This window comes from Streptomyces sp. NPDC046977, assembly GCF_040644455.1.
Lineage (GTDB): Bacteria > Actinomycetota > Actinomycetes > Streptomycetales > Streptomycetaceae > Actinacidiphila.
Map to the genome: position 1 here is coordinate 1 of NZ_JBEYWO010000002.1, position 56,037 is coordinate 56,037.

52 protein-coding genes, 1 tRNA gene and 3 pseudogenes (1 of these 56 only partly in view) are annotated in these 56,037 nt (G+C 71.3%); 34 read left to right on the plus strand and 22 right to left on the minus strand.

What is annotated here, in order from left to right:
• Nucleotides 1–116 precede the first annotated feature (116 nt).
• The 4 genes from ABZ883_RS02460 to ABZ883_RS02475 all read right to left on the minus strand — a co-directional run bounded on the left by ABZ883_RS02460 (nt 117) and on the right by ABZ883_RS02475 (nt 4,120).
• Nucleotides 117–1,790, minus strand: coding sequence for an esterase-like activity of phytase family protein (locus ABZ883_RS02460; protein ID WP_360900238.1), 1,674 nt, complete (start codon nt 1,788–1,790; stop codon nt 117–119).
• 256 nt (nt 1,791–2,046) lie between these two features.
• Nucleotides 2,047–2,181, minus strand: a complete 135-nt coding sequence (locus ABZ883_RS02465) for a hypothetical protein (RefSeq protein WP_360900241.1) — start codon at nt 2,179–2,181, stop codon at nt 2,047–2,049.
• Entirely contained in the window at nt 2,178–3,485 is a 1,308-nt protein-coding gene (locus ABZ883_RS02470; RefSeq protein ID WP_360900244.1) for a hypothetical protein, read from the minus strand. Before ABZ883_RS02470 ends, ABZ883_RS02465 begins: the two co-directional genes overlap by 4 nt.
• A 200-nt stretch (nt 3,486–3,685) precedes the next feature.
• Entirely contained in the window at nt 3,686–4,120 is a 435-nt protein-coding gene (locus tag ABZ883_RS02475; RefSeq protein WP_360900247.1) for a hypothetical protein, read from the minus strand.
• Nucleotides 4,121–4,335: 215 nt separating this feature from the next.
• On the opposite strand from ABZ883_RS02475, the gene ABZ883_RS02480 reads away from it, so the two are divergent.
• Nucleotides 4,336–5,043: a tetratricopeptide repeat protein gene (locus tag ABZ883_RS02480; RefSeq protein ID WP_360900250.1), complete on the plus strand. Its 708-nt coding sequence runs from the start codon at nt 4,336–4,338 to the stop codon at nt 5,041–5,043.
• 53 nt (nt 5,044–5,096) lie between these two features.
• Complete coding sequence (locus tag ABZ883_RS02485; RefSeq protein WP_360900253.1) at nt 5,097–5,846, plus strand: hypothetical protein; 750 nt, start codon at nt 5,097–5,099, stop codon at nt 5,844–5,846.
• 166 nt (nt 5,847–6,012) lie between these two features.
• Here the strand turns inward: ABZ883_RS02485 and ABZ883_RS02490 are convergent, their stop codons facing one another.
• Both ABZ883_RS02490 and ABZ883_RS02495 read right to left on the minus strand, forming a co-directional pair.
• Nucleotides 6,013–6,564 (minus strand): ImmA/IrrE family metallo-endopeptidase, encoded by a 552-nt coding sequence (locus ABZ883_RS02490; RefSeq protein WP_360900256.1) that lies wholly within the window; start codon nt 6,562–6,564, stop codon nt 6,013–6,015.
• Nucleotides 6,565–6,573: 9 nt separating this feature from the next.
• Nucleotides 6,574–6,945 carry a helix-turn-helix domain-containing protein gene (locus tag ABZ883_RS02495; RefSeq protein ID WP_360900258.1) on the minus strand — a complete coding sequence of 124 codons (372 nt, stop codon included), beginning with the start codon at nt 6,943–6,945 and terminating at the stop codon, nt 6,574–6,576.
• Nucleotides 6,946–7,088: 143 nt separating this feature from the next.
• Between ABZ883_RS02495 and ABZ883_RS02500 the strand changes: the two genes are divergently transcribed.
• From ABZ883_RS02500 to ABZ883_RS02520, 5 genes and pseudogenes are all read left to right on the plus strand, one after another.
• Entirely contained in the window at nt 7,089–7,253 is a 165-nt protein-coding gene (locus tag ABZ883_RS02500) for a hypothetical protein (protein WP_360900261.1), read from the plus strand.
• A gap of 47 nt (nt 7,254–7,300) precedes the next feature.
• On the plus strand, nt 7,301–7,573 hold the full coding sequence (locus tag ABZ883_RS02505; protein WP_360900264.1) for a DUF3892 domain-containing protein: 273 nt from the start codon (nt 7,301–7,303) through the stop codon (nt 7,571–7,573).
• Between the two features lie 236 nt (nt 7,574–7,809).
• Nucleotides 7,810–8,184, plus strand: a complete 375-nt coding sequence (locus ABZ883_RS02510) for an MFS transporter (RefSeq protein ID WP_360901596.1) — start codon at nt 7,810–7,812, stop codon at nt 8,182–8,184.
• A 479-nt stretch (nt 8,185–8,663) separates the two neighbouring features.
• A pseudogene (locus ABZ883_RS02515) lies at nt 8,664–10,440 on the plus strand (IS481 family transposase).
• Nucleotides 10,441–10,647: 207 nt separating this feature from the next.
• Nucleotides 10,648–11,406: a hypothetical protein gene (locus tag ABZ883_RS02520; RefSeq protein ID WP_360900267.1), complete on the plus strand. Its 759-nt coding sequence runs from the start codon at nt 10,648–10,650 to the stop codon at nt 11,404–11,406.
• Nucleotides 11,407–11,497: 91 nt separating this feature from the next.
• Here ABZ883_RS02520 and ABZ883_RS02525 read toward each other — a convergent pair.
• Nucleotides 11,498–11,716 (minus strand): annotated as a pseudogene (locus ABZ883_RS02525) (YdcF family protein); the annotation flags it as partial.
• Here ABZ883_RS02525 and ABZ883_RS02530 point away from each other — a divergent pair.
• Nucleotides 11,707–12,807, plus strand: a pseudogene (locus ABZ883_RS02530) (tyrosine-type recombinase/integrase); the annotation flags it as partial. The pseudogenes ABZ883_RS02525 and ABZ883_RS02530 sit on opposite strands and share 10 nt — an antisense overlap.
• 51 nt (nt 12,808–12,858) lie before the next feature.
• Here ABZ883_RS02530 and ABZ883_RS02535 read toward each other — a convergent pair.
• A tRNA-Gly gene (locus ABZ883_RS02535) sits at nt 12,859–12,932 on the minus strand.
• A 575-nt stretch (nt 12,933–13,507) separates the two neighbouring features.
• Between ABZ883_RS02535 and dcd the strand changes: the two genes are divergently transcribed.
• Nucleotides 13,508–14,083 carry a dCTP deaminase gene (dcd, locus tag ABZ883_RS02540; RefSeq protein WP_319660220.1) on the plus strand — a complete coding sequence of 192 codons (576 nt, stop codon included), beginning with the start codon at nt 13,508–13,510 and terminating at the stop codon, nt 14,081–14,083.
• Nucleotides 14,084–14,087: 4 nt separating this feature from the next.
• Nucleotides 14,088–14,588: a phosphoribosyltransferase gene (locus ABZ883_RS02545; RefSeq protein WP_360900270.1), complete on the plus strand. Its 501-nt coding sequence runs from the start codon at nt 14,088–14,090 to the stop codon at nt 14,586–14,588.
• 52 nt (nt 14,589–14,640) lie between these two features.
• On the opposite strand, the gene ABZ883_RS02550 is transcribed toward ABZ883_RS02545, so the two are convergent.
• Nucleotides 14,641–15,249, minus strand: coding sequence for an SMI1/KNR4 family protein (locus ABZ883_RS02550; RefSeq protein ID WP_360900273.1), 609 nt, complete (start codon nt 15,247–15,249; stop codon nt 14,641–14,643).
• Between the two features lie 287 nt (nt 15,250–15,536).
• Here ABZ883_RS02550 and ABZ883_RS02555 point away from each other — a divergent pair, with 287 nt between their 5' ends.
• Entirely contained in the window at nt 15,537–16,403 is an 867-nt protein-coding gene (locus ABZ883_RS02555) for a GNAT family N-acetyltransferase (RefSeq protein ID WP_360900276.1), read from the plus strand.
• Nucleotides 16,404–16,474: 71 nt separating this feature from the next.
• On the opposite strand, the gene ABZ883_RS02560 is transcribed toward ABZ883_RS02555, so the two are convergent.
• Nucleotides 16,475–17,329, minus strand: a complete 855-nt coding sequence (locus tag ABZ883_RS02560) for a Yip1 family protein (protein WP_360900279.1) — start codon at nt 17,327–17,329, stop codon at nt 16,475–16,477.
• A 186-nt stretch (nt 17,330–17,515) separates the two neighbouring features.
• Between ABZ883_RS02560 and ABZ883_RS02565 the strand changes: the two genes are divergently transcribed.
• On the plus strand, nt 17,516–18,340 hold the full coding sequence (locus ABZ883_RS02565) for a thioredoxin domain-containing protein (protein ID WP_360900282.1): 825 nt from the start codon (nt 17,516–17,518) through the stop codon (nt 18,338–18,340).
• A gap of 78 nt (nt 18,341–18,418) precedes the next feature.
• Here ABZ883_RS02565 and ABZ883_RS02570 read toward each other — a convergent pair whose 3' ends face one another.
• Entirely contained in the window at nt 18,419–20,686 is a 2,268-nt protein-coding gene (locus ABZ883_RS02570) for a (Fe-S)-binding protein (RefSeq protein ID WP_360900285.1), read from the minus strand.
• Between the two features lie 334 nt (nt 20,687–21,020).
• Between ABZ883_RS02570 and dnaK the strand changes: the two genes are divergently transcribed.
• From dnaK to ABZ883_RS02590, 4 genes are read left to right on the plus strand one after another with little or no spacing between them, the layout of a single operon-like run.
• The gene (dnaK, locus tag ABZ883_RS02575) at nt 21,021–22,865 is read left to right on the plus strand and encodes a molecular chaperone DnaK (RefSeq protein WP_360900289.1); all 1,845 of its coding nucleotides are present in this window, start codon (nt 21,021–21,023) and stop codon (nt 22,863–22,865) included.
• A complete protein-coding gene (gene grpE / locus ABZ883_RS02580; protein ID WP_360900292.1) occupies nt 22,862–23,533 on the plus strand; it encodes a nucleotide exchange factor GrpE in 672 nt (223 codons plus the stop codon). Before dnaK ends, grpE (ABZ883_RS02580) begins: the two co-directional genes overlap by 4 nt.
• Before the next feature lie 42 nt (nt 23,534–23,575).
• A complete protein-coding gene (gene dnaJ / locus ABZ883_RS02585; protein WP_360900295.1) occupies nt 23,576–24,760 on the plus strand; it encodes a molecular chaperone DnaJ in 1,185 nt (394 codons plus the stop codon).
• A gap of 4 nt (nt 24,761–24,764) precedes the next feature.
• Nucleotides 24,765–25,232: a helix-turn-helix domain-containing protein gene (locus tag ABZ883_RS02590; RefSeq protein ID WP_360900298.1), complete on the plus strand. Its 468-nt coding sequence runs from the start codon at nt 24,765–24,767 to the stop codon at nt 25,230–25,232.
• 15 nt (nt 25,233–25,247) lie between these two features.
• Here the strand turns inward: ABZ883_RS02590 and ABZ883_RS02595 are convergent, their stop codons facing one another.
• The 3 genes from ABZ883_RS02595 to ABZ883_RS02605 all read right to left on the minus strand — a co-directional run bounded on the left by ABZ883_RS02595 (nt 25,248) and on the right by ABZ883_RS02605 (nt 29,190).
• Nucleotides 25,248–25,790: a hypothetical protein gene (locus ABZ883_RS02595; protein WP_360900301.1), complete on the minus strand. Its 543-nt coding sequence runs from the start codon at nt 25,788–25,790 to the stop codon at nt 25,248–25,250.
• Nucleotides 25,787–26,935, minus strand: coding sequence for an ImmA/IrrE family metallo-endopeptidase (locus ABZ883_RS02600; RefSeq protein WP_360900304.1), 1,149 nt, complete (start codon nt 26,933–26,935; stop codon nt 25,787–25,789). The genes ABZ883_RS02595 and ABZ883_RS02600 overlap by 4 nt, the downstream gene beginning before the upstream one ends.
• Nucleotides 26,936–27,168: 233 nt before the next feature.
• The gene (locus ABZ883_RS02605) at nt 27,169–29,190 is read right to left on the minus strand and encodes a PA14 domain-containing protein (protein WP_360900307.1); all 2,022 of its coding nucleotides are present in this window, start codon (nt 29,188–29,190) and stop codon (nt 27,169–27,171) included.
• Between the two features lie 238 nt (nt 29,191–29,428).
• On the opposite strand from ABZ883_RS02605, the gene ABZ883_RS02610 reads away from it, so the two are divergent.
• A complete protein-coding gene (locus tag ABZ883_RS02610) occupies nt 29,429–29,893 on the plus strand; it encodes a hypothetical protein (RefSeq protein WP_360900310.1) in 465 nt (154 codons plus the stop codon).
• On the opposite strand, the gene ABZ883_RS02615 is transcribed toward ABZ883_RS02610, so the two are convergent.
• The 5 genes from ABZ883_RS02615 to ABZ883_RS02635 all read right to left on the minus strand — a co-directional run bounded on the left by ABZ883_RS02615 (nt 29,851) and on the right by ABZ883_RS02635 (nt 34,063).
• Nucleotides 29,851–30,153, minus strand: a complete 303-nt coding sequence (locus ABZ883_RS02615; RefSeq protein ID WP_360900313.1) for an NIPSNAP family protein — start codon at nt 30,151–30,153, stop codon at nt 29,851–29,853. The genes ABZ883_RS02610 and ABZ883_RS02615 overlap by 43 nt on opposite strands.
• Before the next feature lie 20 nt (nt 30,154–30,173).
• On the minus strand, nt 30,174–30,779 hold the full coding sequence (gene grpE, locus ABZ883_RS02620) for a nucleotide exchange factor GrpE (RefSeq protein ID WP_360900316.1): 606 nt from the start codon (nt 30,777–30,779) through the stop codon (nt 30,174–30,176).
• Nucleotides 30,776–31,936 (minus strand): hypothetical protein, encoded by a 1,161-nt coding sequence (locus ABZ883_RS02625; protein ID WP_360900319.1) that lies wholly within the window; start codon nt 31,934–31,936, stop codon nt 30,776–30,778. Before ABZ883_RS02625 ends, grpE (ABZ883_RS02620) begins: the two co-directional genes overlap by 4 nt.
• 22 nt (nt 31,937–31,958) lie before the next feature.
• Nucleotides 31,959–33,554: an Hsp70 family protein gene (locus ABZ883_RS02630; protein WP_360900321.1), complete on the minus strand. Its 1,596-nt coding sequence runs from the start codon at nt 33,552–33,554 to the stop codon at nt 31,959–31,961.
• A gap of 104 nt (nt 33,555–33,658) precedes the next feature.
• Complete coding sequence (locus ABZ883_RS02635; RefSeq protein ID WP_360900324.1) at nt 33,659–34,063, minus strand: TIGR03618 family F420-dependent PPOX class oxidoreductase; 405 nt, start codon at nt 34,061–34,063, stop codon at nt 33,659–33,661.
• Between the two features lie 363 nt (nt 34,064–34,426).
• Between ABZ883_RS02635 and clpB the strand changes: the two genes are divergently transcribed.
• From clpB to ABZ883_RS02655, 4 genes are all read left to right on the plus strand, one after another.
• Nucleotides 34,427–37,024: an ATP-dependent chaperone ClpB gene (clpB, locus tag ABZ883_RS02640; RefSeq protein WP_360900327.1), complete on the plus strand. Its 2,598-nt coding sequence runs from the start codon at nt 34,427–34,429 to the stop codon at nt 37,022–37,024.
• A 95-nt stretch (nt 37,025–37,119) separates the two neighbouring features.
• Nucleotides 37,120–37,656: a YbjN domain-containing protein gene (locus tag ABZ883_RS02645; RefSeq protein WP_360900330.1), complete on the plus strand. Its 537-nt coding sequence runs from the start codon at nt 37,120–37,122 to the stop codon at nt 37,654–37,656.
• A gap of 133 nt (nt 37,657–37,789) precedes the next feature.
• On the plus strand, nt 37,790–38,263 hold the full coding sequence (locus ABZ883_RS02650) for a prevent-host-death family protein (RefSeq protein WP_360900333.1): 474 nt from the start codon (nt 37,790–37,792) through the stop codon (nt 38,261–38,263).
• Nucleotides 38,260–38,628 carry a hypothetical protein gene (locus ABZ883_RS02655; protein ID WP_360900336.1) on the plus strand — a complete coding sequence of 123 codons (369 nt, stop codon included), beginning with the start codon at nt 38,260–38,262 and terminating at the stop codon, nt 38,626–38,628. The genes ABZ883_RS02650 and ABZ883_RS02655 overlap by 4 nt, the downstream gene beginning before the upstream one ends.
• Here the strand turns inward: ABZ883_RS02655 and ABZ883_RS02660 are convergent.
• Complete coding sequence (locus ABZ883_RS02660) at nt 38,618–39,811, minus strand: pyridoxal phosphate-dependent aminotransferase (RefSeq protein ID WP_360900339.1); 1,194 nt, start codon at nt 39,809–39,811, stop codon at nt 38,618–38,620. The genes ABZ883_RS02655 and ABZ883_RS02660 overlap by 11 nt on opposite strands.
• 786 nt (nt 39,812–40,597) lie before the next feature.
• Between ABZ883_RS02660 and ABZ883_RS02665 the strand changes: the two genes are divergently transcribed.
• From ABZ883_RS02665 to ABZ883_RS02725, 13 genes are all read left to right on the plus strand, one after another.
• A complete protein-coding gene (locus ABZ883_RS02665) occupies nt 40,598–41,131 on the plus strand; it encodes a DUF2617 family protein (protein WP_360900342.1) in 534 nt (177 codons plus the stop codon).
• A 108-nt stretch (nt 41,132–41,239) separates the two neighbouring features.
• Nucleotides 41,240–42,772, plus strand: coding sequence for a polyamine aminopropyltransferase (locus tag ABZ883_RS02670; protein WP_360900345.1), 1,533 nt, complete (start codon nt 41,240–41,242; stop codon nt 42,770–42,772).
• Between the two features lie 725 nt (nt 42,773–43,497).
• Entirely contained in the window at nt 43,498–44,382 is an 885-nt protein-coding gene (locus tag ABZ883_RS02675; protein ID WP_360900348.1) for an SRPBCC domain-containing protein, read from the plus strand.
• A 10-nt stretch (nt 44,383–44,392) separates the two neighbouring features.
• Nucleotides 44,393–45,223 carry an aldose 1-epimerase gene (locus ABZ883_RS02680; protein ID WP_360900351.1) on the plus strand — a complete coding sequence of 277 codons (831 nt, stop codon included), beginning with the start codon at nt 44,393–44,395 and terminating at the stop codon, nt 45,221–45,223.
• Nucleotides 45,224–45,233: 10 nt separating this feature from the next.
• Nucleotides 45,234–45,773, plus strand: a complete 540-nt coding sequence (pyrE, locus tag ABZ883_RS02685) for an orotate phosphoribosyltransferase (RefSeq protein ID WP_360900354.1) — start codon at nt 45,234–45,236, stop codon at nt 45,771–45,773.
• 191 nt (nt 45,774–45,964) lie between these two features.
• Entirely contained in the window at nt 45,965–46,987 is a 1,023-nt protein-coding gene (gene fbaA, locus ABZ883_RS02690; RefSeq protein ID WP_360900357.1) for a class II fructose-bisphosphate aldolase, read from the plus strand.
• Nucleotides 46,988–47,067: 80 nt separating this feature from the next.
• On the plus strand, nt 47,068–47,481 hold the full coding sequence (locus ABZ883_RS02695; RefSeq protein ID WP_360900360.1) for a DUF3151 domain-containing protein: 414 nt from the start codon (nt 47,068–47,070) through the stop codon (nt 47,479–47,481).
• A 195-nt stretch (nt 47,482–47,676) separates the two neighbouring features.
• Nucleotides 47,677–48,510 carry a tryptophan 2,3-dioxygenase family protein gene (locus tag ABZ883_RS02700; RefSeq protein ID WP_360900363.1) on the plus strand — a complete coding sequence of 278 codons (834 nt, stop codon included), beginning with the start codon at nt 47,677–47,679 and terminating at the stop codon, nt 48,508–48,510.
• On the plus strand, nt 48,503–49,756 hold the full coding sequence (gene kynU, locus ABZ883_RS02705) for a kynureninase (protein WP_360900366.1): 1,254 nt from the start codon (nt 48,503–48,505) through the stop codon (nt 49,754–49,756). Before ABZ883_RS02700 ends, kynU begins: the two co-directional genes overlap by 8 nt.
• A gap of 2 nt (nt 49,757–49,758) precedes the next feature.
• Nucleotides 49,759–50,712 carry an alpha/beta hydrolase gene (locus tag ABZ883_RS02710; protein ID WP_360900369.1) on the plus strand — a complete coding sequence of 318 codons (954 nt, stop codon included), beginning with the start codon at nt 49,759–49,761 and terminating at the stop codon, nt 50,710–50,712.
• 126 nt (nt 50,713–50,838) lie between these two features.
• On the plus strand, nt 50,839–52,092 hold the full coding sequence (locus tag ABZ883_RS02715) for a histidine kinase (RefSeq protein ID WP_360901599.1): 1,254 nt from the start codon (nt 50,839–50,841) through the stop codon (nt 52,090–52,092).
• Nucleotides 52,089–52,757, plus strand: a complete 669-nt coding sequence (locus tag ABZ883_RS02720) for a response regulator transcription factor (protein WP_360900372.1) — start codon at nt 52,089–52,091, stop codon at nt 52,755–52,757. Before ABZ883_RS02715 ends, ABZ883_RS02720 begins: the two co-directional genes overlap by 4 nt.
• A 24-nt stretch (nt 52,758–52,781) precedes the next feature.
• Nucleotides 52,782–53,999: a cytochrome P450 gene (locus ABZ883_RS02725; protein WP_360900375.1), complete on the plus strand. Its 1,218-nt coding sequence runs from the start codon at nt 52,782–52,784 to the stop codon at nt 53,997–53,999.
• Between the two features lie 63 nt (nt 54,000–54,062).
• On the opposite strand, the gene ABZ883_RS02730 is transcribed toward ABZ883_RS02725, so the two are convergent.
• Both ABZ883_RS02730 and ABZ883_RS02735 read right to left on the minus strand, forming a co-directional pair.
• Complete coding sequence (locus ABZ883_RS02730; RefSeq protein ID WP_360901601.1) at nt 54,063–55,586, minus strand: ABC transporter permease; 1,524 nt, start codon at nt 55,584–55,586, stop codon at nt 54,063–54,065.
• Nucleotides 55,587–55,651: 65 nt separating this feature from the next.
• Nucleotides 55,652–56,037, minus strand: partial view of an ABC transporter ATP-binding protein gene (locus tag ABZ883_RS02735; protein WP_360900378.1) — the final stretch only. The gene runs 535 nt beyond the window's last position; 386 of the gene's 921 nt are visible here — the last part of the coding sequence; its start codon lies off the right edge, out of view; its stop codon occupies nt 55,652–55,654.

Consider the following 56,037-nt stretch of genomic DNA (forward strand, 5'->3'; position numbering starts at 1 on the left):
ATGTACATGTTCAGCGCGTTGGCGCCACCGGCGGACATGTAGCCGCCGATCATCGTCGCCGCGACGAGCCACAGATCGGGCACCGCGGTGGACGGGCCCGACGGGCGCGGGGTGCGTCAGCGCACGCGGACCGTCACCGTGACGGTCTTGAGGACGGCGGGCAGCTTCGTCGTGTCGACCTTCAGGATCTCGCCGTTGTCGGTCCGACCCGTGGGCGGCAGCGTCTTCTGGTGGACGGTCCACTTCCCGTCCGGGTCGACGACGATGCTGTCGATGCCGAAGTCGTCGTCGTTGGCCAGGTACAGCGTCCGGCCGCCGTCGGTGGTCGCGACGCCCTCGACCTTGTCGTGCGCGAAGAACGCGCCGGTGGGGTCGAACTGGCTGACCAGCGTGCCGACGTTGACGTACGGCTGCTTCTGGGCGACGTTGACGCCGGCGGCGGTGAGCGCGGCGAGGGCGGCGTTGGTACCGCTCGTCCCGGCCAGCGCCTCGGGCGACTTGCCGCCGATCGTCAGGCCGCTGACATCGGTGGCGCCGTTGATGTCGACCTCGTAGAGCGACTTCTGGGCGAACGGCTCGAAGCCGCCGTCGCGCTCGTCGATGAGGAACTTCGTGGCGGACAGCGCGGTGATCTCGCTGTTGGCGGCGCCCGTGCTCGCCGGGTTGTCCAGCAGGTACAGGTACTGCTTGGTCCGGTTCGTGCGCAGTTCGACCGTGATGATGCGGGTCGGCGCGACGTTCGCGGCCTTGGCGCTGCCGAGGTCCGGCTGCTGCAGCGCGGACTGCATGACGCCCACCAGGGTCGAGCCGTCCGGCGTGACCGTCAGGCCCTCCATGCCCTTGTTCTTGGCGCGGAAGGCGAGTTCGGCCGGCAGGTACCCGACGACCTTGTGGTACGCGTTGTCCGGGCTGTTCCGGTACGGGGTCAGCCGGCCCAGCTCGTAGCCGTTCCGGTCGAAGTGCGTGATGTACGGGCCGTACTCGTCGGAGACCCAGAACGTGCCGTCGGGCAGCGCCACCAGGCCCTCGGAGTCGTAGCCGTACGGGTCCCTGGCGATGGGCGTGGGCGTGCCGCCGGCCGCGTTCGTCGCGGCGACGTCGTCGATGACCTCGCTCGTGTCGTGCGGCGGGCGGCCGCTGTACTTCACGCCGCCGAGGCTCTTCGGCCCCCGGAGGCTGATCTGCCTGACCAGCTCGGCCTTGCCGTCGACGAGCTTGAACTCACCGATCTCGGGCGTGAAGCCGGGCACCATCTCGGACTTGTTGCCGTCGGGGGCGTCGGCGTTCGGGCCGCGGTCGGTGAGGCCGTAGAAGTGGCCCGGCTTGCCCGGCACCGGGGCGAGCGAGGAGCCGTAGCCCTCGCCGGAGAGCTCGGTGGTCGAGCCGGCGGGGCCGGCGACCTGCCCGAGCGGCGGCAAGGGGGCCCCGTTCGCCTGGGCGTCCTTGAACAGCTCCACCGCGTCGGTGGTGGTGTACGTGAAGGTGTCCGTGCCGGTGAAGCCGGAGTTCGGCGTGTACGTGAACGTGCCGTCCGCGGCGATCGTCACCTGGCCGTTGGACGGGGCGGTGTGGCGGACGACGGCGGTCGCGCCGGAGTCGTTGCGCAGCACATCGCCCGTCACCCTGCCGTGCCCGGAGAAGGAGTCGGCGACCGCCCCGAAGTCGTGCGAAGGGGCCCACAGCCAGCCACCGGAATGGGCCGCGGCCGTACCCGTACCCGCCACGGCGACGGTGGCACCGATCGCGAGGGCGAGCCGGATGCGCTTGCGAGAGAAGCGTCTTGAAGTCATACCCCTGAACCTGACGGTATGTGGTGAACTGTGGGCCGTTCGCCGATGAACCGTTGGTTCACAAAGAACCGGTTCTTCACCAAGACGCCACGTTCGGACGCCGGGTTCGGGAGCAGTGGAGCGCCCCCCTCGGCGCAAGCGCACCGAGGGGGGCCGGCGCGGGAACTCGCGCACGACGGACGTCGTGGCGGTCCGCCGGCCGCGACCGCGGGACGGCGCTCACCGTCCCGCGGTCATCGGCAGGAGGAGAAGCCGCTCAGCGGACGTCCACGTAGTCCAGGGGTCCCCAGGCGCTGTAGTGGGTGCCGTCGCCGTTGTGCACGACGCGCCACGAACCGTCCTGGGACGCGGTGACGGTCTTCTGGAAGTGGCCCTTCGCGTCGGCCTTCACCACCCCCGCCTTGATCCAGTGCCCTTCGTGTCGTGCAGCCACACCTCGAGCGAGGAGCCGGCGTACGGAACCCACCGCTTGCCGTCGGGCCGGTGCTGCAGGACGCCGGAGATGACCAGCTTGCCGCCCTTCTTGACCGGTTCGGGAGCGGCGTTGAAGGACTGGACGCGGGTCGCCGTGCGCTGGAGCTTCTTGGTGTAACCGATCGTCTCCTCGCAGAGTTCGTTCGCCGCGTGGTACCACCGGTAGTAGCCGTCGACGCCGCCGGTGAGCCACACCGATCCACGGTCGCGGTGCGTCCTGACGGTGGCCACCCGCTGCCATCCGGTGCGCCCGTCGGCGGACCGCTGCAGCACCATCGTCTGGCCCTCGAGCACGCAGTCGCCGGCCCCCTTGACCGTGTACGAGGCGGTGAGCCGCCGGTCGGGGCCGATCGAGTACGGCCCGGAGGTGACCGTCATGTGGTCGGGAATCCCGACCTGGATGCCCTCCGACGGGACAGCGGCGAGGTCCAGGAACGGGTCACCGGCATAGCGGTCGGACCGTCCGACGACAATGTCGCCGTCACTGGTGAGGACCCACCTCGACACCCAGGATCCGTCCGCATCGGACAGGGTGGTCAACGCGAAGGGGCTTCCGGGCTGGACCTCCCGGGTGTACTCGACCTTCACGGGAACGCCACGGACGGGCCGCCACACGACGCCGTCCTGACGCTGCGCAACGCCCTGGGCCCTCAGCACCGGCTCGCCGCCGGCCGCCGCGTACCGGACGAACTGCGGCCCCAGCCGGACCTTCGACACCTTTGCGGGGATGTCGTCGTACCGGACGGTGGTGTCCCAGTTGTCCGCCTCGGCCCCGACGGTGGTGTCGATCCGGTGGGCCGCGAACATGCGGACGGTGAAGTCGCCGGCCGGGTACACCAGATCCTGGGTGTCACGCGCGGTCACATTCTTGGGGGCGGAGGAGAACCGGCCCTCGTTGTCGGTGACAACGGTGGCAAAGGGGAGATCGACGGTCTTGACCGCACCCCCGGTCGTCTGCGTGATCCGCTGGACGAGGTCGACGGCTGCCCCCGCCACCGGAACGTCCGGGCCGCCGTCCGGGTCGTGCCGCACGAGCCGGCCGCCGAGCCCGAGCTTGCGGTCCGCGTAGCTGAGCTCCCGCGAGCTGGACGAGAGGTCCTGGAAGGCGTACGCGCTCTCCTCGGCCTGCGCGGAAGCGGACACCGACACCGCCGTCCCGGCCCCTCCCGAGGGCTCGGCGGACGCGATCCCGGGCGCCCCTACCGCCAGGACCGCCGCCACGACGACGGCGCACCTCCCCGCACTGCTTCGTCCGACCCGTGCGCGCTGGACTGACATGAAACCACCCCTGTAACAAAAGATGATCGTGACCCCGCTAGGACCACCGGCCCGGCCCAAAGGTTGTATTCGGCCGGCGACCGTCCGTTGAACGGGGAAGGGCCGGGGCCGCCGGCACGGACCGGCCGGCCGGGCCGCGGGACTCACCGGGGCGGTGCGCTCACCGCGATCCCAAAACCTGAGGACTCGTCCCACGCGACGGCCCCCCACAGGCCGACCACCGCGGCCCAGATGCGGTTCACCAGAGGCCAGTCCGTGTCGCTTCCACTGAGGGTGACGACGGCCAGCAGGTCGCATCCCCAGATGCCCTCCGCGTCGTCGGGGGACGCGGCCGTCACCGAGTCGGCAATCTCCGCAACGCCCACGTGCACCTCAAGGGTCAACAGGTCCGCGACCGGCCCGTCACCCACGCTGCTCCTGGTGCCGAGCCTGAACGCGGCCACTGAATCGCCGTACGGGCCCTGCCACTCGCCGGTCAGCCCTTCGCCGGTCTCCAGCAGACGGTCCAGCAAGCGATCAAGAGCCTCGTCACCGCGCTCCTCCCCGGACCGGCAGAAAAAGCTGAGCTGGTACGCCACGTTTCCCCCGCCGGCCGACGACTACCGGCGAACGGTAACGCGCCTTCGTCGTACCGGGAGAATGCGACCACGCTTGCCGCCCGGGACGCGAGGACAAGGATGGTGCCGTGACCGCAGGAAGAGCGCCGGACGACGCGAAGCATGCCGCCCGGCAGCTGCTGGGCCTGGGGGCCGCCGCAGCGGGGCGGAAGGACGCCCGCGAGCGCGTGGAGTCCGTGACGTCCGAGCTCGTACCTCTCGCGCGCCAAGGCGACGCGCAGGCACAGACTTTGCTGGGTGCGATCGCGCTGGAGTTGCAAGGCAACCCCCGCGACGCCCGCCCGTGGTTCGAGATGGCTGCCGCACAGGACGATCCGGCGGGCCGGCGTGGTCTGGGGCACCTCTACGCGGCAGGGCTGGGGGTGGAGGCCGACCTGGACCGGGCGGTTGAGCTGTTCACGCAAGCCGCAGCGGCCGGTGATGCCTATGCCATGTACAACCTGGCGTCGGCGAACATCAGGGCAGACGGGCGGTACCTGTCGTTCGACGAGACGGCCGCGCACCTGCGCGCCGCGGCGAACCGGGGAATCCCCGCGGCTTGGGCACGCCTCGGCGATTTCCTCTCTGCCGACGACCAGGACACGGAGGCGCTGGCCTGCTACGTGAAGGCCGCGGAGGCCGGCCACATAGGGGCCATGAACGCCGCTGCGTGCTGGTACCGGGACGGCACAGCCGGCGAGGTGGACCTGGTCCAGGCGGTCCGCTGGTTCCTGACGATGCTCCAGTACGGCAACGGAGACGGAATCCACGAGATCTTCCAGTTCGCCTCCCGCATGTCACCCGAGCAGCTACGGGCGGCCGCAAGGCTCGCCGGCGACCCTGCGGCAGCCGACCACTTCATCGGCGTTCTGGAAAAGCGCGGCACCGCCGGAGCGGACACCTGACCAACAAGGGGTCGGCGTGCGGACAGCCGTTGGCGGGAAGTGGGGGGGCGGACATGACGGTACGGCAGCAGGTCCTGGGACTCGCGACGACTGCGGGGGTGCTCGTGGTGGCCGCGGTGGTCGGCTCGTGGTCCGGTCGGCCGGGCGGATTGCTGGTGATGGCACGGGTTCTCCATCATCCGGTGCTGTTCGGCTTGTTGGCCCTGGCGGCTTTGGCCGCGGCCGTGCTCGTCGGTGCGCGAAACCTTCTGTTCCGGGTCCTGGTTCTGGCGGCCGCAGTCCTCATCGCCCTACCGGCGCTTCTCTTCGCCGGCTCCGAGCGCGAGGTGACGACGAACGAAGCGGCACCACATCGCTCCGACCGCCACCTTGTGGTGGAGGAAGGAACGGGGGTGGTCGATCCGCTGTGGTGGGTCTACGTCGAGGAGGGATCCGGACTGACCAAGCGACGCTGGCCGATCGGCTACTTCAACGGCGACGCCGCCCACAACGCGTTGACCGAGGCTTCGTGGGACGGGCTCGACGGCGTACGCCTGGTCACCGGGGAGGAAGACGAATCGCAGGTCTACTTCGTCGATCTCGCCCCTGAGGGCGGCAAGCCCTGCGTACGGTCTCGAGGGGTTAGAGATCGCTCCGCCCACGGAGGCAGAGCCGACGTGAGCGCGGTCGGGGCTCGGAGCACGACCTCGACGCGCGGGTTCATGCGGAGCGCGCGAGGGCATTTGGCGCACGGCGACCAGGGAAGTCCGGGCAACAAAGAAGCCCCGGGCTGCTCGCCTGGGGCTTTCTGCTGGAGCGGGTGACGGGAATCGAACCCGCGCTCTGAGCTTGGGAATCACCGGGCTCGGCATGGTGTGAGCGCCCCTGACCTGCAAGTACGGTGCCTCTGGCATCCTCTGTCTTCGACCCGGGGGTCCGTAGGTGACCGCGGTTGACCCTCTGATCGGGCATGCATCGGGCACGGAGCTTTCAAGCCGAGCGCTTCCGCTGTCCAGCGGCACCACTGGCGTTGAGCCGCCAAGTGAGCATTTGCCTGCTCACTCCATAGCGGAGCATCGCCGCATGATCCGCCATCTGGCGGCGTGCGATCGACCAGGCGGCCTCGTTGGTGATCAGCAGGGCGCCGGAAAGCCAGCTTGCCTCGTCTTCGATCTCACCGTCCCAGTGCCGGCATCCCCGAGCGTCCAGAGCCGGCCCAGCGGGGTGCTGCAGAAGAGCATGCGCGAGTTCATGACCAATTGAGCTGTTCTGGCGACTCTCGTCGTGGGAGTCGTTGACCCAGATCATGCGACGAGGGCCCAGATGCACTGTGAGGGCGCTGACGGCCTCCCTTTCAGAGCCCAGGAGTGCTCCGACGCGCGGATCCGCTGCAGCCGCAGCACTGAACGTCCTGACTGGAATATCCAGATGCTCCGCAAGGCGCGTAGGGGACAGCGCTGCCGTCGGCCCCAGCCCGAGTTCCTTGCGCATCAGAACAGACAGACGGTTGGCCTCAGCTTTGAAGCCACGACGCAGCGCCATGCGGTTCCCCTACTCCGGATGTTCCGTTGCGAGTTGCTTGTAGGCGACTGTGATCAACGCCTCCAGTGCTTCGGCTGCCTCAGGGGTGAGGTTACGGTCGCCGCGAAGGTGAGTGGCCACTTTTGCGAGGGTGCCAGCGTCCTCGGCCGCTTCTTGACGGCGAACAAAGTCATCCGCACTGAGATGTGCCCAGGAAACCAGGGCCGCCAAGCCGTCGACGTCTGGGCGACGCCCCTGAGCCAAGCGCGTCAACGTCGAGGCGCTCACGCCGGCCTGATCTGCAACGTGCTTCCACAGGAGACCTCGCTCTTGGCGGGTGCGATCCAGTGCCGCATGGAACGCGGGGGCGTCGAAGTGGCCTGCTGCGATCCGTTCGCTCATGATCTCCTCCTTCTGCGCACAGTCTTGCACATCAGGAATCACTTGCGAAAGTCGAATTGGATCCCCTACCCTCGCTTGCAAGATCGGTACTGATACCGATCTCGCAAGCGCGACCTCGGGTCGCACCACAGGAAGGAACCGACATGGCGACGAACACCGGCAAGGGCTTCCGGCTTGGCAGCGTCAAGCGCCGCACTCAGACCTTCAACTCCCGGACCGGCATCTGGACCAAGCGCGGAACGGGCGGCCGGTTCATGAGTGGCAAGGCGGATGGCTCGCCTTTCAAGGGCATCCGCCGCGAGGCCTGACACCAGTGGGCCGAACGGCGGCCCGCAACTCCCGAGAAGAGGTACTCATGATCTACATCACCGCCGTACACCTTGAGGGCGGCGACAAGCACGAGCACATTGCTAGCGTGCGCTGGGAGAACCCCGGCACCGGCAACACCGGCCAGAACACCAAGGCGCAGATGGTGAACTGGCTGGACGAGGGTGGTGACCACAAGGCAGGGGTGCGCAATGGCACGTCCTCCGTGCCGGTCGGCGTCGTTCACGCGACACCTCCGTACCTTCGGACTCACGCCAATGGCATCTGGACGGACAATCTGCTGGCCCTGCCTCGGTACTGAGTGCGAGGCATGCGCCTCACGGCACTGCTTCAACCCAGCATCCCCCGGTCACACCCTCGACCGGGGGTTCGCTGTTCGTCGCTACCAGACCTACAGGCTCGCCGTGATTCCCGTGATTCCCTGCTCGGGTCCGGCACAGCCTCAGACCTGCTCACCCCGAGCACGGCGCCAAGACAGCGACCACGATCGCGCTCGGGCTCTACACCGCGTACAACGTCGCAGCCACGATCGCCTCGATCCCTGCCGGCCGCCTGTCCGATCGCCTCGGCGCTCGGGGCCGGGTCCTCGTCATGGCTGGCGGTGTCCTCGCCTTCGCCACCGCCTACGGCCTCTGCGCCGTCATTGGCGCGGTGATCACGGTCCTGGCCGTGCTGTTCGTTCTGGCGGGTGTCGGCATTGGGGCTGTGGAGACTGCGCAACACTCCGCCGTCGCTGCCCTCGCCCCGGCAGACCTGCGGGGTTCCGCATTCGGCATGTTCGCTACCGTCCAGTCCTTTGGCAACCTCGCCGCCTCCACCATCGCGGGCACTCTGTGGACCGTCGCATCCCCGGCCGCCGCGTTCGCTACCTCACGGCGCGGATGCTGCTGGCCCTCGTTGGGCTCCTGGTGACCGCACGTCACCGATAAGGACGGCGGAACGGCTTTGGCCGGTGTCCTGCCTGGGCGGGGGTCGGGTATGAGCAGGGGGCCGTACGCTTGCCGGCAACTCGGGCAGGCTTACCCCTGCCCGCAATGTGTCCGAGTGGCCCCCTGGTCGTGCCCGACGCGGGTCCCGGACCGGGGAGGTGGGTAAAGCCGTGGAGGCGTCCGCCCCGACCACCGCGGTTCTCACCTCATGCCAACTCGGCCTACCTCTGTGTGCGCGGCGGCGGACGGCGCGCCGAGCGGGGCGAAGACAGGAGCGTGAGCGACGCCGGGTGCCTTGATGAGGTAGGGAAATCTGTAACAGGCCTGGTCAGACGGCTACTGTCCTGTCTCGGTTGATGGTTGACAGTGCGGCTTCACCTGATGCTTGACACCGCTTGCCTCGGCTTGGCTGTACGCGTCTGATTCGCGCGTGCGGGGAGGGCCGGGGCCGTGCTGGTGGAGTTGAGCGTGGTCGAGCAGCGGTATCACGTGGTCATGGAGGTGGCCGCCGGCGCCCCGGTGGTCCAAGTCGCGGCGCGTTACGGGGTCTCCCGGCAGTCCGTGCACGTCTGGGTGCGCAAGTACGAACAGGCCGGCCTTGCGGGGTTGGCGGATCGATCGCATCGCCCGGCATCGTGTCCGCACCGGATCCCGTCCGTGGTGGAAGCGCTGGTGTGTGACCTGCGGCGGGCGCATCCGGGCTGGGGCCCTCGCCGGCTGGTGCACGAACTGGAACGCAAACGGATCACACCGGTGCCGTCCCGGGCCACGGTCTATCGGGTGCTGGTCCGAAACGGCCTGGTCGAACCCGGGATCAGGAGGCGCCGGAGGTCGGATTACCGCAGGTGGGAACGGTCGGTGGCGATGGAGCTGTGGCAGCTCGACATCGTCGGCGGCGTCCTGCTGACCAGTGGGGCGGAGTGCAAGGTGGTCACCGGCATCGATGACCACTCACGGTTCGTGGTGATCGCGAAAGTCGTGCCGCGGGCGACCGGGCGAGCGGTCTGCCTGGCCTTCGGGGAGGCCCTGCAGCGGTTCGGGGTCCCCGAAGAGGTGCTGACCGACAACGGCAAGCAGTTCACGGCCCGGTTCGGCCCGGGCAAGCCCGGTGAGGTGCTGTTCGACCGGATCTGCCGGGAGAACGGGATCAAGCACCAGCTGACCAGGCCGAAGTCACCGACAACCACGGGGAAGATCGAGAGGTTCCATCAGACCCTGCGGCGGGAACTCCTCGACGACTGCGACCGGTTCACCGACCTCGCCGCCGCGCAGGCGGCGATCGACGCTTGGCTGGTCGACTACAACACCGCCCGCCCGCACCAGTCCCTGGACATGCAGCCACCGGCCAGCCGGTTCACCACCGCGGAGCCAGCCGCGCTGCCAGTGAAGCTGCCGCCCAGCCTGGAAGCGACGCCCTGCGAAACCGGACGTGGTGGTGCCGACACAGCGCTCCGAGCCGCCACCGTCGCCGCGATCGTGGCCGATTGCCGAGGGCGAGGTCGGTGCCGTCGAGGTCGACCGGGTCGTGCCCTGGTCGGGCAACCTGGGTCTGTGCGGCCAGCAGATCTGGTTCGGCCCGGCCCTGGCCGGCACCGCGGTGACCCTGCGGATCGACGTGAACCGGCTGCACGTCCTAATCGACGGCACCCGGCACAAGACCCTGCCCTCGAAACTGTCCGGCCGGGACCTGCGAACCCTGCTGGCCTGCGGCGATGCCCGGCCCGCGGGCCCATGGACGCAGGATCCGGGCCCGGTCACCGGCGCGGCGGTGGAGGTCGACCGCACCGTCAACCCGGTCGGCTACGTCGGTCTGGGCGGCGACAAGGTCAACATCGGCTGGGCCTTCGCCGGACAACGCGTCACCCTCCGGCTCGACGGCACCGTCATGCAGGTCCTGAACGCGCACCGGACCCTGCTGGCCGCACTGCCCTGCCCCTTGCCGGCCACCGCCTGCGGCCGACTGCGCGGAGCCCGACCCGCGGGCCCACCACCGAGCGTCCCACTGCCGGCACCTCAGACTGCCGAACGGATCGTCTCCAGCAACGGCGGCTTCCTCATCGCAGGCCAACGCGTCCAAGTCGGCCGGACCTGGGCCCGACAGGTCGTCACCGCCCACCTCGACGACACCGTCATCCAGGTCTTCCACGGCAACGACCTGATCACCACCGTCCCCCGCACCACCACCAAGGGAGTGGTCGTCCGCAAATCCGGGGAGTACAACAAACGAAAAATCGTCTAGCCCAAACGTCAAGCATCACCTGACGCCAAAACGTCAAGCATTACCCGAGACCCGACAGCTCACAGGCATCGGACAAGTGGGTACGTAAGTGACTTCGGAGAGTGTCTATCTCTCGTATCAGGCACTGGCTGTCCTCTAGCGAGAAACAGCAGACGAGGTGCAGGGGGCGGTTGGAGGGTTCTCGGAGGCGGCTGGCAGCCTGGGGTGGTGCTGATCGACGGATTTGAGGACGCCCCGCTGGTTGCCGGGGAAGAGCTGCTTTCCCTGCCGGGGTTCTGGGCTGCCTACCTGATGTGGCTATGCGAAACGGAGGAGGACGAGCCAGACCCGGCCTGGTTCGGTGTGGACGAGGCCGACGTCGATGCGGCGTATGAGGCACTGGCCGATGCGGAGCGATGGCCGGTCTTCCGGATTCCGTTCGGTGAAGGCCACACCGCCATCGTGCTGGCGCGTAATCTCGCCGACGACGCGGGGACCGAGTACCTAGTGACGCATCCCTCCTGGGGCCGCCTCGGACATCTGGCCACGCTCGACGGACACCAGGCCGGCCCCGGCCTGTCGTGGCGCGAGCTGATCCACATTGCCCGTACGCCCGATCAAACCACCGCAGGAGTCCACGCCCTGAACGCCCGCCTGCTCCTCCTTTTGCCCGCGCTGGGCGACAGCGATCTCCCCGCCGACGCAGCCGATGTCCTCCGCGGCGCCCTGATGTGGACTGGAGTACCAGAGACGGAAACTCACCGGGTAACCGAAGCCCTGCTCCTTGACCATCCGTACTGGGAGCCTGCCCGATGGTCACTGCCGTCCGTGTCACCGTTGTCCGGCAGCAGCAATGAATCCTTCAACGGCATCCTGTGCTGCGACGAACCGGCGAGCCCTAGGTGCGGAACCCGCATAGCTCAGGGCATTACTCGGGAGCAGAGCGACCGCCTGGCCTATGCGCTCGGTACGTGGCCCACCACCTGAACCCAGCCGCGTAGCGCGAGGTGGCCACGCGCAAGTACCGACCTGCTTCCCAAACTCGGTGCAAAACGAGGACGAGTGACTGCGAAGTGCGTTAAGTGGAGGTCGTGTCGGTAGCGATGAGCCGACTCGTGAAGCCGTGCTGGCGCAGTCGTTCGTAGGCGGCCATCACGTCGTCCGGTACCGGCTGGCTGATCGTGAAGCCCTGCTCCGGGTAGATGAGCAGCCGTTGAAGCGTGCCGACGAGCATGTCGATCACTAGACGAGCATCGCCGATGGAGTCGACGTACTCGCCCAACGTCATCGGCCCGGTACCTCGGCCCTGATGGCGTCGACCGCCCGGCCCCGGTCACCTTCGCCACTTCGGGTGAGGCTGACGACTGGCTCGCCGAGCAGCAGACCGAGCTTCGGCGCGGCGACTGGCAGGACCCGGATGCCGGAGCGGTGAACTTCGAGGAGTACGCGCTCCAGTGGGTGACGGAACGGGGCTTGGCGCCCACGACCGATGAGCTCTACCGACGGCTGCTCCGCCTGCACATCCTGCCGACGTTCCGGGCCTGGGACGTTGACGAGATCACTCCTCCTCGTGTCCGCACCTGGCGCACCGAGCGGCTGGCCACCATCGGGGCGACGACGGTCGCCAAGGCGTATCGGCTCCTCAAAGCCATCCTGGAAACGGCCGTTGAGGACGAGCTGATCCGCCGGAACCCCTGCCGGATCCGCGGTGCAGGCAAAGAGTCCGCGCCGGAGCGACCGGTGGCCACAGTGGACCAGGTCGACGCGCTCGCCGACGCGATCGGTCCGCGCTGGCGGCTGATGGTCTACCTCGCGGCCTACGGCCCCGCCCGCCCTGAAGAGCAAGCGGAGCTCCGGCGGCCGGACGTGAGCCTGGAACCCCTGGGCGTCCGGGTCCGCCGTGCCGCTCCCGAGCTGACCACCGGCCGGCGGGCTGTGGGGGAGACCAAGTCCGAAGCGGGGAAGCGGTTCATCGTGCTGCCGGAGTTCATGCACAGGGATGTGGACCGCCACGTGAAGTGGTTCGCGGAAAAGGACCCGAACGGCCTCCTGTTCGTCGGCGAAAAGGGCGCCCCGTTCCGGCGTTCGTCCTTCGGCCGGAAATGGCGGAAAGCCCGTGCCAAAGTCGGCCTGCCGGAGAACTTCCGTTTCTACGATCTGCGCCACACCGGCCACACCCTGGCGACGCAGTCGGGCGCCACGCTCAAGGACGCCATGGTCCGCGCCGGCCAGTCCTCCGAGCGTGCTGCGCTGACCTACCAGCACTCGACGCTGGAGCGGCAGAAGGAGATCGCCGCCGCGCTCGATGCCCGGGTGCGGGCTGACCGCACATCAATCGACGGGCACGACGACGGCTCATCGGGCACGCAACGGGCACGGGAGGGATAAAGAGGTCTAGACAACAAAGAAGCCCCGGGCTGTTCGCCTGGGGCTTTCTGGTGGAGCGGGTGACGGGAATCGAACCCGCGCTCTGAGCTTGGGAAGCTCATGTTCTACCATTAAACTACACCCGCGTAAGACACCTGTTGAGGCATCTGACCTCGCACACTGTACCCCATGCCCGGCCCCGGACGCATACGCTCCGGGGTCGTCGTGTTGCCCGGCCGGGCCCGCCCGGGTCGCGGCCAGGCCCGGTCAGGGGCCGGGTGGGGGCCGGGTGAAGGGGGTGTGGAGGGGCGTTTCACGGAGTGGCGAAGTGTGCGCGGCGGAGGCGATCAGGCGTACGGTGTGGGCCGGTTGGGCCGGGCCGGGGTGGGCGGAGTGCCGTGCGGGGCGGGGGTGGGTTCATCCCCTAATGTGGCTTTCGTCGTTGAGGTACCGGGGAGAAGGGGAGCGATGGATCGCACCGTCGTTCGTTGTGCCGGAGGGCACGTTTTCAGCACCGCCACGCTGCCGATGCAGCACTTGGAAGCGGGACGGCTGGGCCCGGGTCGGTTGATCAGGTGCCCGCAGTGCGCGCGCATGCGGAGCGTGGTGCCGGTGTCGGTGGCGGCCGGTCCTGCCGAGGGCGAGAAGTAGGCAGGCCGGACGGGTTCCGGGGCCCGTGGCCGATTCGGACATGGGCCCCATCGCCGCGTAATCTGCTGGTGTGCTGCTCTCAGACAAGGACATCCGGACCGAGATCGACAATGGACGGGTCAGGGTCGACCCGTTCGAGCCGACCATGGTCCAGCCGTCGAGCATCGATGTCCGGCTCGACCGATTCTTCAGGGTGTTCGAGAACCACCGGTACCCGCACATCGACCCGGCCGTCGAGCAGCCGGACCTGACGCGGCTGGTGGAGCCGGAGGGCGACGACGCGTTCATCCTCCACCCCGGCGAATTCGTGCTGGCGTCCACGTACGAGGTGATCTCGCTGCCGGACGACATCGCCTCCCGCCTGGAGGGCAAGTCCAGCCTCGGCCGCCTGGGGCTGCTGACGCACTCGACGGCGGGCTTCATCGACCCCGGTTTCTCGGGGCATGTGACCCTGGAGCTGTCGAACGTCGCGACGCTGCCGATCAAGCTCTGGCCGGGGATGAAGATCGGGCAGCTCTGCCTGTTCCGGCTGACGTCGGCGGCGGAGTTCCCGTACGGGTCGGACAAGCACGGCTCGCGCTACCAGGGGCAGCGGGGCCCGACGCCGTCGCGGTCCTACCTCAACTTCCACCGGACGCAGGTGTGAGCCGATGACCGGATCCGCACGGGAGAACCTGACCTACGAGGCCTTCGGCGACGCCGTGCGCGAGCTGGCGCAGACCATCGCCGACGACGGCTTTGAGCCCGACATAGTGCTGTCGATCGCCCGCGGCGGCGTCTTCGTGGCCGGCGGGCTGGCCTATGCGCTGGACTGCAAGAACATCCACCTGGTCAACGTCGAGTTCTACACCGGGGTCGGCACCACGCTGGAGATGCCGGTCATGCTGGCGCCCGTGCCGAACGTGATCGACTTCTCCGACAAGAAGGTGCTGATCGCGGACGACGTCGCTGACACGGGCAAGACGCTGAAGCTGGTCCACGACTTCTGCGTCGGCCACGTCGCCGAGGTGCGCAGCGCGGTGATCTACGAGAAGCCGCAGTCCCTCGTGAAGTGCGACTACGTGTGGCGGCGCACCGACGACTGGATCAACTTCCCGTGGAGCGTCGACGGTCCCGTGGTCCGTCGGGCGGGTCAGGTTTTCGACGCCTGACCGGCGGCAGCACGGGCTGCGGGCATCGGCACCTGGGCTGATGCCGCGGCCCTCACATGCCTCGGTCGGGGCCGAACCAGGGTTTGGGGCGTTCGTCGGAAGTCATGGGCAGATGCTGCAGTTGGACAGGACCGGGGTAGAACGCGGAGCTGTTGGGGCCCGTCATGTCCTCGCCGACGAGATAGCGGTGGAGCCACTCCGCGAACGAGACTCGGTACTCCGCCCACGAGAGGTCCCCGTCGGAGACGACGAGCCGTTGGTCCTCTTGGCTCGGTCCGCGTACCAGGAAGACATCCTCCCCGCGATCTGTGGACGCGAGGGGCCACAGCCCGGCCGTGGTACCGAAGGTCAGCTCCGGGAGCCCGAACAGCTCCCGAGGGTCCTCGTCCGGATCGAGGTCGAGGCCGTCCCAGTCGACGTCGGTGAACGCGGTGATGGTCTCCCGCATCCATTGGCCCAGATTCCACGACTCGGTTGCCGGATGGGAGAGATAGAGATGCGCGTTCACGACGACGGGGGCGTAGGCGTCGATGATCTTCTTGTAGTCGGCGGGGAGCGTCAGGCCGAGCTCGCTCTCGAGGCGGAGCCATGCGCAGGGGTCGGCGAAGCGGTTCTCGGGCGGGCCGAGCATGTCGATGACTGCGCGCAGATATCCGTGCATCGTGACCTCGTCGGCGGGTGAGGGGAACTGCGAAGGCGTGCGTCCTGGACCGATCCGAACCGTCGATCATGCCGCATGTGCGGAGCGCGTGACAGCCCCCGGACGCGAGGAGCCCGACGGCTGGACGCACGTTCCCTGGAGCGCTCTGCCTCCCGTGCACGCGTCGGGGCAGCGGGCCCATCCGAAGTCGGAAGCGTTCTGACCCGGCTTGTCGCGCCGCCGTCCACAGGCTGTGGGTGACGGCCCGGCATGGCAGGAGCCGCGCCCATCGGGCACTATCGGGCGGCATGCGCTCCGATGACTGGCAGATCGCGGAAGACATCGACGACTTTCTCGCCCGGGCCGGGGGCTTCCTGCGTTCGCGGCCCGGCCTGCACACCACGATGCTCAGCGCGACCGAGAGGCTGCGCACGCGCGGGCCGGACGGGCCGGACGCCCAGGGCGCCGTCTTCGGCCTGCTGGAGGGCACGGGCGGGGTCGGCGCCGCGTACTACCGCCTCCCGTCCCGCGGCCTCGGCGTGACCTCGCTGACGCCCGCGCAGGCCGACACCCTCGCCGCCCATCTGGTGTCCCGGGGGCAGTCACTGCCCTGGATCAGCGCGGACGACGGCACCGCCGGCGCGTTCGCCGAGGCGTGGCAGCGGCACAGCGGCGCGGCGCCCACGCTCCGCAACCGGCTGTTCCTGTACCGCCTGGGCACGCTCACCCCGCCGGAGCCGTTCCCGGCGGGCCGGGGCCGGCTCGTGGGCGAGCCGGAGCACGGACAACTCCTGCGCTGGTGCGCCGAGTTCGCCGCGGACGTACGGGAGGACGTCACCATCGACGCCGCTTCCTGGGCCGGTACGCGCTTCGCCGAGAAGCGCTACACGTTCTGGGAGACCCCGGACGGCACGCCCGTCTCGATGGCGGGCGCGAACCCACTGGTCGGCGGCCAGGTCCGGGTGGACCCCGTCTACACCCCGGCCGCTCTGCGCGGTCGCGGGTACGCGGGCGCCGTGACGGCCGAGGTGAGCCGGGCCGCGCTGGCCGCGGGCGCCGAGGAGGTCGTGCTCTACACCGACCCGGCCAACCGCACCAGCAACGCCCTCTACCGGCGCATCGGGTACGAACTGCTCACCGCATGGGCGGTGTACGACTTCGCGGGTACCGCCTGAAACACGCCGACGGGCGGCCACCCCGCGAGGTGGCCGCCCGTCCGTACGTGGTCACGTACCCGGCTGCCGGGTCAGATCACCGGCAGCTTGAAGAGCACCAGCAGCGCGATCAGCTGGATGGACGCCGCGCCCAGCGCCTTCGGCCAGGGCAGGTCGTGGGACTTGCTCAGCATGGACGTCATCAGCGCGGCGCAGCCGATCCAGGTGGCCCAGCCCAGGACCTGGACGAACATGTTGGCGCTGCCGAGGAAGATCGCGAACACCAGGCGCGGGGCGTCGGTGATCGACGTGATCAGCATCGCGAGACCGACGGTGGGCGCCCAGGCGCCGTCGCCGCCGAGCTGGCGCGCGAGGGCGTTGGTGACGGCGCCGAGCATCACGCCGCTGAGGATGACCGCGACGGCGGTGCTGAGCACCCAGGGGATGCTGGTGGAGAGGTTGGCGTCGATCACGTCCTCGCGGGCGGTGTCGAAGCCGAAGACGGCGAGCAGCCCGTAGACGAACGTGACGGTGAGCGCGGGCGCCCACACCTGGTAGTCGCGCATCTGCCAGAAGGTGGCCGACGGGCGCATTACGATGCCGCTGAGCAGCTGCTTCCAGGGCAGCCGCGGGCCCGCCGGGGGCGCCGTGGTCTGGCCGGCGCGGTAGGTGGAGATGCTGTCGGGGTGCTCCGTCCCCTGCGGGTTGTAGGCGTCCGGGTCGTCGCCGATGGAGAAGGTGCGGGTGTGCCCGGGGTTGTCGTCGTACGACTGCTGCTGTGCGGGCGAACCGAAGTACTCGGGCTCGCCGTCGGCGGCCGGCGAGAACCCGTACTGGGGCGGCTGCGGGCCGCCCGGCCGCGTGTTCTGCTGAGGGTGTCCGCCGTACTGCTGATGCGGGTGCTGCACGTCCCCGTCCCGTCCGCGTCCGTAGTCGAATCCAGCCACGTCCTCGAACGTACCCGGTCCGGCGGACGAAGGGCGGGGCCCTGCGCTCGCGGAGGGGCATTGCGGCCAAGCTGTGACAGACGCCGGGGGGCGGCCGGAGGCGCCCGTTGGGCGGTTTTTTCACGGGCGGGGGTGCGACGGCTTAGCGTTCGGTGGCAACGTGATCCGAAGGGACGGGAACCGCCGATGGCCATCAGGGTTGTACCGAACGCAGCACGCCCCCGCGTGCGTCATGCCGCGCGGGTCTGCGCCCGCGTCGCGGCCGGGGCGGCCGCCGCCGGGCTGCTGGCCCTCTCGCTGTCGGCGTGCAGCCTGCTGACGACCGATTCCGGCGGTTCCCCGGCATCCTCGGCCTCGCCGGCGGACGCCGCCTCCCAGGGCTCCGCGGCCGGTGTGCCGACCGCGCCCGACCCCAAGGTGCTGGCCGGGCTGCCGGCCCGCATGGAGGCCGACGGCACGACGATCACCGTCGGCGACCCGGCGGCGCCGAAGACCGTCCACATCTACGAGGACCCGCGCTGCCCGGTCTGCCAGGCCTTCGAGAAGGCGGCGGGACCGCAGTTGGCGGCGCTCGCGGCGGACGGCCGCATCAAGCTCCAGTACACGCTGGCCTCGTTCCTCGACGAGAAGCTGGGCGGCGAGGGCTCCCGGCGGGCCGGGAACGCGCTGCGTGCCTCCGTCGACGCGGGCAAGGGCGCCTTCGCGACGTACCACGAGACGCTCTACGCCCACCAGCCGGACGAGAGCGAGGACGGCTTCACCGACGCGTACCTGCTGGAGCTCGCCGGCGGGGTCGACGGGCTGCGCGGCGCCGCCTTCGACCAGGCGGTGGGCAAGGGCGCGCACAAGGACTTCGTCACCGCCTCCGAGGACGCGTTCATCAAGAGCGGCGCCACGGGCACCCCGTACGTGAAGATCGACGGCGAGGCGGTGCCCCAGGAGGACCTCCAGAAGCTGTTCGACCCGGCGTCGTTCGCGGCGCTGCTGCGGCAGGCCGGGATCGGCGGCTGACAGCCGGCCCCGCACCACAACGCCGGTGGGCGCGTACGGACTTCCGTACGCGCCCACCGGCGTTTGTGGCGTGCGGGGTTACGCCGCGGGCTCGGGCTCCGGCTCCACGGCCGTCTCCTGGGCGCCGTCCGGGTCGAGCGGGGTCCTGACGGACTCCAGCAGCAGCTGGGAGACGTCGACGACCTGGAGCGACTCCTTGGCCTTGCCCTCGTTCTTCCGGCCGTTGACGGAGTCGGAGAGCATCACCAGGCAGAACGGGCAGGCCGTGGAGACGATGTCCGGGTTGAGGGACAGCGCCTCGTCCACGCGCTCATTGTTGATGCGCTTGCCGATCCGCTCCTCCATCCACATGCGGGCACCGCCGGCGCCGCAGCAGAAACCGCGCTCCTTGTGCCGGTGCATCTCCTCGTTCCGCAGACCCGGCACCTTGGCGATGATTTCGCGCGGCGGCGTGTAGACCTTGTTGTGGCGGCCCAGGTAGCAGGGGTCGTGGTAGGTGATGATGCCCTCGACCGGGGTGACGGGGACGAGCTTGCCCTCGTCGACCAGGTGCTGCAGCAACTGGGTGTGGTGGATGACCTCGTACTCGCCGCCGAGCTGCGGATACTCGTTCGCCAGGGTGTTGAAGCAGTGCGGGCAGGTCGCGACGATCTTCTTCTTCGAGGCGGGGAGCTTGGTGCTTTCGTCCTCGTCGTCCTCGCCGAAGGCCATGTTCAGCATGGCCACGTTCTCCGCGCCCAGCTGCTGGAAGAGGAACTCGTTGCCCAGGCGGCGGGCGGAGTCACCGGTGCAGTTCTCCTCGCCGCCCATGATCGCGAACTTCACGCCCGCGATGTTCAGCAGCTCGGCGAAGGCCTTGGTGGTCTTCTTGGCGCGGTCCTCCAGGGAGCCGGCGCAGCCGACCCAGTACAGGTACTCGACCTCGGTGAGGTCCTCGATGTCCTCGCCCACGACGGGGACCTCGAAGTCGACCTCCTTGACCCACGCCAGGCGCTGCTTCTTGGGCAGGCCCCAGGGGTTGCCCTTCTTCTCCAGGTTCTTGAGCATCGTGCCCGCCTCGGACGGGAACGCGGACTCGATCATCACCTGGTAGCGGCGCATGTCGACGATGTGGTCGATGTGCTCGATGTCCACCGGGCACTGCTCGACGCAGGCGCCGCAGGTGGTGCAGGACCACAGCACGTCCGGGTCGATGACGCCGTTCTCCTCGGCGGTGCCGATCAGTGGCCGCTCGGCCTCGGCGAGGGTCGCGGCGGGGACGGCGGCGAGTAGCTCCTCGGAGGCCTTCTCCTCGCCCTCCACGGTCTTGCCGCCGCCCGCGAGCAGGTACGGCGCCTTGGCGTGCGCGTGGTCGCGCAGCGACATGATCAGCAGCTTCGGGGAGAGCGGCTTGCCGGTGTTCCAGGCGGGGCACTGCGACTGGCAGCGGCCGCACTCGGTGCAGGTCGAGAAGTCGAGGATGCCCTTCCAGGAGAACTGCTCCACCTGGCTGACGCCGAAGACGTCGTCCTCGCCCGGGTCCTCGAAGTCGATCGGCTTGCCGCCGGAGGCCATCGGGAGAAGAGCGCCGAGCGCGACGGCCCCGTCGGCGTTGCGCTTGAACCAGATGTTCGGGAAGGCCAGGAAGCGGTGCCAGGCGACGCCCATGTCGGTCTTGAGCGCGACCGTGATCATCCAGATGAACGAGGTGCCGATCTTGATCATCGCGGTGAGGTAGACCAGGTTCTGCAGCGTCGTGACGCTCAGCCCCTTGAAGCCCGCCACCAGCGGGTACGAGGCGAAGTAGGCGGCCTCGTAGCCGTGCACGCCCGCCAGGGCGCCCTCCAGGCCGCGCAGCGTCATGATCGCGAGGCCGATGATGAGGATGACGGCCTCGACGAAGTACGCCTGGCCGAGGTTGGAGCCGGAGAAGCGGGACTTGCGCCCGGCCCGGCTCGGCAGGGAGAGCTGGCGGATGACGATCAGGGTGAGGATGCCGAGCGTCGTCATCAGGCCGATGAACTCGACGAACACCTCGTACGGCAGCCAGTGGCCGATGACCGGCAGCGCCCAGTCGGCCTGGAAGAGCTGCCCGAAGGCGTTCACCAGGGTGAGGACGAGCGAGAAGAAGCCGACGGCGACGAACCAGTGGGCGACGCCGACGACGCCCCAGCGGTTCATCCGGGTGTGACCCAGGAACTCCCGGACCACCGTGAGGGTGCGCGCGCGCCAGTCGTCGGTGCGCGTGCCCGCGGGTACGTCCTGGCCGAGTCGTACGAACCGGTAGATCTGGGCGATGGCTCGGCTGAACAGCGCCACGCCGACCACGGCGAGTACCAGCGACACGATGATCGCGGCGAGTTGCATTTCAGGGCTCCTCGGGCCTGCGAGAGCGGAGGCGCGGGCCGACTGCCCGGCTGACTACTAAGCAGTAACTTATTGGTTTCTCCTGAGGGTACCCAGTATCGGCGCACGCGTGCAGCCGCGCCGCCGGTGATCTGCGTCGCTGAGGGCGGCCTTGCCCGAGGGTCGGGCCGCCTCGCGCGTGGGCCGATATGCCGTGTATGCCGTGTCGCGGCGCCCCTGCGCGCAGGGGCGGCTCTAAAGTTGAGTGGCCACGACTCAGGTCTGTTGACACGGAGGAAGCCGTCCGGCACTCTTGAGTCAGTTCCACTCAAGTAGGCAGTTGGAGGGTTTCACCATGGCACGTGCGGTCGGCATCGACCTGGGCACGACTAACTCCGTCGTCAGCGTTCTCGAAGGCGGCGAGCCCACCGTCATCACCAACGCCGAGGGTGCCAGGACCACGCCGTCCGTCGTCGCCTTCGCGAAGAACGGCGAGGTGCTCGTCGGCGAGGTCGCCAAGCGCCAGGCCGTCACCAACGTCGACAGGACGGTCCGCTCGGTCAAGCGCCACATGGGCACCGACTGGCGGATCAACCTGGACGGCAAGGACTTCAACCCGCAGCAGATGAGCGCCTTCATCCTGCAGAAGCTGAAGCGTGACGCCGAGGCCTACCTGGGCGAGAAGGTGACCGACGCGGTCATCACCGTCCCGGCGTACTTCAACGACTCCGAGCGCCAGGCCACCAAGGAGGCCGGCGAGATCGCGGGCCTCAACGTCCTGCGCATCGTCAACGAGCCCACGGCCGCCGCCCTGGCGTACGGCCTGGACAAGGACGACCAGACCATCCTCGTCTTCGACCTCGGTGGCGGCACCTTCGACGTCTCGCTGCTGGAGATCGGCGACGGCGTCGTCGAGGTGAAGGCCACCAACGGCGACAACCACCTCGGTGGCGACGACTGGGACCAGCGCATCGTCGACTACCTGGTGAAGCAGTTCGCCTCGGGTCACGGCGTGGACCTGTCCAAGGACAAGATGGCGCTGCAGCGTCTGCGCGAGGCCGCCGAGAAGGCGAAGATCGAGCTGTCCTCGTCCACCGAGACCTCGATCAACCTGCCCTACATCACGGCGTCCGCCGAGGGTCCGCTGCACCTGGACGAGCGCCTGACCCGCGCCCAGTTCCAGCAGCTGTCCGCGGACCTGCTGGAGCGCTGCAAGATCCCGTTCCACAACGTCATCAAGGACGCGGGCATCCAGCTCTCCGAGATCGACCACGTCGTCCTCGTCGGTGGCTCCACCCGCATGCCCGCCGTCGCCGAGCTCGTCAAGGAGCTGACCGGCGGTCAGGACGCCAACAAGGGCGTGAACCCGGACGAGGTCGTGGCCATCGGCGCCGCGCTCCAGGCCGGTGTGCTCAAGGGCGAGGTCAAGGACGTCCTGCTGCTCGACGTCACCCCGCTGTCCCTCGGTATCGAGACCAAGGGCGGCATCATGACCAAGCTGATCGAGCGCAACACCACGATCCCGACGAAGCGTTCGGAGATCTTCACCACGGCCGAGGACAACCAGCCGTCGGTGCAGATCCAGGTCTACCAGGGTGAGCGCGAGATCGCGGCGTACAACAAGAAGCTCGGCATGTTCGAGCTCACGGGCCTGCCGCCGGCCCCGCGCGGCATCCCGCAGATCGAGGTCGCCTTCGACATCGACGCCAACGGCATCATGCACGTCTCCGCCAAGGACCTCGGTACCGGCAAGGAGCAGCGCATGACCGTCACCGGTGGCTCCGCGCTGCCGAAGGACGACATCGACCGCATGATGCGCGAGGCCGAGCAGTACGCGGAGGAGGACCACAAGCGCCGCGAGTCCGCCGAGACCCGCAACCAGGCCGAGCAGCTGGTCTACCAGACCGAGAAGTTCCTCAAGGACAACGAGGACAAGGTCCCCGGTGACGTCAGGACCGAGGTCGAGGCGGCCGTCGCGGACCTGAAGGAGAAGCTGAAGGGCGAGGACTCCGCCGCCATCCGCGAGGCCACCGAGAAGGTCGCCGCCACCTCCCAGAAGCTGGGCCAGGCGCTCTACGCCAACGCCCAGGCCGAGGGCGGCGCGGCCGGTGCCGCCGGTGCCGCGGGCGGTGCCCAGGCCGACGACGACGTCGTCGACGCCGAGATCGTCGACGAGGACAAGAAGGACGGTGCCGCGTGACGGAGGAGACCCCGGGCTTCGAGCAGGAGCCTGACGTCCCCTCTGCCGAGGCCGGTTCCGCGTCGTCCGCGGACTCCGCGGGTGACACGGCACCGGGTGCCGGGTCCGCCGAGCAGGCGGCCCCGGCGTCCCCGGCCGGGGACGCGAACGCCATGGTCGCTCTGCAGGCGCAGCTGGACCAGGTGCGTACGGCGCTCGGTGAGCGCACGGCGGACCTCCAGCGGCTCCAGGCGGAGTACCAGAACTACCGCCGCCGGGTGGAGCGGGACCGCATCGCCGTCCGCGAGATCGCGGTCGCCAACCTGCTCACCGAACTGCTTCCGGTGCTCGACGACATCGGCCGTGCCCGGGACCACAAGGAACTGGTCGGCGGCTTCAAGTCGGTCGGCGAGTCCGTGGAGACGGTGGCCGCCAAGCTGGGCCTCCAGCAGTTCGGCAAGGAGGGCGAGCCCTTCGACCCGCTGGTGCACGAGGCCCTGATGCACAGCTACTCGCCGGACGTCACACAGACGACCTGCGTGCAGATCCTGCAGCCCGGGTATCGCATCGGGGAGCGCACCATCCGCCCCGCGCGGGTGGCGGTCGCCGAGCCCCAGCCGGGCACGCAGGGAACGCAGGGCAACGCCGACGCGGCGGACGAGGAGAACGGTGGCCCGGAACAGGGCTGACGTGAGTCGCGCACGGAAGGCACGGAAGGAGGGACGCCGGGGATGAGCATCAGCAGGGATTTGTTCGAGAAGGATCTCTACAAGGTCCTCGGCGTCCCGAAGGACGCCACCGAGGCGGAGATCAAGAAGGCGTACCGGAAGCTCGCCCGCGAGTTCCACCCGGACGCCAACAAGGGCGACGCCAAGGCCGAGGAGCGCTTCAAGGAGATCTCCGAGGCCAATGACGTCCTGTCGGACGCCAAGCGCCGCAAGGAGTACGACGAGGGTCGCGCCCTCTTCGGCAACGGCGGCTTCCGCGGCGGCCCGGCCGGCGCGGGCGGCTTCGGCTTCGACCTCGGTGACCTCTTCGGCGGCGGCACCGCCGGCGGTGCCGGCACGCCCCAGGGCGGCGGCTTCGGCGGCGGCCTCGGGGACGTGTTCGGCGGCCTGTTCAACCGGGGCGGCGCCACGACCCGTACGCAGCCCCGGCGCGGCCAGGACGTCGAGACCGAGGTGACGCTGAAGTTCACCGAGGCGGTCGACGGTGCCACGGTCCCGCTGAAGATGACCAGCCAGGCCCCCTGCAAGGCCTGTTCGGGCACCGGCGACAAGAACGGCACGCCGCGGGTGTGCCCGACCTGCGTCGGCACCGGGCAGGTCTCGCGCGGCGGCGGTGGCGGTTTCTCGCTCACCGACCCCTGCGTGGACTGCAAGGGCCGCGGCCTGATCGCGCAGGACCCCTGCGAGGTCTGCAACGGCAGCGGCCGGGCCCGCTCGGCGCGCACCATGCAGGTGCGCATCCCGGCCGGCGTCACCGACGGGCAGCGCATCCGGCTGCGCGGCAAGGGTGCCCCCGGCGAGCGCGGCGGCCCGGGCGGCGACCTGTACGTGACCGTGCACGTCGACGCCCACCCGGTCTTCGGCCGCAAGGGCGACAACCTCACCGTCGTGGTGCCGGTCTCCTTCACCGAGGCGGCCCTCGGCGGGGAGATCAAGGTGCCGACGCTCGGCGGTCCCCCGGTCACCCTGAAGTTGCCCCCGGGCACGCCCAACGGGCGTACGCTGCGGGCGCGTGGCAAGGGTGCCGTCCGCAAGGACGGTACGCACGGCGACCTGCTGGTCACCGTCGAGGTCGCCGTTCCGGCGGCCACGGAGGGCAAGGCGCTGGACGCCCTGGAGGCGTACCGGGAGGCGACCGCGGACACCGATCCGCGGGCAGAGCTGTTCAAGGCCGCGAAGGGAGACTGAACCGATGAGCATGGGCGGCGGCATGCGGGGCGGACGGGGTCGCAACCCGTACGAGCTGACGGACGAATCCCCCGTCTACGTCATCTCGGTGGCGGCCCAGCTCTCCGGTCTGCACCCGCAGACCCTCCGGCAGTACGACCGGCTCGGCCTGGTCTCGCCCGACCGCACGGCCGGGCGGGGCCGGCGCTACTCGGCCCGCGACATCGAGCTGCTGCGCGAGGTGCAGCGTCTGTCGCAGGACGAGGGCATCAACCTCGCGGGCATCAAGCGCATCATCGAACTGGAGAACCAGGTCGCGGCCCTCCAGTCGCGGGTGGCCGAACTGGCCGCCGCCGTCGAGGGCGCCGCGGCGGCGATGCAGCAGCGCGAGGCGGCCGTCCACGCCTCCTACCGGCGCGACCTCGTGCCGTACCAGGACGTGCAGCAGACGTCGGCGCTGGTGGTGTGGCGGCCCGCCAAGCGGCCCGAGTAGACCCGGCGGAACGTTTCACGGCAGCAGGTCGGCGGGCCCCTGCGACACATGGTGCAGATGCCGGCCCGAGGCGATCATGGCGTGCAGCAGCCGGTGTCCCTCCGCCGCGGGCACGAGCCCCTCGGCGCACGCGTCCCGCATCAGGTCGAAGGTCTCCTTCGTGGTGATCCCGCGCCGGCGCGTGAAGTTGCGGGCGGAGCGGTCGTCGGTGATCCAGACGGCGCCGCGGAACTCCCGCCGCCGCGTGATCAGTACGCAGGTCTCCGCCTCCCCGAGATGCCGGGTCGGCGCGTTCGACGGGCCGCCGAAGACCGCGCGGCGCAGCCGGTCGACCTCCCGGAGCTCGGCGCTCTCGGTGATCTCCACGGGCTCGCCCAGCCAGCCGGCCTCGGCGAGCCCGGCCAGACGCGGCAGGAACCGCGCGGAGCGGGCGGCCTCGTGGGCGACGGCCTGGCTCCAGCGGCCGCGGCCGTCCAGCACTTTCTCCAGCAGCAGCATCCGGTCCACGGCGGCGAAGTTGCACAGGACGGTGTTGTCCGGGAACCACCAGGTGGTCATGGCTGGAAGACCAGGTCCCCTTCTTCGGCGTCCTGCTGGTCGGCGCCGGCCGCGGATTCGGGGGCCAGCAGGTCGTGCAGCCGCTCCACGTCCGTGTCCAGCAGCGCGGCCAGCGGGCGCAGCGTCGTCTCGCCCGCCAGATAGCCCTTGTACAACTCCGAGGCCAGACGCGGCGGGAAGCGTTCGGCGAAGGCACGTGACGCCTGCCGCTGGTACTCGTCGCCGGCGCCCGCCAGCAGATGGCAGGACTCCGTCGTCAGGGCGCGCAGGTGCTTGCGCCGTCCGGCGTCGATCAGGCCGAGTTGGTGCAGGCGTGCGGCGAGCGCGCTCGGCGACACCCGGAAGCGGACGACCAGCCGCTCGAAGGCGGTGTCCGTCAGCTCCCCCTCTGCGGCGGCCGCCGTCAACTCCCGGGCGGGCATCAGCAGATGCGAGGCGAAGACATTGGCCCGCACCTCGGCGAGGTCCTTCTGCCGGCCGGGGGCGACATGGGACTCCACCACGACGCTGCGGGCGTCTTTGGCGAGGATGTGGCAGAGCTCGTGGGCCAGGGTGAAGCGCTGCCGTGTCCACAGGTCGGTGGGCGCCAGGAGCACGAGGCGGAAGGTGTCGGTCTGCCAGGCGAGTCCGTCCACAGCCTGGGGAAGCGCGGTGATGGCCACGTCCACCCCGAAGCGCTCCTCGACCGCCGCGATCAGCTCGTCCGTCTCCAGCTCCGCCGCCGGCAGCCGCTCCCGTGCCTCCTCCGCCAGCCGCTCGCCCTGCGCCGCCCAGCGCTCCAGCGCGGGATCCGGCTCCGGCACGGCGGGCAGCTCCCCGGCCCGGTCCAGCAGTTCCAGTACCTCGTAGGCGGCGGCGAACCGCTCGGTGACCTCGCGCGTCCCCGCCGGGTCGGGGGCGGTGTCGCTGCGCGTCCGGGCCGCGAGGGCGGGCCGCAGCGGCTCGTTGCCGGTGAGCAGCCAGTCCACGGTCGTGCCGCCGGCCTCCGCGATGAGCGCCAGGTCCAGCGAGGTGAAGCGGCGCACGCCGCTGAGCGACTTCGACAGCTTGTCGGGCGTGAGTCCGACCGTCCGGGCGAAGGCGGCCTTGGTCATCGCGGCCGCGTCCATCACGGTGCGTACACGTTCGATGACATGCGGGTCCATGAAAACAGCGTAGGCGGGCCTTGCGATTATCGCAAGGCCCGCCTTTTTGGCTGTGCTGCTAGGGCGTGTTTCGAAAGTAGCGCCGGCCGCCCGGAGGGCGGGTCCCGCGGGGTCTGGTGCGGTGCATCGCAAGGCGGAGAGTCGTCCTCGTAGTGGGCTACTCGGACGATTCGACAACGCAGCGAGGTGCCGTGCCAGGCGTCGCGGGACAGGCGGGACTTTCGAAACACGCCCTAGGGCGCCAGGACCGCGTAGGCGCCGCCCGGCGCGGACTCCGTGCCGTCCGCGTCCACGGCGGTCACCCAGTAGTAGTGGGTGGTGCCGCGGGGCGCGGTGGTGTCCTTCCAGGTCGTGCCCGTCACCGGGTCCGGCGTCAGGCTCTCGTACCGGCCGTCGATCGGATCCCAGCGGTAGACGAGGTAACCGGCGGCGCCGGTCACCTCGTTCCAGCCCAGCCGCACGCCGTCGGTCACGTCCTCGGCGGTCAGCCGCACGGGCGAGTCCTCGGGGGTCCCGACGGAGGGGGTGAGGTCGAGCTCGGTGAACTCCACCACGGAGACCCCCTCGCCGGAAGCGAAGAGGGAGTTGCCCGAGGTGTCCTCGGCGTCGACGAAGTAGCAGCCCTGCTCGCCGTCGGGCAGCCGCTCGGCGAGGTACCCGGTGGCGTCCGGGCCCAGCCACTCGACCGCGTGGCCGAGGCAGACCCGCCCCTCTTCGTCCTCGTACACCTCACCGCGGTAGACCGTGTAACGGGCCAGGTCCGGCTCGGTGTTGGGGTTCCAGTGCAGACGCACCCCGTACCCCGTCGGCTCGGCCGTCAGACCGGAGACCAGGGCCGGGGGGACCTCGTCGCCGGGCGTCGTGAAGGAGGCCGGGTTCGAGGGTGCCGACGTGAGGCCGTCGACGGTCTGGACGACGGCGTAGTGGTAGGTCACGCCGCGCCGCAGGGATGTGCTGGTGTCGGTGCAGCTGAACCGGGCGGGGTCCGCACCGAGGTTGCCCTCGTGGGCGATCGTGCAGTCGACGCGGGTCGCGGTGGCCGGGTTCACCGGCGAGGTGGTCGAGCGGTACACGGTGTACGTCCCGACGACCTGCGCCTTGGGCTGGCTCCACGTCAGCTTGGCGCCGATCAGGCTCCCGAGGGGGGTCGCCGCCACGTCACGGGGCGCCTCCGGCCGGATCACCAGCGGGGCGGCGCTCGCGGTCGCCGACCTGGCGGAGGCGTTCCCCGCGGCGTCCTGCGCCGCGACGGCGTACACGTACGCCGTCCTGGGAGCGGCCGTGGTGTCCGTGTACGACGCGCCCGACGGGGTGCCGAGCGCGGTCCACGGGCCGGTCGCCGACGTCGCCCGGTACACCTGGTACCTGGTCGCGTCCGCGATCGCCGTCCACGTGAGCGCGTAGCCCTTGCCGTCGGCGGTGGCCACGACCTTCAGGCCGGTCGGCGCGGCCGGGGCCTGCTCGTCGATCGAGGTGACCGTGACCGCGGACGACAGCGCGGAGGCGTTGCCGGCCTTGTCGACGGACATGACCGCGTACGAGTAGCGGGCGCCGTTGGATGCCGGCAGGTCCCGGTAGGACGTCGCGGTCACCGGGGCCGTGCCGCCGAGCCGGGTCCAGGCGCCCGAGCCGGTGCGGCGGTAGACGCGGTACCCGGCGAGGTCCATCTCCGCGTTCTTGGTCCACGCGAGGGTGAACGCGTGCCCGGTGGCCGGGGCCTTCAGCCCGGTCGGCGTCAGCGGTTTCACCTTGTCGACCGATGCCGTCGTGCGCGGCGCGTACGTGAACTTGACGTTGGCGCTGCTTTTGAAGGCGCCGAAGTCGACGCGGAGGGTGTGGCGGCCCTTGGGGACGGTGAGGTTGAGGGTCTTGGTCTGGGTGGTGGAGACGTCCTTCCAGAGGTTGATCTTGAGGCTGGAGTCGACGTAGACGCGGATGCCGTCACGGGCGGCGGCGGTGAAGGTGAAGGGACCGCCGGAGCCGAAGTCGCGGCTGAGCGTCCAGCGCACGCCGAAGTTGTCGTTGGGGAGTGTGATGCCGGCGGGGTGGCCGGTGCCCCAGTTCTCGTTGATCGAGGTGTCGCAGGCGGTCTTTTTCGGGGTGCCCTTGAACGTGGTGTTGGCGTAGTAGGCCGCCGTCCACACCCCGGTGGAGCAGGTGGTGGCGGCGTGGGCGGTCCCGGCGGGCAGTGCGAGTGCCGCGGCCGCCGTGGCAAGGACGAGCGCGGTGGCGCCCGTTCGTATAGGCGTGGTCAAAGATTCCTCCTGAGGAGGAAAATACTGGCACTCCCGAACGCCTGTGCACCCGCGTCGCGGGTGGTCGTGATCATGCCGTGTCCTGCCGACCGCGCGGTTCCCGCGCCGCCGCGTCCCCGCACCCCGTCCGGCGCCGGAGGCGTGACGCGCCCCCGTACGGTGCGGTCCCGTCGGCCGAAGGGGTGGCGGGGGCGGCCGGGCGGGGCGTGTGGGGGCAGAGGCGGGGAAGACGCGGGACATGTCACGTGAAGCGCTGTGGACCGGTGTGGTGCCGGGTCTGGCCGTCGGGATGCTGGCCGCGGCGGTGCCGCACGCGCTGGCCTGGCGCTCCGAGGGACTGGACGTGGCGATGGCGACGGTGGCGATGTGGGCCGCGCTGCGGCTCGCCTCGGACCGCGAGGGGCCGTGGTGGGTGTCCGGCGTCCTGGCGCTGGTCCTGGTGAGCCTCGGGGTGGCGGCCTACGGGCTGGAGGGGGTGCCGCGCTACGCGGACCTGGTGCCGGTCCCCGTGGTCGTGGCGCTGCTCGCGGTCGGCGGCGTCGGCTCCGTGTGGGCCCGGCGCCGCGAGGTGACCGTGGCGGGCGCGGCGCTCGGCGCCGGGGCGCTGCTCGCCGCCGCCTGGCTGCCGCTGTGGGCGGCGGTGGCCGCGTGGGCCGCGGCTCAGGCCGGTTCGACGTCGCGGACCTCGCTGCGCACGAGGTAGTCCTCCGGCTGGAGCGGCATCCGCTCGCGCTCGGGGCTGTTCCAGTAACGGGTGTTGGCCGCGGCGAAGCCGTCCTCGCCCGCGTAGCCGATCAGCCAGACGAACTGGCCGCGCTCCCGGTCGACCCAGGCCTGGCCGATCTCGAAGCCGTGCGCGCGGCGCAGCGGCACGATCTCGGCGTGCCACAGGTCGAGCCAGGCGTCGAGCATCCCGTCCTTGATGGTGTACGTACGCAACTGCAACTGCGCGGCCGCGGTCATGCGGGACCTCTCAAGGGATGTCAGGGCGCCGCGTGGACGCGGACCTGCTGGGGGCGGACGACACGGTCGCCGACGCGGTAGCCGTGCCGGACCACTTCCGCGACGTCGCCCGCGAGTTCGGGACGGGGCGCGGGCACGGTGCCGACGGCCTCCTGGTGGGCGGGGTCGAAGCGGCCGGCGGCGACCGGGATGCGGGTCATGCCGTACTTCTCCAGGACGGTGAGGAGTTCGGCGCCCACCGAGTCGGCGAAGCCGCCGTCGATGCCGGGGTGGCGGTCGATGCGGTCCAGGAGCAGCACGAGGTCGTACAGCAGGGGCTGCATGAGGCGGCCCTCGGCGGCCTTGCGGGTGTGGTCCAGCTCGGTGCGCAGTTCGTCCAGACCGCGGCGGCCCTCGCGGTCGTTCAGCATCCGGCGGCGGAACTGGTCGCCGAGCGAGGCCATTTCCTCCCGGAGCCCGTCGACGGCGTCGGCGACGATCGCGAACGGGTCGGGGGAGGGCGGCTCCGGCGCGGGCACCGGCGCCGGCTCGGCCGCGACGGCCTCCGGCGGCAGCGGGAGCCCGGGCGGTGCGGGCGGCGTCGGCGGGACCGGCGGTACGGACGGCACGGGCGGCGGAGTGCTCATACGGTGCTCCAGGGCTGCTGCTGTCGCTGCGGGTCGCGGGCGTGCCGGGGAAGGGACTTGCGGGTGTGGAACCACCGCGGCCGGTAGCCGAACCAGGCCAGGAACACCACGACGACGGCCATCACCAGCACGCTGAACAGGCCGACCTTGCCGTCGCCGGCGAGGAAGGCCGGCACCAGGCCGGCGAAGATCACCAGCAGCATGCTGCCGCGCCAGTTCCACGTCTTGCGCAGGGCGTCCCGCGCGAGGCCGGCGTAGAACTCCAGCCGTCCCACCAGTTCCGGGTCGCCGGGGCCGACGGCGAGCCCCTGGTCGACGCAGTGCAGCACCCGCAGGGCGGACTCCGCGGAGGCGACGACCAGCCGCCGGGTGAGCGGGTGCGTGACCATCGCGGCCTCGGCGCGCAGCGACCAGACGCGGGCGATCTGGTTGCGCAGCCCGGCGTGCCCGCTGCTGTGGCTCAGGGCCTGCTCGTACCAGTTCAGCGCCTCGTCGTAGCGCGAGGCCGCGTACAGCCCGTCGCCGATGGCGATCTCGGTGTCCAGATCGCCGGGCGCGAGGACGGCGGCCTTCAAGTACCAGTTCAGCGCGGTGCCGTGGTCGCCGAGAGCGGCGTGGACGGTGCCGACCAGGTAGTGGGTGCCGGCGTCGTCGGGCTCCAGGTCCAGGGCCCGCGCGTGCTCCTGGAGGGCGTCCCGGTACTCGCCGAGGCTGCTGTGGACGGCGCCGAGCAGCCGCCAGGCCAAGGCGTTGCGCTCGTCGTGGTGCACGGCCTGGCGCAGTTCGTAGGCGGCGGCCTGCAGGTCGCCCGCGGCGATGAGCCGCCGGGCGGTGCCGACCCAGTCGCGGACGGTGCCGCCGAGGGTGGGCTGCACCGGTTCCGGCCGGGGCGGCTGCCGCGGCACGCTCCGCTTGGCGCGGGCGAGCCGCTGGTCGTACAGGGCGCGGGCGGAGGGGTCGGTCAGCGCCTTGCGGGCGTCCAGGACGCGCTGCACCTTGTCCTCGGCCTCGCGCCGCTTCTCCGCGGAGGGGGCCTTGCCGGCCCTTCCCGCCCAGCTGCGGTGCTCGCGGTCGAGATGCTTGCCGATCTCCTCCGGTGTGGCGCTGGTACTGATCCCGAACTCGGTGTAGTAGTCGGGGACTTCGGTCGCGGTCATGGCGCGGCGCCTCCGGCTCCGGTCACAGGGCGGCGGTACGGGCCACCCGGTCGCTGAGTTCCTCCAACTCCCCGGTGCCGAGGTTGTCGGGCCGCTCGACCTCGAACTCGCCCAGCCACGTGCCCGCGGTCAGGTCCTTGACCTCGACGTGGATGATGCCGTCCACGTCGTAGGCGTAGAAGACCTCGAAGGGCGCGCCCTTGGGGTACGGCGGGATCTTGAGGGTGCTCTCGCCGACGACCTTCACGTAGTCCAGGTCCTCGCCCTCGCCCTCGGTGACCTGCACGCGCAGCGCGGTCTGCCGTTCGGAGACGGTGTAGAAGGTGTCGCTCTCCTTGGCCGGGACGGTGGTGTTGTGCGTGATGATCACCGCGTTGTACTCGGGGGCGCCGGGCGCGTCGGCGTGCACCGCGACCATGCCCAGCGACTGCGAGGTGACGTCCTTGATGGACTTGACCCTGCCCTTGGTCAGCCGGGCCAGGCCGTCGCCGGGGGCGGACTCCACGTGGGCGCCGCTGCCGATGTACTTCTTGCGTTCCGCGGCCTGCTCGGCGCGCACCTCGGCGTCCAGGGCGATCAGCGCGGCGCCCAGCGCCACCACCTCGTCCTGGTTGACGCCGCGTTCCGCGCTCTTCCCGGACAGCCGCTCGACCAGCGCCGGGACCTGCGGCATCCGCGTGGAGCCGCCGACCAGCAGCACCTTGTCGATGTCGGCCCAGGTCAGGCCGGACTCCTCCAGGACGCCCTCGGTGAGGATGCGGGTGCGGTCCAGGAGTTCGGCGGTCAGCTCCTCGAACCTCTCGCGGGTGACGCGGATCTGCTCGTGCCGGCCGCCCGCCGAGAGCACGACGACGGCCTGCGGGGCGTTGGACAGCGTGCGCTTGGCGATCTCGGCCTTGTCCCGCAGTTCGGCGAGGGTGGCGCTGTCCTCGGTGAGGTCGGGGCCGCCGGCCGCCATGAAGGCACCGTTGAGGTGCTCCATGAGGGCGCCGTCCCAGTCGAAGCCGCCGAGGTTGCGGTCGCCGTCGGTGGCGACGACGTCGTAGTCGCCGTCCTCGACCTCCATCACGGTCACGTCGAAGGTGCCGCCGCCCAGGTCGTAGACGAGGACGGTGCCGACGTGCTCGTCCTCGTCCTGGTCGACGCCGTAGGCCAGCGCGGCGGCGGTCGGCTCGTTGACGATCCGCAGCACCTCCAGGCCGGCGATCCGGCCGGCGTCCTGGGTGGCCCTCCGGCGGGCGTCGTCGAAGTACGCGGGGACGGTGATCACGGCGCGCTCCACCGGCTCGCCGAGCATCATCTCGGCGTCCTCCTTGAGCCGCTTGAGGATCAGCGCGGAGATCTCCTCGGGGCGGAAGGCCGTGCCCGACTCGGAGGTGTAGACGGGATGCGGCTCGCCCATGTAGCGCTTGACGAACTGCACGACGTGGTCCGGCGCGGTCGCCGCGGACCGCTTGGCCTGCGAGCCGACGACGACGGTGTCGCCCTGGAACATCACCACGGACGGGGTGATGTTCTCCCCCTCACGGTTGCGGACGACGGACGCGGTGCCGGTCCGGTCGGCCACCGCCACCGCGGAGTACGTCGTTCCCAGATCGATTCCCACAACCCGTGCCACCCCCGGGCACCTCCCCGTACGTCATGACGCCCGAATCTGCCGGAGCGTCAATCATGCAACATGCAGGGGTGTTCACGGGATGGGATTGACGGGGTCAAAGGGGTTCAGGCGCGGCCCATGGCGCGGGTCAGCGCGATCTCGACGACGACCCGGTCCGGGTTCGGGGCCGGGGTGCGGCCGTAGCGCTCGGCGTAGCGGCGCACGGCGTCCGCGACGGCCTCCGGGTCGGTGTTGACCCGGGCCACGCCCTCCAGCGTCGCCCAGCGCCCCTTGTCGACCTGGCAGACCGCGACCCCGGCCCCTTCCGGCCCGGCCGCCAGGATGTTGGCGACCTTGCGGCTCGCCTTGTTGGTGATCACCCGCGCGAGCCCCGCCCCGGGGTCGTACGTCACCCCCACCGGCACGACGTGCGGAGAGCCATCGGGCCGGTGGGTCGTGAGCGTGCTCATCAGGTACTCCTGCCAGAAGGCGAGGTAACCGGGGTCGGGGTCGCGCGGGTCGAGGGTCATACCGGGAAGGATGTCACCCGGTGGGCGCCGGGGCGATGGAGCCCTGGGCGCGGGCGGCTCGGCCCCCGTCGCCGGAGGTCACGGTGCGGGGCTCGTGGGCGAACGGGACGTCGGCTCTCTCCTTGGAGGCGGCGAAGTCGCCTCCAAGGTTTGCCCACCCCCTTCCGGAGGCGGCTCACGGGGCTGCCGTCGAAGCGGGCACGGATGCCTGCGCGGCGGCGGTGAGGCGCGGACAGAGGACGGGACGCCCGGGCTTTTCGGCCCCCGGAGCTGGCATTCGCAGACTTGAGTGGAATAGACTCAACTTGTCTCACGCTGAACCAGGCAGCTTCTAAGTGGCTTCAGAAGGAGGAGTACGCGGACGTGGACGCCGAGCTGACCAACAAGAGCCGGGAGGCCGTCGGTGCCGCCAACACCAAGGCGGTGTCCGAGGGCCACGCGGACCTGACCCCCGCGCACCTGCTGCTCGCGCTTCTGGAGCAGCCTGAGAACGACAGCGTGCTGGACGTGCTCGCCGCCACCGGTGCCGACGCCGCCGCGGTGCGGACCGGGGCCGAGCGGCTGCTGGCCGGACTGCCCAGCGTGCAGGGCAGCACGGTGGCGCCCCCGCAGGCGAGCCGTGAGCTGCTCGCCGTGATCGCGGACGCCACCGCACGCGCGAAGGAACTCGGGGACGCCTATGTGTCCACCGAGCATCTGCTGATCGGCATCGCCCTCAAGGGCGGGGCCGCCGGCGGGCTGCTGGCGCAGTACGGTGCCACAGGCAAGAAGCTGCAGGACGCGTTCGAGCAGATCAGGGGAGGTCAGCGCGTGACGACACCCGATCCCGAGGGCACGTACAAGGCGCTCGAGAAGTACGGCACCGATTTCACCGCCGCGGCCCGCGAGGGCAAGCTCGACCCGGTCATCGGCCGGGACAACGAGATCCGGCGCGTGGTGCAGGTGCTGTCCCGGCGCACCAAGAACAACCCCGTCCTCATCGGCGAGCCCGGCGTCGGCAAGACCGCGGTCGTCGAGGGCCTGGCCCAGCGCATCGTCAAGGGCGACGTGCCCGAGAGCCTGCGCAACAAGCGCCTGGTCGCCCTCGACCTCGGTGCGATGGTCGCCGGCGCCAAGTACCGCGGCGAGTTCGAGGAGCGGCTGAAGGCGGTCCTGGCGGAGATCAAGGCCAGCGACGGCCGGATCGTCACCTTCATCGACGAACTGCACACCGTCGTCGGCGCGGGCGCCGGCGGCGACTCCGCCATGGACGCGGGCAACATGCTCAAGCCGATGCTGGCCCGCGGCGAGCTGCGCATGGTCGGCGCGACCACGCTCGACGAGTACCGCGAGCGCATCGAGAAGGACCCCGCCCTGGAGCGCCGCTTCCAGCAGGTGCTGGTGGCCGAGCCCAGCGTCGAGGACACCATCGCGATCCTGCGCGGACTCAAGGGCCGCTACGAGGCGCACCACAAGGTGCAGATCGCCGACGCCGCCCTCGTCGCCTCCGCCACCCTGTCCGACCGCTACATCACCGCGCGCTTCCTGCCCGACAAGGCCATCGACCTGGTCGACGAGGCCGCCTCGCGGCTGCGCATGGAGATCGACTCCTCCCCCGTCGAGATCGACGAGCTGCAGCGCTCCGTCGACCGGCTCCGCATGGAGGAGATGGCGCTGGAGAAGGAGACCGACCCCGCCTCCAAGCAGCGGCTGGAGAAGCTGCGCAAGGACCTCGCCGACAAGGACGAGGAACTGCGCGGCCTGACCGCCCGCTGGGAGAAGGAGAAGGAGGGCCTGAACCGGGTCGGCGAGCTCAAGGAGCGCCTGGACGACCTGACCACCCGCATCGAGCGCGCCCAGCGCGACGGCGACTTCGAGGCCGCGTCCAAGCTGATGTACGGCGAGAAGCCCAAGCTGGAGGCGGAGCTCGCCGAGGCCACCGAGGCCGAAGAGGTGGCCAAGCGCGGCACGATGGTCAAGGAGGAGGTCGGCCCGGACGACGTGGCCGACGTGGTCGCCGCCTGGACCGGCATCCCGGCCGGACGCCTGATGGAGGGCGAGACCCAGAAGCTGCTGCGCATGGAGGAGGAGCTCGGCAAGCGGCTGATCGGCCAGACCGAGGCCGTGCGCGCGGTGTCCGACGCGGTGCGCCGCTCCCGTTCCGGCATCGCCGACCCGGACCGTCCCACCGGCTCGTTCCTCTTCCTCGGCCCGACCGGCGTCGGCAAGACCGAGCTGGCCAAGGCGCTCGCCGACTTCCTCTTCGACGACGAGCGGGCCATGGTCCGCATCGACATGAGCGAGTACGGCGAGAAGCACTCCGTCGCCCGCCTGGTCGGAGCGCCTCCCGGCTACGTCGGCTACGAGGAGGGCGGCCAGCTGACCGAGGCCGTGCGCCGCCGCCCGTACACGGTGGTGCTGCTGGACGAGGTGGAGAAGGCGCACCCCGAGGTCTTCGACGTCCTGCTCCAGGTGCTCGACGACGGCAGGCTCACCGACGGCCAGGGCCGCACCGTCGACTTCCGCAACACCATCCTCGTCCTCACCTCCAACCTCGGCAGCCAGTACCTGGTCGACCCGGTGCTGAGCGACGAGGAGAAGAAGGAGAGCGTCCTGGAGACGGTCCGCACCTCCTTCAAGCCGGAGTTCCTGAACCGGCTGGACGACATCGTCGTCTTCACCGCCCTCGGCAAGGACGAACTGCGGCACATCGCCCGGCTGCAGATCGACCGCCTGGCCCGGCGGCTGCGCGACCGCCGAATCGGCCTCGACATCACCGACGAGGCGCTGGACTGGCTGGCCGAGGAGGGCAACGACCCGGCCTACGGCGCCCGTCCGCTGCGCCGCCTGGTGCAGACCGCGATCGGCGACCAGCTCGCCCGCGAGATCCTGGCCGGCGAGGTCAGGGACGGTGACACGGTGCGGGTCGACCGGGTCGGTGACCAGCTGCTGGTGGGAGCGGCCACCGGGAAGACTCTCTGAGTCCGGCGACGCGTCGCCGGCAGGACGGGCCGCGCTTGCACAGCGCGGCCCGCCGTGAGGGAGGATGGTGTTATCCGTACGAAGGGAACTCCAAGGTGAGCATCGACCCGTCCTCGATTCCGAATTTCGGGGGCCAGCCGGACCCCCAGCCCGGCCCTGCCGGGAACGTGGTCATTCCTGACCAGGATCTGGTCAAGCAGCTGCTGGAGCAGATGGAGCTCAAGTACGTCGTCGACGAGGAGGGCGACCTCGCCGCGCCGTGGGAGGAGTTCCGCACCTACTTCATGTTCCGCGGGGAGGAGGACCAGCAGATCTTCGCGGTCCGGACCTTCTACGACCGCCCGTACAGCATCGAGGACAAGCCTCAGCTGCACGAGGCGCTCGACGACTGGAACCGCCGCACGCTGTGGCCGAAGGTCTACACGCACACCCACGACGACGGCACCGTCCGCCTGATCGGCGAGGCCCAGATGCTGATCGGTCTCGGCGTCGGCCTGGAGCACTTCGTCTCCAGCACGGTCAGCTGGGTGCGCGCGTCCATCGAGTTCGAGAAGTGGATCCTCGAGGCGCTGGGCCTGGAGAAGGACGCCGACTCCCCCGACGGTGAGGCCGACGGCGACACCGAGGACTGACGCAGGCCAACGCGGCAGCCCGGCCCCGCACGACCGCCCCCGGCGGCCGCGCCCGGCCGGGCTGCCGCCGTTTCCGGCGGCGGTCGCCCCGCCCCGCCCCGCTGTCCGGCCGAAATCAGAGTACAGTCTGAGTATGGCCACGCTGCACTCGGAATCCGTCTCCTTCACCGACCTGTCGCGGAACCCCAAGGCCGTCGCCGCCAGGGCCGCCGCCCTCGGGTGCCTGCGCGTCACGCACCGGGACGCACCCGACATGGTGCTGACCACGGCGATACAGGCCGAGCGCACCGAGGAGAACCTGACCACCGCGTCCCGGCTGTTCCTCGCGCTGATGAAGCAGGACGACGGCGCCAAGTCCCTGCTGCTCGCGCTGCCCGAAGTGTTCCCCTGGGTGCGCCACTTGGACGGCGAGGAGGTCCGCGCGTTCACCGTAGAGCTCCTGGAGGCGCTGTCCGACGCCGCCGAACTGGGCGCCAGGGAGGCCGTGCACCGGGCGATCGTGTCGTGGCGCGCGACGGCCCGCATCAACGCCGACCCCGACCAGCTCAGGTCGGCCCGCATGCCGCTCGGCGACGCCGACCTCGGCCCCGTCGAGGCCCACGAGTGACCCCGAAGAGGGGTGACCGGGTCAGCGTCCCCCCGCTGAGCGGCTGGAACGTCATCCACGGGACGACGGAGGCCGTGACGGGCCGGGAGGAACTGTGCAGGGTGGCGCTGCCGAACGCGCACCGCTGCCTGGAGGCCCTTCGCACCGACCCGTTGTCGCGGGCCGACTGGAACCGGCAGCACCAGCTCCGCGGCAGGCATGCCACCAGGGAGTGGAAGGGCTCCGAACTCGAGCAGTGGGAGTACGAGATCACCAGCGGCGGCCGGGTCCGTTACCTGGTCAGTCCGGAGACCTCGACCGTGATCCTCGTGTACGCCTCCCCCGCGGCATCCGAAGGACACCGAATAACCCCGCTCAGCCGGTGAACGCCTCACGGAGGCGAGCGGCCGCCTCCGTGAGGACGTCGTCGCGCTTGCAGAACGCGAAGCGGACCTGGCTGCGGCCCGCGTCCGGGTCGTCGTAGAAGACGGAGTTGGGGACGGCGACGACGCCGCACCGTTCGGGGAGGGCGCGGCAGAAGGCGAGGGCGTCCTTCTCGCCGAAGGGGGTGATGTCGGTGGTGATGAAGTACGTGCCCTGCGGCTCGTGGACCTCGAATCCGGCCGCGCGCAGCCCGTCGGCGAGCAGGTCGCGCTTGCGCCGCATGCCGTCGCGGAAGTCGCGGAAGTAGGCGTCGGGCAGGGCGAGGGCTTCCGCGACGGCGTACTGGAACGGGCCGGAGGCCACGTACGTCAGGTACTGCTTGGCCGCGCGGACCGCGCTCACCAGGGGCGGGGCGGCGGTGACCCAGCCGACCTTCCACCCGGTGAACGAGAACGTCTTGCCCGCGCTGGAGATGGTGACGACGCGCTCGCGCAGGCCCGGGAAGCGGTCGGCCAGGGCGGCGAGCGGGATGTGCTCGCTGTCGTAGGTCAGGTGCTCGTAGACCTCGTCGGTGACGACCAGCAGGTCGTGTTCGAGCACGAGTTCCGCGACGGCGGTCAGTTCCTCGCGGCTGAGCACCGTCCCGGTGGGGTTGTGGGGGCTGTTGAGCAGCAGCAGCCGGGTGCGGGGGGTGATCGCGTCGCGCAGCGCGTCGAGGTCGGGGCGGAAGGCGGGGGCGCGCAGGGTGAGCGGGACGCGGACGGCGCCGGCCATGGCGATGCAGGCGGCGTACGAGTCGTAGAACGGCTCGAAGGCGATCACCTCGTCCCCCGGTTCGAGCAGCCCGAGCATGGCGGCGGCGATGCCCTCGGTGGCGCCCGCGGTGACCAGGACCTCGGTGTCCGGGTCGTACGTCAGGCCGTGGAAGCGCGCCTGGTGACCGGCGACGGCCTGCCGCAGCTCGGGCACGCCCGGCCCGGGCGGGTACTGGTTGCCGCGGCCGTCGCGCAGCGCCCGGACGGCGGCCTCGCGGACTTCCTCGGGGCCGTCGGTGTCGGGGAATCCCTGGCCGAGGTTGATCGCTCCGGTGCGGGCGGCGAGGGCCGACATCTCGGCGAAGATGGTGGTGCCGAACTCTGCGAGTGCGCGGTTGAGCGGGGGTCGCGAGGAGGTCATGACGGCCATCCTCCGCCGAACCTCTGGACTTCCTCAACTTTGCTTTCGGCCCCGAGGGCCAAGGGCATCACCGTGGCACAACGGAAAGCAAGGAAAGCGGGGGGTGGTACCGATGGGACCTCTTGTTGTCATTCTGGTGATCCTCATAGGGTTCGGCCTGATGCTGGGACTGGTGGTCGCGGCCGCTCGGAGCGGCCATCGGGGGCGGGGCCGAGGCCGGAGCGGGTTCGGCTCGTCGGCCGCCGATGCGGGCGGGGCGTCGGCCGGCGCCTGGTGGGCGGGGGACAGCGGCCCGTCGCCGCACGGGGGAGGCGGGGGTCACCACGGCAGTCACCACGGCAGTCACCACGGGGGAGGCGACAGCGGCCACGGAAGCCACCACTCCTGCGGCGGCGGAGGCCACTCCTCCTGCGGTGGGGGCAGTTCCTGCGGCGGTGGGAGTTCCTGCGGCGGCGGCGGGGGCTGCGGCGGCGGAAGCTGACGATACGAAATTGCGCATTGCCCGAGGCGAATCGCATATGCGCCCGGTGGGTTACTCGCCCGTCGGGCGCATTTGTGGTGAACACCTGAACCCGTGGACGCCCTTGGGGATGTAAAGCGGGTGGAGATGGGTAAAAAGGCTGAGGACGGCGCGCCTTTCATGATTGCGTATTCTCCGACCCCTGCGTGGGCGCATGCCGACGGGCGATTTCCCCACAGTCGCGGGTCGCCCCGCCTTCTTCCGTGTGAATTTTTCCTTCCCGGCCTTCTTCCTCCTTCCCTGCTTGCTCGCGATGCGCCTGCGGAGCCGACTCCATGCTCACCACCCTTCAGACCGCCTACACCGACACCCGCGCCGGGGACCTGGCCTGGTGTCTGGGAAAGGAAGAGCTGCCGGCGCTGGCCGTGCTCGACCGTGAACTCCCGGGCATCGGGACGGCGGTCGCCGCGCCCGCGGTCCAGGTCCAGCTGCGGCTGCTCGGAGCGTCCCACCAGGTCCTCCTGGACTCGCCGAGCGGACGGTGCTCGGAGACCGTGGCCTGCATGCCGGGCAGCAGCACGCCGCTGCCCTTCGGGGTGGCCAGACGGGTCGCCGGCTGGGACTACGAGTTCGCGGCGCGGATCGAGACGCTGACGTGGGGCGGTTTCGCCGGACGCGCACAGGAGTTGCTCGCACTCGTGGCCGATCACCCCAACGGCCTCGCGGGCACGTTCCCTGGTGATCCGCATGCGTTCACCGCGATGCTCGTGCAGTACAGCGGCGGGAGCGTGCTGTGGCGCACCTGGCACGCGTACCCCCAGGAGGGGCGGTTGGTCGCGACCCGGTCGAGGCTGAGCGCGCAGACATGAGCGTGGGTACGGCGGGCGACCTCCGGGGCGTCAACGCGCCGCCGGGTGCCACCCGTCGCACCCCTGTGGGTGACGTCCGACGCCGTACCCGTGACATAGCGTGCAGACATGATCGACCAGTCGACCTCCACCGCGGCCGGGTCCCGGCCCCCGGCGGGCCGGCTCCGGCTGCCCGTCCCGGCGGGGCGGGCGCGGGCCCTGGTGCTGGCCGTGGTCTTCGTCTGCGCCGCGTGCGGACTGGTGTACGAGCTCGAACTGGTCGCCCTCGCCTCGTACCTGGTCGGCGACTCCGTCACCCAGGCGTCCGTCGTGCTGTCGGTCATGGTCTTCGCCATGGGCGTGGGCTCCCTGCTCGCCAAGCGGCTCACCTGCACACCGGCGGTCGGCTTCGCCGCGGTGGAGATCGCGCTGGCGCTCGTCGGCGGGCTGTCGGTGATGGGGCTGTACGCGGGCTTCGCCTGGTACGGCCAGTCCCGTCCGGCCATGGTGGGCCTCGCGTTCGCGATCGGGGTGCTCATCGGGGCCGAGGTCCCGCTGCTGATGACGCTGATCCAGCGGATCCGCAGGCAGGAAGCGGGGGGCGCCGTCGCCGACCTCTTCGCCGCGGACTACGTGGGCGCCCTGGTCGGCGGCCTCGCCTTCCCCTTCCTTCTGCTGCCCTGCCTGGGCCAGTTGACCGGCGCGCTGTTCACCGGCGCGGTCAACGCGGTCGCGGGCGGGATCGTCGTGCTGTGGCTGTTCCGCGCCGATGTGACCGCCCGGGCGCGTGCCCGGCTGCTCACCGCCAATGTCGCCGTTTTGGCGGTGCTGGCCGCGGCGGCCTGGGCGGCCGGGCCCTTCGAACGGGCGGCGCGGGAGGCCCTGTACGGCGGCCACGTGCGGCTGGCCGAGCGGACCGCGGTCCAGGAAGTCGTGCTCACCGGCCCCCCGCTGCGGCTCTGGCTCGACGGGCGGCTGCGCGTGTCCGGCCGCGACGAGTACCGCTACCACGAGGCCCTGGTCCATCCCGCGATGGCCGGGCCGCACCGCCGCGTGCTCGTCCTCGGCGGGGGCGACGGCCTCGCGCTGCGGGAAGTGCTGCGCCACCCCGGCGTCCGCTCGGTCACGCTGGTCGACCTCGACGCCGAACTCGTCGCGCTCGCCCGCACCGACCCGGAGCTCTCCCGGCTGAACCGGCACGCCTACCGCGACCCGCGGGTACGGGTGCGGGCCGGGGACGCCTTCGACTGGCTGCGCCGGTCGCCGCAGGCTCCGGGCGCGTACGACGTCGTGCTGGCCGATCTGCCCGACCCGGGGATGTCACGCAGCGCGAAGCTGTACTCGCAGGAGTTCTACGGCCTGGCCGAGCGCGCACTGGCCCCGGGCGGGCGGCTGGCCGTGCACGCGGGCGCGCCGCAGCAGGGCTTCTGGACCGTCGACGCCACGGTCCGCGCGGCGGGCTTTCGTACCGCCGACTACTGGGTCGGCGACTGGGGCTTCGTCCTCGCCGCCCGGCACCCCCCGCCCCTGCGCCTGGCGGCGGACACCCCCCGCCTGCGCTCGCTGTCCCCCGCCTCGCTCGCGGCAGCCGCCCGTCGCGCGGACGCGTCCGCGGTACGCGACCTGCCGCCCTCCACGCTGATGCATCCGCGCACGGGCTGACCGGGGTTGCGTGGGTGGCGCTCGCGCGCGCTGGGCCGGTGCGTCTGCGATGGCTGACCCGGGTCGGGCGGGTGCCGCTCCCGACTGCCGCGCGGCTGCGTCTGCGGTGCGTGGTCTGCCGCTGTCCGCGTTGATGCGTCAGCACGCGGCCTGAGCGGGTGCCGGTGGACGCCCACGTCATGCATCCGCGTACGGCTGACTCGGGTTGGGCGAGAGCCGTTCGCGGCCGCCGCCCGGGTGCACCTGCGGTGCGTGATGTGTCGCTGCCCGCGTTGGTGCGTGTGCGTGCGGGGGTTGGGTGGCGCTCGCGCGCGTCGCGGCGGCCGGTGCGTTTGCGACGGCTGACCCGGGTCGGACGGGTGTGCCGCTCGCTACCGCCGCGCGGCTGCGTCTGTGGTGCGCGATGCGCTGCCCCGCGCGTTGGTGCACCCCGCATGGGCTGAGCGTGCGCTGGGACGATGTGTCTGCGACGGCAGGCCCGGGGCGGCTGGGCGTCGTCGCCGGCACCGTGCGGGTGCGTTTGCGGTGTGTGATCGCCGCCGTCCACGTTGATGCATCCGCGAACGGGCTGACCAGGGTTGCGTGGGTGTCGCGTGCCGGGTCGGCACGCGAGGCGGGGTGCCCCGGTCGGGCAGGGCCGTCAGGCGCGCGTGGGCGCCACCCGGGGGCGCGAACCCGGCCCGATCGCCCGACGGATCGTGCCGGGGGCTATTAGGCTCGCCCGCATGGAGCCGCATGAGGTGTTCGTTCCGTTTCCGGCCGAAACCATTCGCCAGGCGCTCGCCGACCTGGAGCGCGTCGCCCGCTGCGTTCCCGGCCTCCAGCGTGACGCAGGTGCAGCCGAGGGCCTTGCCGGCCGGCTGAGGCTCCGCATCGGCGGCTCGACGATCACCTACCGCGGCACCCTCCGGCTGGCCCCGCGTGGCGGCGGCCTGTCCGTCGAGGGCGAGGCGGTGGAGGCCCGCGGTGCCGGCACGGTCAAACTGGCGCTGGAGGTCGGTGTGGACGCCGTGTCGGGCGGGACGCTGCTGACCTTCACCGGCGGGGCGCAGGCCGACGGGCGGCTCGCGGAGTACGACGACGCCGTGGCGGCGGCCGCCGGCGTCCGGCTGCTGGACCGTTTCGCCGCCGCTCTCACCTCCGACCTGGAGCCGGCCGGGGAGGGCATCGAGGAGGTCGCCGGCCTGGTGGACCTCGCCGAGGAGGACCTGCCCGCGCAGGTCGACGAGTTCACCGTGCACGACGTGCACGAGACCCGCGGCCCCGGGGAACCCGAGGAACCCGACGACGACCTCGCGGACGACCTCGATGACGAGGACGAGGACATCGACGGCATCGGCCCCATCGGCCGGGTCCCGGACGTCCCGGAGGACCCCGCCGGGATCGACCTGCCCGCCGAGGCCGCCTACGCCCGCCGCACCCTCATCGGCCGCAGCGCCGAGGAGGTCGACCACGCCCCGCCGCGCGGCCGGTACGCCCCCGTGCCGGCCCCGCAGAACGGTTCGGCCACGGCCTCGCTGCGCCGCTACGCCCCCGCCGCCGCCGCGCTGCTGCTGTCGGCGGTGGTCGCGGGGCGCGTGCTGAGGCGCCGCAGGCGGTCGTTCCCGTAGGGTCTGGTGCGTGGCCACGGACCAGACCCATGACGGGCGAACCGACGAGAACGCAGTCCAACTCGAGGCGGGACAGGCACGGCTGACGATCCACCCGGATCGCGGCTGCCGTGTCGCGTCGCTGACCGTCGACGGCGTGGAGCTGCTCAGGCAGGGCGAGAAGTTCGGCTCGTTCCCGATGGTGCCGTGGTGCGGCCGCACCCGGGACGGGCAGTTCCGCAACGGTGGCGTGCTGCACCAGCTGCCGCGCGACGCCGGCCCGCACGCCATCCACGGCACCGGCCGGCACACCGCGTGGGCGCAGGCCCCCGGCGGCACCGCCACCGAGGCCAGCTTCTACTTCGACCTGGCCGAGCCCTGGCCGTACAAGGGCCGGGTCACCCAGCGCTTCGTGCTCGCCGAGGACCACGCCGAGCTCACCATGAGTGTGGAGACCACCGGCGACTCCTTCCCCGCCCAGGCCGGCTGGCACCCGTGGTTCCTGCGCAACCTCGGCCGCGGTGGCGAGGACGCCGGGATCGCCTTCTCCCCCGGCTGGATGGAGGAGCGCGGCGAGGACCACCTGCCCACCGGGCGCCGGGTCGACCCCAAGCCGCGCCCGTGGGACGACTGCTTCGGCATGCCGGACGGTGTGGACGTGACGCTGACCTGGCCGGGTGAGCTGCGGCTGCGGGTCACCAGCCCGGCGCCGTGGGTGGTGCTGTACGACGAGCAGCCCGAGGCGATCTGCGTCGAGCCGCAGTCCGGCCCGCCCAACGGCCTCAACACCGACCCGCGGCTGGTGACCCCGATCGAGCCGCTGGAGATGCGGGCGACCTGGGCCTGGGAACGGCTCGGATAGGCTCGCGGCCATGAGCGACGCGCGTGAAGCCCTGCTGCGGCAGATCAAGGACAAGGCCGTGGTGCACGGCAAGGTGACCCTGTCGTCGGGCCTCGAGGCCGACTACTACATCGACCTGCGCCGGATCACGCTGGACGCCGAGGCCGCCCCGCTGGTCGGCCAGGTCATGCTGGACACCACCGCCGACCTGGACTTCGACGCGGTCGGCGGGCTCACCCTGGGTGCCGACCCGGTGGCCACCTCGATGCTGCACGCCGCCGCCGCGCGCGGCCGGAAGCTGGACGCGTTCGTGGTCCGCAAGGCGCAGAAGGCGCACGGCATGCAGCGCCGCATCGAGGGCCCGGACATCGCGGGCCGGCGGGTGCTGGTCGTGGAGGACACCTCCACCACCGGGGGCTCCCCGCTGACCGCCGTGGAGGCCGCCCGCGAGGCCGGCGCCGAGGTGGTCGCGGTCGCCGTGATCGTCGAGCGCGGCGCCGCGCCGGCCATCGCGGAGGCGGGTCTTCCGTACCTCAAGGCCTTCGGTCTCGAGGACCTCGATCTGGCCTGACTCCCGTCCTGAGCTGGGGTTTTCATCAGGGGTCGGTGGTTTCACGTGAAACCACCGACCCCTGACGCATGTCCGCGGTGCGCATAGTGTGGAGGTGATGCGGTCGTCTGCCAAGATGGGGGCGACGATGACGTCGATCCCAGGTCAGGGTCACTCACCGAACAACCCGCACATCACAAGGAGCGGACACAATGCCCATCGCAACCCCCGAGATCTACAGCGAGATGCTCGACCGGGCGAAGGCAGGCAGGTTCGCCTACCCGGCCATCAACGTGACCTCGACCCAGACCCTGCACGCCGCGCTGCGCGGCTTCGCGGAGGCGGAGAGCGACGGCATCGTCCAGATCTCCACGGGCGGCGCCGAGTTCCTCGGCGGCCAGTACAGCAAGGACATGGTCACCGGTTCGGTGGCGCTCGCCGAGTTCGCGCACATCGTCGCGGAGAAGTACCCGGTCAACGTCGCGCTGCACACCGACCACTGCCCGAAGGACAAGCTCGACGGCTATGTGCGCCCGCTGCTGAAGCTCTCCCAGGAGCGCGTGGCCGCCGGCCGCAACCCGCTGTTCCAGTCGCACATGTGGGACGGCTCCGCCGAGACCCTCGACCACAACCTCGCCATCGCGCAGGAGCTGCTGGCCGAGGCCGCCAAGGCGAAGATCATCCTCGAGGTGGAGATCACCCCCACCGGCGGTGAGGAGGACGGCGTCTCCCACGAGATCAACGACGAGCTCTACACCACCGTCGAGGACGCGCTGCGCACCGCCGAGGCCCTCGGCCTGGGCGAGAAGGGCCGCTACCTGCTCGCCGCCTCCTTCGGCAACGTGCACGGCGTCTACAAGCCGGGCAACGTCGTGCTCCGCCCCGAGCTCCTGAAGGACCTCCAGGCGGGCGTGGGCGCCAAGTACGGCAAGCAGGAGCCGTTCTGGTTCGTCTTCCACGGCGGCTCCGGCTCCACCAAGCAGGAGATCGCCACGGCGCTGGAGAACGGCGTCGTCAAGATGAACATCGACACCGACACCCAGTACGCCTTCACCCGCCCGGTCGTGGAGCACATGTTCCGCAACTACGACGGTGTGCTGAAGGTCGACGGCGAGGTCGGCAGCAAGAAGCAGTACGACCCGCGCACCTGGGGCAAGTCGGCCGAGGCCGGCATGGCCGCCCGCGTTGTCGAGGCCTGCGGCGACCTGCGGTCCGCCGGTACCCGCATGAAGTAGCCGTCGCCCACGCGCACGGCACCGCCACCGGGCCCGGTCCCTCCACGAGGAGGGGCCGGGCCCCGGCCATACTGGGGCCCATGGCCATTCACGAGAACCTGCTCGGGGGACCGCCCCCGACGAACCTGCCCGACGACCCCGAGCCGCGCGAGCTGCTCGCCTCCGGGGCGGCCGCCGCCGATGTCGCCGCGAAGTACCCGACGTCCTCCCTGGCCTGGGCGGAGCTGGCGGACGACGCCTTCGCCGGCGGCCGGGTCGTCGAGTCGTACGCCTACGCGCGCACCGGTTACCACCGCGGCCTGGACGCCCTGCGCCGCAACGGCTGGAAGGGCCACGGCCCGGTGCCCTGGGAGCACGAGCCCAACCGCGGTTTCCTGCGCGCCCTGCACGCGCTGGCGCGGGCGGCGCAGTCGATCGGGGAGAAGGAGGAGTACGAGCGCTGCTCGGCCTTCCTGCGGGACTCCTCCCCGACCGCCGCGGACACCCTGGGCTGACGCCCGCGGGGCCCGGAACGGCCGAGCCAGGACCATCGCGGCAGGTGGGAGGGGCTTGCCGGACCGGGCCCCGACCACGCATGATGCGCGATGGGTCCGGCATGCGCGTGTGCGCGGACCCGAGGGGACCGGGGCCCGCCGTCGTACGGCGGGGGGCAGACCGCTACCCGGTAGCTCGTATTCACGGAGACACCGATGTCCCACCACCCCGATGTTTCCCAGGCGGCCCCCGAGGCCCCGCACCTGGACTTCGAGGGAACGACCCCGTACGAGGACTACGTCCAGGCGGACGTCCTCACCCACCTTCAGCAGCCCCGCTCCGACGACCCCGGCGAGATGGTCTTCCTGGTGACCACCCAGGTCATGGAGCTGTGGTTCACCGTCATCGTGCACGAGTGGGAGACCGCCTCCCGGGCGCTGGCGGCCGACGACCTGCCGACGGCGATGGCCGCGCTCAAGCGCAGCACGTACGAACTGCAGTCGCTGAACGCCTCGTGGGAGCCGATCGCGCACCTCACCCCGGCGCAGTTCAACGCCTACCGGGCCGCGCTCGGCGAGGGTTCCGGCTTCCAGTCCGCGATGTACCGGCGCATGGAGTTCCTGCTGGGCGAGAAGTCGTCCTCCATGCTGGTGCCGCACCGCGGCTCGCCGCGCGTCCACGCCGAGCTGGAGAAGGCGCTCCACGAGCCGAGCCTGTACGACGAGGTGCTGCGCCTGCTGGCCCGCCGCGGGCACGCGATTCCGGCGCGGGACGACCTGTCCCAGCGGTACGAGGGCGACCCGGCCGTCGAGCGGGCCTGGCAGCAGATCTACTCCGGTGACCAGGACGCCGACCTGGTGCGGCTCGGCGAGGCGCTGACCGAGGTCGCCGAACTGGTCTGGCGCTGGCGCAACGACCACCTGGTCGCCACCCGCCGCGCGATGGGCGCCAAGACCGGCACGGGCGGCTCCGCGGGGGTCGCCTGGCTGGAGAAGCGCGCCACGAAGAACGTGTTCCCCGAGCTCTGGACGGCCCGCAGCCATGTCTGACACTCCGCACCTCCCCGAGTCCGTGTCCGTGTCCGAGTCCGAGTCGGAGTCCCCGGCGGCGAAGGCGCTGCGCCTCGACACCGCCGACGAACTGGCCAAGGTCCGCGACCGCTTCGTGATGGACGACGTGATCTACCTGGACGGCAACTCGCTGGGCGCGCTGCCCGCCGCGGTGCCGGACCGGATCGCGGACGTCATCGCGCGCGAGTGGGGCGCGCTGCGCATCCGCTCGTGGGACGAGAGCGGATGGTGGACCGCGCCCGAGCGGATCGGCGACCGTGTCGGCGCGCTCGTCGGTGCCGCCGCCGGCCAGGTCGTGGTCGGCGACTCCACCAGCGTCAATGTCTTCAAGGCCGTCGTGGGTGCCGTTCGGATGGCCCAGCAGGCCGACCCGGCCCGCACCGAGGTGCTGGTCGACGCCACGACGTTCCCCACCGACGGCTACATCGCGGAGTCCGCCGCGCGGATGACCGGCTGCTCGATCCGCGCGGTCGGCGCCGAAGACATCGCCGCCGCGGCCGGCCCGCGCACCGCCGTCGCCCTGGTCAATCACGTCGACTACCGCACCGGCCGGCTCAACGACCTGCCGGGCACCACCGCCGCGGTCCACGCCGCCGGCGCGCTGGTGGTCTGGGACCTGTGCCACACGGCGGGGGCCCTGCCGGTGGGCCTGGACGAGCACGGCGTGGACCTGGCGGTCGGCTGCACGTACAAGTATCTCAACGGCGGCCCGGGCGCGCCCGCGTACCTGTACGTCCGCCGCGACCTGCAGCCGCGCTTCGACTCGCCGCTGCCGGGCTGGAACTCCCACCGCGACCCGTTCGCGATGGAGGCCGCCTACCGTCCCGCCGACGGCAGTGTCCGCGGCCGGGTCGGCACCCCGGAGATCCTGTCGCTGCTGGCGCTGGACACGGCCCTCGACGTCTGGGACGGCGTGTCCCTGGGCGCCGTGCGGGCCAAGAGCCTGGCCCTGACCGACTTCTTCCTGGAGTGCGTGGCCGCGTACGTCCCGGCGGGCGCGGTCACCGCGGTGACCCCGGCCGCGCACGCCGAACGCGGCAGCCAGGTCGCCCTGCGGTGCGCCGACGCGGGCGCGGTGATGACGGAACTCATCGGCCGGGGCGTGGTGGGGGACTTCCGGGAGCCGGATATCCTCCGCTTCGGATTCACCCCGCTCTACACGAGGTTCGCGGACGCGGAGCGCGCGGCGCGGGTCCTCGCCGAGGTCCTCGAAGGAAGCCGGTAAGCATGCACGACCCCACCCCGCCCCCCGTCTCCGCCGGCCGGCCGGAGACGGCTTCCGGGCCGAGCGAGACCACCGCGGCCGGCGTCGCCGGGGCGGGGGAGGGGGCCGCGCTGCGGGACGCCGCCGAGGAGGCGTCGGCGCTGGGGCACGCCCCCGTGGCGCCGGACGCCACCGCCGCGTACGGCGAACACCCCGACCAGGTCGTCGACTTCCACCGCCCGGCCGGCGCCGACCAGGGGCGGCCGGGGCCGCTCGTGGTGTTCTTCCACGGCGGCGCCTGGCGGGCCGCGTACGACAGGAAGCACGTCTCGCCGCTCGCCGCGTTCCTGGCGCGGCGCGGCTTCGCCGTGGCCTCGGTGGAGTACCGCCGGGGCAACGGCGGCGCGGTGGCGGGACGCTGGCCGGACACCTTCGACGACGTGGCCGCGGCCGTGGACGCCGTGCCGGGCCTGGCCGTGGCGGCCCTGGGACCGCAGGCCGTGGACCCCCGGCGGATCGTGCTCGCCGGGCACTCCGCCGGTGGCCATCTCGCGCTGTGGGCGGCCGCGCGGCACGTACTGCCGCCCGGGTCGCGCTGGCACCGCCCGGCGCCCGCCCCGCTGCGCGGGGTCGTCGCCCTGTCGCCCCTGGCGGACTTCGCGACGGCGGTGGAGCTGGACGTGTGCTCCGGCGCGGTCGCGGAACTGCTCGGCGGCCCGGAGCAGCTGGCGTCGCGCGGCCCCGAGACCGACCCGGCCGCGCTGCTGCCCACCGGCATCCCGGTGACCGTCGTGCACGGCAGCGCCGACACCGTGGTGCCGCCGCGGGTGGCGGAGGCCTTCGTGGCCGCGACGGCCAAGGCGGGCGAGGAGGCACAGCTGACGCTGCTGGCGGACGTGGGCCACTTCCCGGTCATCGACCCGGACGCCGACGCGGCGGCCGTGGTCGCCGAGGAGATCGCGCAACTGGCCTGGTGACGCCCGTGTCGTACTTGAGACGGATGCCCGGACGTCATCTTCTGCGGTGACGACGGCGAACCGACCGATCCCTACGGTGATGACGTGACCGAGACAAGCCAGACCACGCTGCGGACCGAGCTCCGCATGGCGCGGGGCGCCCTGCAGGGGCTGCGGCGTGACCTGATAACCGACGCCTTCGCCTTCCACCCGATGGCACCGCTCCGGGACGGGCACCCGCTGCTCGGCCTGGTGCCGCGGCGGTTCCGCGGGTACGCCCGCTGGCTGCCGCACGCGGCGCTGACCGGCTTCACGGTGCTGCTGATGCTGACGGCGGCGGAGAGTTACTCCGGGCTCGGCGGCGTACTGGCCGCGCTGCTCGCCGGGGTGCCGCTGCTGACGACGATGTTCCGGCCGATCGGCGCCTGGTGGCTGTCGTTCGGGGCGACGGTCGTGACGGGGGTGCTGTTCTCCGACGGCTGGTCGTCCACCGGGCCGTGGACGGACACCGGGTTCTTCTCGCACCTGGTGGTGATGGGGGTGGTGGCGGCCCGCACCCGGCCGCGGGTGGCCGCCGAGATGTGGCTGCTCACCGCGCTGCTCGGGCTGGCCTTCAGCTCCTGGGGAGGCTGGTACGGGGCCGACCCCTTCATCATGGTCTTCCTGTCCGGCGTTGTGCTGTTCGTCGTGGCGGCGGTGCGCGGACTGCGCGACTCCCGCAAGGAGGTGGCCGCGCAGGTCGCCGTCACCGAGGTCGAGCGCACCCGGCGCACGCTGCTGGAGGAGCGCACGACCATCGCCCGCGAACTGCACGATGTCGTCGCCCACCACATGTCGGTGATCGCCATCCAGGCGGAGGCCGCCCCCTACCGCGTCGAGAACCCGCCCGAGGAGCTGACCCAGAGCTTCGCGATCATCCGCGAGAACGCCGTCATCGCCCTCACCGAACTGCGCCGGGTGCTCGGCGTCGTACGGGCCGAGGACTACCAGGCCCCGGACGCGCCGCAGCCGACCCTCGCCGACCTCGACCGGCTGATCGCCAATGTGCGCGAGGCGGGGCTGCAGGTGGAGAAGACGGTCACCGGCGCGGTGCGCGAACTGCCGCAGGGCGTCGAGCTGTCGGCGTACCGGATCATCCAGGAGGGGCTGAGCAACACGCTGCGGCACGCGCCGGGCGCCGCCGCCCGGGTCGAGATCTCCTACGTCCTCGGCGGGATCGGCCTGCGGGTCCTCAACGGGCCGCCGCGCGGCCTGCTGAAGCCCTCGCCGGGCGCCGGCCACGGCATCACCGGCATGCGGGAGCGGGTGACGATGCTCGGCGGCGAGATGACCGACGGGACCACGGACGACGGCGGTTACGAGGTCGCGGTCTTCATCCCGGTCCCCGGGGAGCGGGCATGACGGCGAAGACCATCCGGGTGCTGATCGCGGACGACCAGATGATGGTCCGCGAGGGGTTCTCGGTGCTGCTCAACGCGCAGCCGGACATCGAGGTGGTCGGCGAGGCGGTCGACGGCCGGCAGGCGGTCGAGCAGGTCGCGGCGCTGCGGCCGGACGTGGTCCTGATGGACATCCGCATGCCCGAGATGAACGGGCTGGAGGCGACCCGCGAGATCGTCGCCGCGGACGCCGACGCCAAGGTGCTCGTGCTGACCACCTTCGACCTGGACGAGTACGTCTACCAGGCGCTGCGGGCGGGCGCGTCGGGCTTCCTGCTCAAGGACGCCTCCGCGCGCCAGCTCGCCGACGGGGTGCGGGTCGTGGCCGCCGGGGACGCCCTGCTGGCCCCGGCGATCACCCGGCGGCTCATCACCGAGTTCAACCGGCTCGGCACACCGCGGCCGCCGACCCAGGAGCGCGTCGGAGACCTCACGGAGCGTGAGACCGAGGTACTGGTGCTGGTCGCCCAGGGACTGTCCAACGCGGAGATCGCCGGGCACCTGGTCGTCGCGGAGTCCACGGTGAAGACCCACGTGAGCAGGGTGCTGGTGAAGCTCGGGCTGCGGGACCGGACCCAGGCGGCGGTCTTCGCGTACGAGGCGCGGCTGGTCACCCCTGGCGGCTGACGGGACGGAGGGTAGTCTCCGCACATGAGCAGCCCTGCGACCGCCTTCGATCCCTGGTCGGCCGAGTTCGTGGCCGACCCCTACCCGGCGTACTCCCGGCTTCGGGCGGAGGGCCGCGCGCACTGGTTCGAGCCCAGCGGCCAGTGGCTGATCCCGCACTACGCGGACGTCAGCGCACTGCTGCGGGACCGCCGCCTCGGCCGTACCTACCTGCACCGCTTCAGCCACGAGGACTTCGGGCGCACCCCGCCGCCGCCCGAGCACGAGCCCTTCACCGTGCTCAACGGCAACGGCCTGCTGGACCTGGAGGCCCCGGACCACACCCGCATCCGGCGGCTGGTCTCCAAGGCCTTCACCCCGCGCACGGTCGAACGCCTCACCCCGACCGTCCAGCGGCTGGCCGGCGAACTCGTCGAGCGGCTGGTCGCCGAGGGCGGCGGCGACCTGATCGCCGCCGTCGCCGAACCGCTGCCGGTCGCCGTCATCGCCGAGATGCTCGGGATACCGGCCCGCGACCGGCACCTGCTGCGGCCGTGGTCCGCGGACATCGTCGGGATGTTCGAGCTCAACCCGACCGAGGAGGCCGCCCGGCGGGCGGTCCGGGCGAGCGAGGAGTTCTCCGAGTACCTGCGCGAACTGATCGCCGAGCGGCGCAAGGCCCCCGGCGAGGACCTGATCAGCGCGCTGATCGCGGCGCACGACGAGGGGGACCGGCTCAGCGAGCAGGAGATGGTCTCCACCTGCGTGCTGCTGCTGAACGCCGGCCACGAGGCGACCGTCAACACCACCGGGAACAGCTGGTGGACGCTGTTCCGGCACCCCGAGCAGCTGGCGGCACTGCGCGCGGCACCGGAGGAGCTGCTGCCGACCGCGATCGAGGAACTGCTGCGCTTCGACACCCCGTTGCAGATGTTCGAGCGCTGGGTGCTGGACGACATCGAGGTCGGCGGCACCGTCATCCCGCGCGGCAGCGAGGTGGCCCTGCTGTTCGGGTCCGCCAACCGCGACCCCGAGCGGTTCGCCGACCCCGACCACCTGGACCTGACGCGGCCCGACAACCCGCACATCACCTTCGGCGCCGGCATCCACTACTGCCTCGGCGCGCCCCTGGCCCGCATCGAACTCGCCGCATCCTTCTCGGCCCTCCTGCGGCGCGCGCCACGGCTGGAACTGGTGGCGGAACCGGCCTGGAACGAGGGATACGTCATCCGCGGCCTGCGGGAACTGCGCGTGAGCTGCTGAACGCCGGCGCGCCCCCGCCCACCCGGTCCTCCCGGGCGGGCGGGGCGCCCCGCCGTCGTGATGTCACGCGGCGAGGTCCCGGCGACGCAGGGCCGCGAGCCCGGCCGCGCCCAGGGCGAGCGCCAGCACGGTGAGCAGCACCAGCGGGCCCGCGGTGACCTCCGCGGACGGCGCCTTGGGAAGGTGGGTGAAGACCGACAGGTCCATCACCCAGGGCGAGAGCTTCAGCGCCGGTCCGTACAGCCCGATCCCCAGGGTCAGCGAGGCCACGCCCCAACTCGCCACCGCGGCCTTGGGAACGGCGCCGTACAGCAGGAGCGCGACCGCCGCCACGCACCACACGGCAGGCAGTTGCACCAGCGCCGCACCGGTCAGCCGCACCGTCTGACGGCCCACGTCACCGGCCGTCGCCCCGTAACCGAGGCCCATGGTGAGCCCGGACACCAGCATGAGCAGCACGGACCCGCCGGCGGCGAGCAGCGTGTGGCTCACGGCCCAGCGGACCCGGCCGACCCCGGTGGCCAGAACGGGTTCGGTGCGGCCGGAGTTCTCCTCGCCCTGGAGCCGCAGGACGGCCTGGACGGCATAGAGCGCCGCGATCATGCCCATCACGCCGCTCATCGAGGCGAGATAGGAGTCGACGAGACCCGACGCCCCACCCATCTCCCGGATGACATCCGCGAGTTGCTCATTGCCGCGCACGAGGTCGGTGGCCCCGTCGGCCAGCGCGCCGAGCGTGGCGCCGCCCACGGCGAAGCCGAACGCCCAGCCCCATAGGGAGCCGCGCTGCAGCCGCCAGGCCAGGCCCTGCACACCGCGCAGCCGGGGCCCGGCCGCGGCCGGGCCGGGACGCGACGGGATGAGGGAGGCGTCGATGTCCCGTCGGGCGACCAGGGCGTACGCGAGGGCGACGAGCCCGGCGACCCACCCGGCGAACAGCGCGAGCACCCACCAGCGTTCGCCGCCGTAGGGGCGTATGTTCTCGGCCCAGCCGAGCGGCGAGAGCCAGGTCAGGGTGCCGGAGCCGCCGTCCCCCGCGGCGCGCACCAGGAAGGCGAGCCCGAGCACGGCGCCGCCTATGCCCCGGGCGGCGCGGGCGCTCTCGGTGAGCTGCGCGGCGACCGCGCCGACGGCGGCGAAGGCGCAGCCCGTGCCCGCGAAGGCACCACCGAAGGCCAGGGCCCCGAGCCCGCCGTGGCCCAGCAGCCCCAGCGAGACCAGGACGCCGAGCGCGACGGAGGCCCCGCAGCCGGTGAGCAGGGCGGCGGCCAGCGGCGCCCGGCGGCCCACGGCCCCCGCGCCGACGAGTTCCAGCCGGCCCTCCTCCTCTTCCTCACGGGTGTGCCGGACGACCAGGAGCACGGCCATCAGCCCCGTGGCGGCGGCGCCGAAGGCCATCATGCGCCAGGCCGTCAGCCCGCCGATGCCGGTGTCGAAGACGGGTCCGTACAACGCCCGCAGCGAGGCGCTGCCCGCGGTGCTCGCGGCGACCTCGGCGCGCTTGGCGGCGGTGTCGTACAGCGAGCCGAAGGCCGAGGCGGTGGAGACGACGAGCAGGGCGATCGGCACCGTCCACGCCGGGATCATGATCCGGTCGCGGCGCAGCGCGAGGCGCGTGAGCACCGCCGTCCCGGCGAGCGCGTCCGGCCGCGTCACTGCGCCACCTCGGCCATGCCCGCGGTGTCGCTGTCGCCGGTCTCGTAGTGCCGCAGGAACAGCTCCTCCAGCGTGGGCGGCGTACTGGTCAGGCTGCGCACCCCGGCCTCGCTCAACCGCCGCAGCACCGCGTTGAGTTCCCCCGCGTCGACCTGCAGCTTCACCCGGTTCCCCCGGACGTCCAGGTCGTGCACGCCGGGCATTCCTTCCAGGCCCGCGACCGGCCCGGCGAGCTCGGCGGTGACCGAGGTCCGGGTGAGATGCCGCAACTCGGCCAGGCTCCCGGTCTCGACGGTGCGTCCCTTGCGGATGATGCTCACCCGGTCGCACAGCGCCTCGACCTCGCTGAGGATGTGACTGGACAGCAGCACCGTGCGCCCGC

Excerpts from the sequence above, each read along its gene's own strand:
- ABZ883_RS02625 (WP_360900319.1), bottom strand. The coding sequence starts at position 31,936 with ATGACCGCGACCGAAGTCCCCGACTACTACACCGAGTTCGGGATCAGT.
- ABZ883_RS02500 (WP_360900261.1), top strand. The coding sequence starts at position 7,089 with ATGGCGACGAACACCGGCAAGGGCTTCCGGCTTGGCAGCGTCAAGCGC.
- ABZ883_RS02715 (WP_360901599.1), top strand. The coding sequence starts at position 50,839 with ATGGCGCGGGGCGCCCTGCAGGGGCTGCGGCGTGACCTGATAACCGAC.
- ABZ883_RS02495 (WP_360900258.1), bottom strand. The coding sequence starts at position 6,945 with ATGAGCGAACGGATCGCAGCAGGCCACTTCGACGCCCCCGCGTTCCAT.
- fbaA (WP_360900357.1), top strand. The coding sequence starts at position 45,965 with ATGCCCATCGCAACCCCCGAGATCTACAGCGAGATGCTCGACCGGGCG.
- ABZ883_RS02600 (WP_360900304.1), bottom strand. The coding sequence starts at position 26,935 with ATGGACCCGCATGTCATCGAACGTGTACGCACCGTGATGGACGCGGCC.
- ABZ883_RS02730 (WP_360901601.1), bottom strand. The coding sequence starts at position 55,586 with ATGATCCCGGCGTGGACGGTGCCGATCGCCCTGCTCGTCGTCTCCACC.
- kynU (WP_360900366.1), top strand. The coding sequence starts at position 48,503 with ATGTCTGACACTCCGCACCTCCCCGAGTCCGTGTCCGTGTCCGAGTCC.
- dnaK (WP_360900289.1), top strand. The coding sequence starts at position 21,021 with ATGGCACGTGCGGTCGGCATCGACCTGGGCACGACTAACTCCGTCGTC.
- ABZ883_RS02660 (WP_360900339.1), bottom strand. The coding sequence starts at position 39,811 with ATGGCCGTCATGACCTCCTCGCGACCCCCGCTCAACCGCGCACTCGCA.
- ABZ883_RS02565 (WP_360900282.1), top strand. The coding sequence starts at position 17,516 with ATGGCCATCAGGGTTGTACCGAACGCAGCACGCCCCCGCGTGCGTCAT.
- ABZ883_RS02670 (WP_360900345.1), top strand. The coding sequence starts at position 41,240 with ATGATCGACCAGTCGACCTCCACCGCGGCCGGGTCCCGGCCCCCGGCG.
- ABZ883_RS02710 (WP_360900369.1), top strand. The coding sequence starts at position 49,759 with ATGCACGACCCCACCCCGCCCCCCGTCTCCGCCGGCCGGCCGGAGACG.
- ABZ883_RS02505 (WP_360900264.1), top strand. The coding sequence starts at position 7,301 with ATGATCTACATCACCGCCGTACACCTTGAGGGCGGCGACAAGCACGAG.
- ABZ883_RS02595 (WP_360900301.1), bottom strand. The coding sequence starts at position 25,790 with ATGACCACCTGGTGGTTCCCGGACAACACCGTCCTGTGCAACTTCGCC.
- ABZ883_RS02610 (WP_360900310.1), top strand. The coding sequence starts at position 29,429 with ATGTCACGTGAAGCGCTGTGGACCGGTGTGGTGCCGGGTCTGGCCGTC.
- ABZ883_RS02635 (WP_360900324.1), bottom strand. The coding sequence starts at position 34,063 with ATGACCCTCGACCCGCGCGACCCCGACCCCGGTTACCTCGCCTTCTGG.
- ABZ883_RS02545 (WP_360900270.1), top strand. The coding sequence starts at position 14,088 with ATGACCGGATCCGCACGGGAGAACCTGACCTACGAGGCCTTCGGCGAC.
- ABZ883_RS02590 (WP_360900298.1), top strand. The coding sequence starts at position 24,765 with ATGAGCATGGGCGGCGGCATGCGGGGCGGACGGGGTCGCAACCCGTAC.
- ABZ883_RS02555 (WP_360900276.1), top strand. The coding sequence starts at position 15,537 with ATGCGCTCCGATGACTGGCAGATCGCGGAAGACATCGACGACTTTCTC.
- grpE (WP_360900316.1), bottom strand. The coding sequence starts at position 30,779 with ATGAGCACTCCGCCGCCCGTGCCGTCCGTACCGCCGGTCCCGCCGACG.
- dnaJ (WP_360900295.1), top strand. The coding sequence starts at position 23,576 with ATGAGCATCAGCAGGGATTTGTTCGAGAAGGATCTCTACAAGGTCCTC.
- ABZ883_RS02650 (WP_360900333.1), top strand. The coding sequence starts at position 37,790 with ATGGCCACGCTGCACTCGGAATCCGTCTCCTTCACCGACCTGTCGCGG.
- ABZ883_RS02615 (WP_360900313.1), bottom strand. The coding sequence starts at position 30,153 with ATGACCGCGGCCGCGCAGTTGCAGTTGCGTACGTACACCATCAAGGAC.
- ABZ883_RS02720 (WP_360900372.1), top strand. The coding sequence starts at position 52,089 with ATGACGGCGAAGACCATCCGGGTGCTGATCGCGGACGACCAGATGATG.
- ABZ883_RS02725 (WP_360900375.1), top strand. The coding sequence starts at position 52,782 with ATGAGCAGCCCTGCGACCGCCTTCGATCCCTGGTCGGCCGAGTTCGTG.
- ABZ883_RS02665 (WP_360900342.1), top strand. The coding sequence starts at position 40,598 with ATGCTCACCACCCTTCAGACCGCCTACACCGACACCCGCGCCGGGGAC.
- ABZ883_RS02460 (WP_360900238.1), bottom strand. The coding sequence starts at position 1,790 with ATGACTTCAAGACGCTTCTCTCGCAAGCGCATCCGGCTCGCCCTCGCG.
- ABZ883_RS02490 (WP_360900256.1), bottom strand. The coding sequence starts at position 6,564 with ATGGCGCTGCGTCGTGGCTTCAAAGCTGAGGCCAACCGTCTGTCTGTT.
- ABZ883_RS02570 (WP_360900285.1), bottom strand. The coding sequence starts at position 20,686 with ATGCAACTCGCCGCGATCATCGTGTCGCTGGTACTCGCCGTGGTCGGC.
- ABZ883_RS02700 (WP_360900363.1), top strand. The coding sequence starts at position 47,677 with ATGTCCCACCACCCCGATGTTTCCCAGGCGGCCCCCGAGGCCCCGCAC.
- ABZ883_RS02695 (WP_360900360.1), top strand. The coding sequence starts at position 47,068 with ATGGCCATTCACGAGAACCTGCTCGGGGGACCGCCCCCGACGAACCTG.
- pyrE (WP_360900354.1), top strand. The coding sequence starts at position 45,234 with ATGAGCGACGCGCGTGAAGCCCTGCTGCGGCAGATCAAGGACAAGGCC.
- ABZ883_RS02485 (WP_360900253.1), top strand. The coding sequence starts at position 5,097 with ATGACGGTACGGCAGCAGGTCCTGGGACTCGCGACGACTGCGGGGGTG.
- ABZ883_RS02675 (WP_360900348.1), top strand. The coding sequence starts at position 43,498 with ATGGAGCCGCATGAGGTGTTCGTTCCGTTTCCGGCCGAAACCATTCGC.
- ABZ883_RS02550 (WP_360900273.1), bottom strand. The coding sequence starts at position 15,249 with ATGCACGGATATCTGCGCGCAGTCATCGACATGCTCGGCCCGCCCGAG.